At 73.6% G+C, this 57,671-nt stretch carries 44 protein-coding genes, 1 tRNA gene and 1 pseudogene (1 of these 46 running past the window's edge); 23 read left to right on the top strand and 23 right to left on the bottom strand.

The features are described from left to right. From JQN83_RS26125 to JQN83_RS26110, 4 genes are all read right to left on the bottom strand, one after another. A protein-coding gene (locus tag JQN83_RS26125; protein ID WP_208569796.1) for a hypothetical protein crosses the window boundary here: on the bottom strand, positions 1 to 107 show its 5' portion. It extends 3,784 nt beyond the left edge of the window; 107 of the gene's 3,891 nt are visible here — the first part of the coding sequence; the start codon lies at positions 105 to 107; its stop codon lies beyond the left edge, outside the window. A 137-nt stretch (positions 108 to 244) separates the two neighbouring features. Continuing rightward, positions 245 to 1,264 (bottom strand): tyrosine-type recombinase/integrase, encoded by a 1,020-nt coding sequence (locus JQN83_RS26120; protein ID WP_307799729.1) that lies wholly within the window; start codon positions 1,262 to 1,264, stop codon positions 245 to 247. Then, positions 1,261 to 1,737, bottom strand: coding sequence for a hypothetical protein (locus JQN83_RS33425; RefSeq protein ID WP_244253241.1), 477 nt, complete (start codon positions 1,735 to 1,737; stop codon positions 1,261 to 1,263). Before JQN83_RS33425 ends, JQN83_RS26120 begins: the two co-directional genes overlap by 4 nt. A 116-nt stretch (positions 1,738 to 1,853) precedes the next feature. Beyond that, positions 1,854 to 1,937, bottom strand: a tRNA-Leu gene (locus JQN83_RS26110). 209 nt (positions 1,938 to 2,146) lie between these two features. Here JQN83_RS26110 and JQN83_RS34460 point away from each other — a divergent pair. The 6 genes and pseudogenes from JQN83_RS34460 to JQN83_RS26080 all read left to right on the top strand — a co-directional run. Continuing rightward, positions 2,147 to 2,617 (top strand): annotated as a pseudogene (locus tag JQN83_RS34460) (tetratricopeptide repeat protein); the annotation flags it as partial. Positions 2,618 to 4,519: 1,902 nt separating this feature from the next. After that, complete coding sequence (locus JQN83_RS34240; RefSeq protein ID WP_208569847.1) at positions 4,520 to 5,164, top strand: fibronectin type III domain-containing protein; 645 nt, start codon at positions 4,520 to 4,522, stop codon at positions 5,162 to 5,164. Positions 5,165 to 5,348: 184 nt separating this feature from the next. Further along, positions 5,349 to 7,973: a fibronectin type III domain-containing protein gene (locus JQN83_RS26095; protein WP_208569795.1), complete on the top strand. Its 2,625-nt coding sequence runs from the start codon at positions 5,349 to 5,351 to the stop codon at positions 7,971 to 7,973. Between the two features lie 35 nt (positions 7,974 to 8,008). Continuing rightward, positions 8,009 to 9,007, top strand: coding sequence for an AAA family ATPase (locus tag JQN83_RS26090; RefSeq protein WP_208569794.1), 999 nt, complete (start codon positions 8,009 to 8,011; stop codon positions 9,005 to 9,007). Between the two features lie 10 nt (positions 9,008 to 9,017). Beyond that, a complete protein-coding gene (locus JQN83_RS26085) occupies positions 9,018 to 10,205 on the top strand; it encodes a DUF58 domain-containing protein (protein WP_208569793.1) in 1,188 nt (395 codons plus the stop codon). Positions 10,206 to 10,423: 218 nt separating this feature from the next. Then, positions 10,424 to 12,715 carry a transglutaminaseTgpA domain-containing protein gene (locus JQN83_RS26080; protein ID WP_372444139.1) on the top strand — a complete coding sequence of 764 codons (2,292 nt, stop codon included), beginning with the start codon at positions 10,424 to 10,426 and terminating at the stop codon, positions 12,713 to 12,715. A gap of 162 nt (positions 12,716 to 12,877) precedes the next feature. Here the strand turns inward: JQN83_RS26080 and JQN83_RS26075 are convergent, their stop codons facing one another. Together JQN83_RS26075 and JQN83_RS26070 are read right to left on the bottom strand one after the other, a co-directional pair. Continuing rightward, positions 12,878 to 13,687, bottom strand: a complete 810-nt coding sequence (locus JQN83_RS26075) for an SDR family oxidoreductase (protein ID WP_208569792.1) — start codon at positions 13,685 to 13,687, stop codon at positions 12,878 to 12,880. Position 13,688: 1 nt separating this feature from the next. Then, the gene (locus JQN83_RS26070) at positions 13,689 to 14,729 is read right to left on the bottom strand and encodes an LLM class F420-dependent oxidoreductase (RefSeq protein WP_208569791.1); all 1,041 of its coding nucleotides are present in this window, start codon (positions 14,727 to 14,729) and stop codon (positions 13,689 to 13,691) included. A gap of 125 nt (positions 14,730 to 14,854) precedes the next feature. On the opposite strand from JQN83_RS26070, the gene JQN83_RS33415 reads away from it, so the two are divergent. From JQN83_RS33415 to JQN83_RS33405, 3 genes are read left to right on the top strand one after another with little or no spacing between them, the layout of a single operon-like run. Further along, on the top strand, positions 14,855 to 15,139 hold the full coding sequence (locus tag JQN83_RS33415) for a low temperature requirement protein A (RefSeq protein ID WP_244253268.1): 285 nt from the start codon (positions 14,855 to 14,857) through the stop codon (positions 15,137 to 15,139). Beyond that, positions 15,046 to 15,330 carry a low temperature requirement protein A gene (locus tag JQN83_RS33410; protein WP_244253255.1) on the top strand — a complete coding sequence of 95 codons (285 nt, stop codon included), beginning with the start codon at positions 15,046 to 15,048 and terminating at the stop codon, positions 15,328 to 15,330. The genes JQN83_RS33415 and JQN83_RS33410 overlap by 94 nt, the downstream gene beginning before the upstream one ends. A 38-nt stretch (positions 15,331 to 15,368) precedes the next feature. Continuing rightward, positions 15,369 to 15,611, top strand: coding sequence for a hypothetical protein (locus JQN83_RS33405; protein ID WP_372444137.1), 243 nt, complete (start codon positions 15,369 to 15,371; stop codon positions 15,609 to 15,611). Between the two features lie 175 nt (positions 15,612 to 15,786). On the opposite strand, the gene JQN83_RS26060 is transcribed toward JQN83_RS33405, so the two are convergent. Continuing rightward, positions 15,787 to 16,485: a maleylpyruvate isomerase N-terminal domain-containing protein gene (locus tag JQN83_RS26060; RefSeq protein WP_244253253.1), complete on the bottom strand. Its 699-nt coding sequence runs from the start codon at positions 16,483 to 16,485 to the stop codon at positions 15,787 to 15,789. 20 nt (positions 16,486 to 16,505) lie between these two features. Next, positions 16,506 to 17,393 carry a phosphatase PAP2 family protein gene (locus JQN83_RS26055; protein ID WP_208569790.1) on the bottom strand — a complete coding sequence of 296 codons (888 nt, stop codon included), beginning with the start codon at positions 17,391 to 17,393 and terminating at the stop codon, positions 16,506 to 16,508. 371 nt (positions 17,394 to 17,764) lie between these two features. On the opposite strand from JQN83_RS26055, the gene JQN83_RS26050 reads away from it, so the two are divergent. After that, positions 17,765 to 18,388 carry a DUF3159 domain-containing protein gene (locus tag JQN83_RS26050; RefSeq protein ID WP_208569838.1) on the top strand — a complete coding sequence of 208 codons (624 nt, stop codon included), beginning with the start codon at positions 17,765 to 17,767 and terminating at the stop codon, positions 18,386 to 18,388. Between the two features lie 308 nt (positions 18,389 to 18,696). On the opposite strand, the gene JQN83_RS26045 is transcribed toward JQN83_RS26050, so the two are convergent. Next, a complete protein-coding gene (locus tag JQN83_RS26045; protein ID WP_208569837.1) occupies positions 18,697 to 21,594 on the bottom strand; it encodes a glycoside hydrolase family 48 protein in 2,898 nt (965 codons plus the stop codon). A 903-nt stretch (positions 21,595 to 22,497) separates the two neighbouring features. Between JQN83_RS26045 and JQN83_RS26040 the strand changes: the two genes are divergently transcribed. After that, a complete protein-coding gene (locus JQN83_RS26040) occupies positions 22,498 to 23,994 on the top strand; it encodes a GH1 family beta-glucosidase (RefSeq protein ID WP_244253240.1) in 1,497 nt (498 codons plus the stop codon). A gap of 87 nt (positions 23,995 to 24,081) precedes the next feature. Here JQN83_RS26040 and JQN83_RS26035 read toward each other — a convergent pair whose 3' ends face one another. From JQN83_RS26035 to JQN83_RS26025, 3 genes are all read right to left on the bottom strand, one after another. After that, the gene (locus tag JQN83_RS26035; RefSeq protein ID WP_244253239.1) at positions 24,082 to 24,501 is read right to left on the bottom strand and encodes a roadblock/LC7 domain-containing protein; all 420 of its coding nucleotides are present in this window, start codon (positions 24,499 to 24,501) and stop codon (positions 24,082 to 24,084) included. Beyond that, positions 24,501 to 27,059 (bottom strand): sensor histidine kinase, encoded by a 2,559-nt coding sequence (locus JQN83_RS26030; RefSeq protein WP_307799727.1) that lies wholly within the window; start codon positions 27,057 to 27,059, stop codon positions 24,501 to 24,503. Before JQN83_RS26030 ends, JQN83_RS26035 begins: the two co-directional genes overlap by 1 nt. 69 nt (positions 27,060 to 27,128) lie before the next feature. Further along, complete coding sequence (locus JQN83_RS26025; RefSeq protein WP_208569789.1) at positions 27,129 to 28,556, bottom strand: gluconokinase; 1,428 nt, start codon at positions 28,554 to 28,556, stop codon at positions 27,129 to 27,131. A gap of 230 nt (positions 28,557 to 28,786) precedes the next feature. On the opposite strand from JQN83_RS26025, the gene JQN83_RS26020 reads away from it, so the two are divergent. Continuing rightward, the gene (locus JQN83_RS26020; protein WP_208569788.1) at positions 28,787 to 30,706 is read left to right on the top strand and encodes an anthranilate synthase family protein; all 1,920 of its coding nucleotides are present in this window, start codon (positions 28,787 to 28,789) and stop codon (positions 30,704 to 30,706) included. A 107-nt stretch (positions 30,707 to 30,813) separates the two neighbouring features. Here the strand turns inward: JQN83_RS26020 and wrbA are convergent, their stop codons facing one another. Continuing rightward, complete coding sequence (wrbA, locus tag JQN83_RS26015) at positions 30,814 to 31,431, bottom strand: NAD(P)H:quinone oxidoreductase (RefSeq protein ID WP_208569787.1); 618 nt, start codon at positions 31,429 to 31,431, stop codon at positions 30,814 to 30,816. 85 nt (positions 31,432 to 31,516) lie between these two features. Here wrbA and JQN83_RS26010 point away from each other — a divergent pair, with 85 nt between their 5' ends. Both JQN83_RS26010 and JQN83_RS26005 read left to right on the top strand, forming a co-directional pair. After that, on the top strand, positions 31,517 to 32,008 hold the full coding sequence (locus tag JQN83_RS26010; RefSeq protein ID WP_208569786.1) for a GNAT family N-acetyltransferase: 492 nt from the start codon (positions 31,517 to 31,519) through the stop codon (positions 32,006 to 32,008). A 290-nt stretch (positions 32,009 to 32,298) separates the two neighbouring features. Next, positions 32,299 to 33,405, top strand: a complete 1,107-nt coding sequence (locus JQN83_RS26005) for a winged helix DNA-binding domain-containing protein (RefSeq protein WP_208569785.1) — start codon at positions 32,299 to 32,301, stop codon at positions 33,403 to 33,405. 672 nt (positions 33,406 to 34,077) lie between these two features. Here JQN83_RS26005 and JQN83_RS26000 read toward each other — a convergent pair. The 5 genes from JQN83_RS26000 to JQN83_RS25980 form a co-directional block, all read right to left on the bottom strand. Then, on the bottom strand, positions 34,078 to 35,283 hold the full coding sequence (locus JQN83_RS26000) for an ABC transporter ATP-binding protein (protein ID WP_208569784.1): 1,206 nt from the start codon (positions 35,281 to 35,283) through the stop codon (positions 34,078 to 34,080). An 8-nt stretch (positions 35,284 to 35,291) separates the two neighbouring features. Next, positions 35,292 to 36,125: a carbohydrate ABC transporter permease gene (locus JQN83_RS25995; protein WP_208569783.1), complete on the bottom strand. Its 834-nt coding sequence runs from the start codon at positions 36,123 to 36,125 to the stop codon at positions 35,292 to 35,294. Position 36,126: 1 nt separating this feature from the next. Continuing rightward, positions 36,127 to 37,026 carry a carbohydrate ABC transporter permease gene (locus JQN83_RS25990; protein ID WP_067308257.1) on the bottom strand — a complete coding sequence of 300 codons (900 nt, stop codon included), beginning with the start codon at positions 37,024 to 37,026 and terminating at the stop codon, positions 36,127 to 36,129. After that, positions 37,023 to 38,315, bottom strand: coding sequence for an ABC transporter substrate-binding protein (locus tag JQN83_RS25985; RefSeq protein WP_372444136.1), 1,293 nt, complete (start codon positions 38,313 to 38,315; stop codon positions 37,023 to 37,025). The genes JQN83_RS25990 and JQN83_RS25985 overlap by 4 nt, the downstream gene beginning before the upstream one ends. Positions 38,316 to 38,543: 228 nt before the next feature. Continuing rightward, positions 38,544 to 38,798, bottom strand: a complete 255-nt coding sequence (locus JQN83_RS25980) for a flavin reductase (protein ID WP_208569781.1) — start codon at positions 38,796 to 38,798, stop codon at positions 38,544 to 38,546. Positions 38,799 to 39,091: 293 nt separating this feature from the next. Here JQN83_RS25980 and JQN83_RS25975 point away from each other — a divergent pair, with 293 nt between their 5' ends. From JQN83_RS25975 to JQN83_RS25960, 4 genes are all read left to right on the top strand, one after another. Beyond that, entirely contained in the window at positions 39,092 to 39,889 is a 798-nt protein-coding gene (locus JQN83_RS25975) for a helix-turn-helix domain-containing protein (RefSeq protein WP_208569780.1), read from the top strand. Further along, a complete protein-coding gene (locus JQN83_RS25970) occupies positions 39,886 to 40,068 on the top strand; it encodes a DUF397 domain-containing protein (protein WP_208569833.1) in 183 nt (60 codons plus the stop codon). Before JQN83_RS25975 ends, JQN83_RS25970 begins: the two co-directional genes overlap by 4 nt. A 318-nt stretch (positions 40,069 to 40,386) precedes the next feature. Further along, entirely contained in the window at positions 40,387 to 40,818 is a 432-nt protein-coding gene (locus JQN83_RS25965) for a RusA family crossover junction endodeoxyribonuclease (protein WP_208569832.1), read from the top strand. A gap of 47 nt (positions 40,819 to 40,865) precedes the next feature. Beyond that, on the top strand, positions 40,866 to 41,141 hold the full coding sequence (locus tag JQN83_RS25960; RefSeq protein WP_208569779.1) for a hypothetical protein: 276 nt from the start codon (positions 40,866 to 40,868) through the stop codon (positions 41,139 to 41,141). Between the two features lie 178 nt (positions 41,142 to 41,319). Here the strand turns inward: JQN83_RS25960 and JQN83_RS25955 are convergent, their stop codons facing one another. From JQN83_RS25955 to JQN83_RS25945, 3 genes are all read right to left on the bottom strand, one after another. Further along, positions 41,320 to 42,009, bottom strand: a complete 690-nt coding sequence (locus JQN83_RS25955) for a L,D-transpeptidase family protein (protein ID WP_208569778.1) — start codon at positions 42,007 to 42,009, stop codon at positions 41,320 to 41,322. A 397-nt stretch (positions 42,010 to 42,406) separates the two neighbouring features. Next, a complete protein-coding gene (locus JQN83_RS25950) occupies positions 42,407 to 43,126 on the bottom strand; it encodes an HAD family hydrolase (RefSeq protein WP_208569777.1) in 720 nt (239 codons plus the stop codon). A 55-nt stretch (positions 43,127 to 43,181) separates the two neighbouring features. After that, positions 43,182 to 45,920 carry an MGH1-like glycoside hydrolase domain-containing protein gene (locus tag JQN83_RS25945; protein WP_208569776.1) on the bottom strand — a complete coding sequence of 913 codons (2,739 nt, stop codon included), beginning with the start codon at positions 45,918 to 45,920 and terminating at the stop codon, positions 43,182 to 43,184. Between the two features lie 45 nt (positions 45,921 to 45,965). On the opposite strand from JQN83_RS25945, the gene JQN83_RS25940 reads away from it, so the two are divergent. The 5 genes from JQN83_RS25940 to JQN83_RS25920 all read left to right on the top strand — a co-directional run bounded on the left by JQN83_RS25940 (position 45,966) and on the right by JQN83_RS25920 (position 54,533). Next, on the top strand, positions 45,966 to 47,906 hold the full coding sequence (locus JQN83_RS25940; RefSeq protein WP_208569775.1) for an amylo-alpha-1,6-glucosidase: 1,941 nt from the start codon (positions 45,966 to 45,968) through the stop codon (positions 47,904 to 47,906). A gap of 143 nt (positions 47,907 to 48,049) precedes the next feature. Further along, the gene (locus JQN83_RS25935) at positions 48,050 to 49,381 is read left to right on the top strand and encodes a glycosyltransferase family 4 protein (RefSeq protein WP_208569774.1); all 1,332 of its coding nucleotides are present in this window, start codon (positions 48,050 to 48,052) and stop codon (positions 49,379 to 49,381) included. 139 nt (positions 49,382 to 49,520) lie between these two features. Further along, entirely contained in the window at positions 49,521 to 51,548 is a 2,028-nt protein-coding gene (locus JQN83_RS25930; RefSeq protein ID WP_244253249.1) for a serine/threonine-protein kinase, read from the top strand. Between the two features lie 168 nt (positions 51,549 to 51,716). Continuing rightward, complete coding sequence (locus JQN83_RS33400) at positions 51,717 to 53,621, top strand: serine/threonine-protein kinase (protein ID WP_307799723.1); 1,905 nt, start codon at positions 51,717 to 51,719, stop codon at positions 53,619 to 53,621. Between the two features lie 102 nt (positions 53,622 to 53,723). Beyond that, positions 53,724 to 54,533 carry a metal-dependent hydrolase gene (locus JQN83_RS25920; protein WP_208569772.1) on the top strand — a complete coding sequence of 270 codons (810 nt, stop codon included), beginning with the start codon at positions 53,724 to 53,726 and terminating at the stop codon, positions 54,531 to 54,533. A 282-nt stretch (positions 54,534 to 54,815) separates the two neighbouring features. On the opposite strand, the gene JQN83_RS25915 is transcribed toward JQN83_RS25920, so the two are convergent. Continuing rightward, positions 54,816 to 55,409, bottom strand: a complete 594-nt coding sequence (locus JQN83_RS25915; RefSeq protein WP_208569831.1) for a nucleotidyltransferase family protein — start codon at positions 55,407 to 55,409, stop codon at positions 54,816 to 54,818. A 284-nt stretch (positions 55,410 to 55,693) separates the two neighbouring features. Continuing rightward, on the bottom strand, positions 55,694 to 57,373 hold the full coding sequence (locus tag JQN83_RS25910) for a bifunctional 3'-5' exonuclease/DNA polymerase (protein WP_307799722.1): 1,680 nt from the start codon (positions 57,371 to 57,373) through the stop codon (positions 55,694 to 55,696). Between the last annotated feature and the right edge of the window lie 298 nt (positions 57,374 to 57,671).

The following is a 57,671-nucleotide window of genomic DNA, read 5'->3' as shown; positions in this document are numbered from 1 at the left end:
AGCCATTTCGCCTGGTAGCGTTGGCCGCCGCCTTCTTCAAGGCGCCCGCGCGAGTGGTCCGGCAGCAGGCACGCCAGTTTCCCGGTTGCGGGCTGCTTCCCGCCCATGCGGGGTACGGGATCACCACGACGTCCGTGCCCTTCGGTGACCACCGCACCCCCGCTCGCCATCTCTGCCCGGCGATGTCCGCGCAACCGCGGCGTTCAGGACCGCAGAACAGGCCCCACACGCCCACTGCTGACACTCATGCCAGGGGATGGGACTCGTTCGTCAGGGCCGCCAACGCGGCGGCGACCTCCTGCAGACTCGCCCGGACATACGTGGTGGTCGTACCGGCATCACCGCCACTGTCGGCATGACCGGCGTAGGCACGGGCCACCGCGTAGCCGAAGTTCCGCTCCACCCACGTCAACGTCGTGTGCCGCAACCAGTGGGTGCTGATCTGCTGCACCCACACCCACGGCAGATGCTCACCGATCCGCACCCACAGATGGTCGTACCGCCGGTACGTGATCGGCTGCCCGTTGCGATACCGCAGCAACTGGCCCCGCGCCGGAGCATGACGCTCCTCCGCGTGCCGCTGCAGATGCCGCATCAGCGTCGGCGAGACCGGCTGCCACCGCACCGTGTCGCCCTTCTCCCGCAACAGGATCAGACACTGGTCCGGATCCAGATCCACCGGACGCAACGCCAACGCCCCACCCCGCCGGCACGCCGTCTCGGTGTGCAACCGCAACAACAGGCTGTCCAACACCGGATCATCACCCGTACCCGCCGCGACCGCGTTGATCTCCGCCAACCGGGCATCGGCCACCGCCCGCCTGGTGCTCGCCAACCGCCGCGGCTTGGCCACCTTCAGCGCCGGATTGTCCGCCGCCGCGATGAACCCGTCCGCCACCGCCCGCTTGTACAGACACCGCAACGCCGCGATCAGATGCTCCGCCGCACTCCGCCCACCCCGCGCATTGCGACGCGCCACCACATGCGTCTTGACGTACTCCGCCAGCCACTCGATCTCTGACGGGCACGGCTCATCCAACCGCCGCTGCCCCCAGTGCTCCACCACCCGCTTCCAGTACGACCCGTACGCCCGCCGCGTGCCCGCGGTCACCGCCGCCGACACCACCGGCACGTACTCCGCGAACGTCGGCGCCACCGGCCGCACCGCCGCCGCCTCCACCAGATCAGCCGGCGAGATCCCCATCCGCGCCAACAACAACCGGGCCGCGTCCAGCTCCGCCCGCCCCACCGCACCATCAGTCACGGCCGACCACCACCCAGGACAGCAGCGTGCACGGGGACGACCATCGCGTCCACGGCCGCCGGAGGGTGCACCACCAACAACTCATCCGCAGGACAGGCCGCCAGCAGCACCCGGTCGCCCGCCGTCAACCCGCACCACTGCCGCACCGCCGCCGGCAGCCGCAGATGACCCTGACCGGCCACCGTGAACACACCCTGCCGATCCGCACGGAACACCACCAGACCGGCACCCTCATGGATGTGCAGCCGGGTACCCGGCACCCAACCGAGCGCCCGAACGACCCCACTGTCGGCGATCCGACCACTGGCATCCAGCGCCGCGACCCCATAGACCAGAGTGCCGACACGAGGAGAAGGAAGATCCGCAAGCGGCAACGGCCGACGACGAAGACCCCCGTCAGACCGACCACCCGGTTTGCCCCGGCCCGCCAGCACAACCGGCGGGACGACAGGAGCGACCACAACGTCAGCCACGCCGACCACCCCCGCCCGAAGCGGGACCGGCCGACGTCGACACGGAGATCAGAATGGTGTGGTCAAGCGCGCTTGACCACCAGTACGTCGTAGACAGCAGGGATGCTGCAAAAGTGTGTCCGAGGGGGGACTTGAACCCCCACGCCCTATACGGGCACTAGCACCTCAAGCTAGCGCGTCTGCCATTCCGCCACCCGGACCTGCTCGTTCAGCCTACCGCGTCGGCCCCGGCGGCTTTCACCCCGGTCAGCCGCCCTGGCGGGCCGCACGGGGCATTACTGTACACGGCCCGTATGGATCATGCACATCGCCGCCCGACCCACCGGCGGGAGCCGGATCATCGCAGCTCAGAACGCGGCTGTGGCGGGTGGGTAGCGTCCGGACCCGCTCAGACGGCAGCATTGCTGGCGTGTCCGCACCCTCACCCCTCGCCGCAGTCCAGCGCCGGGCCCTCGCCCTGCGTTCCGCCGGTGACCTGTCGGAGGCCCGCCGGTTACTCACCGACGCGATCGCCTCGGCCCGTCCCGCGTACGGTGAGGACCACCCGGAGATCATGGGCACCGCGCACCTGCTCGCGAGGTTGCACCGGGAGGCCGACGAACCGGCCGCCGCCCGGCGGGTGTTGGAGGAGGCCTACGCGGCCGGCGAGCGGCGGTGGAGTCCAGCCGACCCGTTGATGCTCGCCCTGGCCTTCGATCTGGCCGGGGTCGCCGAGGAGTTGGGCAACCGGCACGAGGCCCGCCGCAACTACACCCGCGTCGCCACCGCCGGACCCGCCGCGCTCGGCGAGCAGCATCCCGCCGTACGCACCGCCCGTCAGTATCTCGGCATCCCCGGGGGTCAACCGCAGCCGCCCTCCCCCGCGCCACCGGCCGTCCCCCCGGCGGCTCCGCCATCGGCACCTCCCGGGTACGCCCCGGCGGCGGCCCCCCACCAGGGATACCGGCCCACCCCGACGCCCCGGCCCGAGTCTGCGCCACCGTCGCCCCATCCTGTCTCCGCGCCCCCCACCCCCGCCGCCCCGGGCCCACCGGCCCCGGCTGGACCAGCACCCTCCTCGGGCCAGCCCGCCCCTGCCGGCCAGCCGGTACGCCCGACGGCACCACGGCCGGGCCCCGCCCCGGACACCGAGCCCCGGGTCCCACTGCCCCGGCAGATGTACGGGGTCCAGCCCACCCACCGGCCCGGCGCACCCCGCCCCCACCCGGCCTCCCCCGCCCCCCGGCCGCACCCGGCCTCCCCTGCACCGCAGTCGGGGCCACCGGCGGCACCGCCGGGCCCGCCACCCGCCGCCCACCCGGGGCCGGACGCCATCGCGGCGGCGGCACCACCGCAACGGCACCCGTCGTCCCCCGATCCGGTCTCCGGTGGTGCACCGCCGACGTCGCCCTGGGCGCCCCCGCGCCTCCAGCGGCCGCCCCACCCGTCGTCACCGGTCCCGCCGGGAGAGCCCGCCCAACCGGCTGCTCCCCTGGCCGTACCGCACCCTGGGCCGCCGGCCACGATGCCACCCGGTCCACCGGCCCACCACGGGCAGCCGGTCCCCATCCCCGCCGGGCCGCCCACCGACCCCGGCCAGCCGACCGTGCCACCGGCCGGGGCACCCATCCGGCACGGCCAGCCGACCGCCATTGCACCCGTGACCACCATCGCCGGGTCGGTACGCCCCCTCCCCGCCGCCGAGCCGCCCACCCGGGCCGAGCCGCCCGGCGGGCCATCGGCCGGCACACCGGAACAGCCGACCGGGCCCGTCGACGTCTCCACGTCCCGCCGCCCCACGGAGCAGCGGCCCGGGCCAGCCCCGACCGGGGACCGCACCACGTCGGGCTCTGCACCCGCCCACGCACCGGTGGCGAACCCGGCCGCGGCACCCGGCTCCGCCGTGGCAGCCGACTCGGTGGCGGCAGCCGACTCGGTGGCGGCTCCGGCAGCTCCACCCGCACCGGGCGCCGCCGCGACCCCGTCCGCGCCGGGTTGGGACCGGCCGACGGTACGGGTCCAGCAGATCGGCCCTCTGCTGGCGGAACCACACAGCGACACCGGCCAGGCCCCGACGGTAACCGCAGCCGACGACACGGCACGCGGGTCTGCCTCCGCCGCCCCACCCGACCCGGCACCCACCCCAGCCGTCGACCACACGACAGGTCCGGCGTCCACGGCGGGGCCCGGCTTCGCAGCCCAGCCACCGCCGACAGCGACCGTGCCCTCCCCTGCGGATCTCCCGCCGGCGTCGGCGCACTCCTCACCACCGGTACCACCACGGACGGCACCAGGTCCCGCGTCGCCCCCACCCGCAGCCGCACCGCCGCCGGCCACGGTCACCCCGCCGGCCACGGTCACCCCGCCGGCAGCGGTACCGCCGTCGTCGCCACCGCAGGCCGGGCGGGATGCCGTCCCGGCCGATGCCCCCGATTCGCGGGGCTCCGCCGGGGGCACGCCCGTCCCGGCCTGGACCGCCGGGCACCCCGCAGGTCTCGGCGGACCAGACGAGGACGACGATGCCCCCGCCGACGGCCCGAACTGGGGCGACGTGGCATCGGGGCGGTCGCTCACCCTGCCGCTGGCTCCGATGACCGAGCAGGTTCCCCAGCCGCCATCGACGACGGCACGGACCGCCGTACGGCCACCCGACACGGGACCAACCCCCGGCGCACCGTCGGCACCGGCAACCGGGCGGGGCTTCGAACCGCCACCGCCACCGCCACCGGCATCACCGCCACCGCCACCAGCGGCACCGCCGTCACCGCCAGCGGCACCGGCATCCCCACCGGCGGCGGACAGTGTGCAGGAACTCGGGCCACCGACCGTCCCCGGGCCGACGCGGCAGGTGGTCCCGCAGTCCGGGCCGCAGGCACCGGCACAGGCGGGTGCACCGACCGGCCCCGGTTCGTCAGCCGGGTACGACGGTGGACGTGGCACCGACCGGGGCGTACCGCCGGAGGTGGAGGAGACGGGTTATCCGGAGCTGACGCCGTCGTACCCGGCACGGGACGGACGCCCGCGACGGCGGGGCCGGACGGTGGCCGTGGTGGTCGGGGTGGTGGTGCTGGCCGTCGGAGGCACGATCGGGGCGGTGACCCTGAGCCGGGACGCGGACGGGCCGCAGCGGTCGACCGGCGCCGCGCCCAGGGAGACGGCGGGGCCGCCCCCGGCCGACCTGAAGTTGCGCGACGACGCCGCCACCATCACGGTCACCTGGTCCGATCCGAGCAACGGGTCGGTGCCGTTCATGGTCGCGGGTGGACGCACCGGTCGGGCGCTCGGGGTGATGGCCACCGTCGACCCCGGACAGACCAGCTTCACGGTCAACGGGCTGAACGCCGAGGTGAACTACTGCTTCACGGTGCTGGCGGTCTACTCGACGGACGCGTTCGCCACCTCCGGTCAGGTCTGCACCGACCGGGTCCGACCGTCGCCGAGCGGCTGACCGGGCGACGGCGACCGGCACCGCGACGGCACGTCACCCCGGCATCCCGGCACGCTGGGTGTCCGAATCGGAACGGTACGGGTTTCGTCGTCCCGGAGTGGCCCCTATGATGGCCCACGGTTCAGGCGCGGGCGTCCGGCACCCGGCACGCCGCCCCGGGCCACCGGACGGAGGGCAGCCCGCTGTGGCCAGCATCGACGACGCCCCGAGCGCCGACGCCGGCACGTCCCGCCGACGTTCCCGGTTACGCGGTGGGCTGGTCACGGTCGGCACGGTGACCGCGTTGGTGGCGGCGTTGGGGCTCACCCTGCTCGGCCGGGGTGCCGCCGAGGACGCGTTGGCCAGCTTCGACGCCAGCAGTTGGTTGTGGAGCAGCACCCGCGGCGAGTTGGCCCGGGTCAACGGGATCACCGCCCGGGTGGACACCCGCAAGGAGGTCCCCGGGGCCCGGCAGCATCAGGTGCAGGTCACCCAGACCGACCGGTTGCTGATCCTGCGGGACCTGGAGACCGGTCAGGTCAGCGCGCTCGACCTGGCCACCCTCCAGATCACCGCGACCACCCCCACCACACCGGGTCTCGGCGTCAACGTGGTGCTGCACGACGACGCCGCGTTCGTGGTGGACGCGGTGCGGGGGGTGGTACGCCAACTCGACCCCCGTTCGCTGGTGCCGGTGGGTGAGCCGGTGCTCTTTCCGCCGGGCATCACGGCCGGCGCGTTCGACGGTCGGGGCCGGCTGTGGATCGCGGTACCGACGGAGGGCACCGTCGCAGCGGTCACCCCCGCCGCGCTGCCGTCCGGCCCGGTGTCGGGGGCGGCCGACGGTCGGGGTCCGCAACGGGTGGAGACCCGTCCGGTGGCCGAACCGAACCACGAGTTGGCCCTGTCCACGCTGGACGACGGGGTGGCGGTGCTGGATCGGACCACCGGCACGTTGGTGACGGTCCGGGCCGGGCAGACCCGGCGTACCGTGCTCGGGGACGCCGCGGGTGGCGCGGTGCCGGCGCGGACCAGCGGCCCGGTGGTGCCGGTGACGATCGGCGGTGACCGGCGGGTGCTCGCGGTCGGTGACGGCCGGGTGGTCACCCGGTTCGTCGTGCCGGGCAGCGGCGACCGGGTCGGGCCGGCCGTCGCCTGGGCCGGCCGGTTCTACTGCGCCGACGGGGTCACCGGCGCGGTCTACGCCTTCGACGGCGACGGGCGGCTGGTGGAGACCATCCGCCCCGGCCGGGCCGCCGGCCCGTGGGAGCTGGAGGTGCGGGAGAACCACCTGTTCATCAACGCCCCCGGTGCGGCCACCGCCCGGGTGGTCGACGACGCGCACCGGGTGCGCACCGTCGACAAGTACGCCAACGACGTGCTGGGCGGGGACCCGCCGCCGGACCCGCCCCCGCCGCCTCCGCCGCCGAAACCACGGGTGGGCAAGCCCGGTGCGCCCCGGCAGGTCACCGCCACCGCCGGTGACGCGCGGGCCCGGGTCGCCTGGCGACCGGCCGCCGCGAACGGTGCGGCCGTCCTGCGGTACGTGGTGGAGGGCGCCGGCCAACGTCACGAGGTGGGGGCGAACCAGCGGGCCGTGGAGATCACCGAACTGACCAACGGCGCGACGTACACGTTCTCGGTGCACGCGGTGAACGCGAAGGGCGACGGCCCCGCCCGGCGCAGCAACCCGGTGACCCCGACGTCGGCGGTGCCCGACCCGCCGACCGAGGTCACCGCGCAGGCCCGCGCCGACGGGACCGTGCTGGTGCGGTGGCCGGCCGCCGACGGGCAGGGCAACCGCATCGCCCGGTACGTGGTCACCGCGACCTCGGCCGGCGCGAACGCCCCGGTCGGCGAGTCGCGCCGTACGGAGCTGGTGGTGCCGGCCGGCGAGTTGACGTACGGCACGCAGTACGCGTTCACGGTGACCTCGGTCAACGACCGGGGTGCCGCCTCGGCGGCCTCCCCGATCAGTGCCACTGTGGTGCCGTTCGCCGCTCCGGGGCAGCCGGTGGACCTGCGGGCGGCCACGGTGGCCGACCGGCCGGGCACGATCGCGGTGCGGTGGTCCCCGGCGGCGGCGAACGGCCGGCCGGTGAGCCGCTACCAGGTCGACGTGGGCGGGCGGACCAGCGAGGTGACCGACACCGCCACGACGGTCAGCGGGCTGGACGACGGGCAGAACGTGATGGTCCGGGTGAAGGCGGTCAACGAGGCCGGACCGGGGCCGGAGGTCACCGCGACCGCGCGGACGGTGGCGGTGCCCCGGGTGACGGTGACCGGTTCCTCGGCGGAGGCGACGTCGGTGACGGTGACGTTCACCGTGGACGCCGGTGGCGGGGAGCCGACCTGCACCGCCGCCACCGGGGGGAAGAGCGCCACGGGCAGCTGCGCCAGCCTGCGGGTGACCGGCCTGACCCCGGGTACGGCGTACACGGTGACGGTCACGGCCAGCAACGCCGCCGGCCGGGGCACGGCCACCCGGGCGCAGGGCACCGACCCGCTCTACGGGGTGGCGACCTGCGTCAACGGGCCGGACGGCGACCAACGCACCTACTGCGACCGCGAGGTGGACGGTCGCAACGGCAACGAGGTCTTCTCGGTGCCCCGGCAGGACAACGACAAACAGGTCGGTTGGGCGAAGCCGGGCACCCGGCTGCGGGCGTACTGTCGGCGGCAGGGCGAGAACGTCGACTCCTGGATCTACAACGACCAGAAGCAGTCCACCTGGTGGGTCCGGGTCGACTACCAGGGCCGCAACTACATTCCCTGGGCCTGGCTCAACCTGGCCGGCGGTGACGACATCGCCGTGCTGCCCACCTGTTGACCAGCGTCGCCGCAGCCGAGGAGCATCCCGCCGTCGTGAACGACACTCCCGCACCGTTGAGCCAGCCGGAGGTCCAGGGTTTCGCCGCCCTGGCCGCCCGGCTGGCGGAGAACGTCAACGCGGTCGTGCTGGGCAAGCCGGAGGTGGTGCGGTTGGCGTTGACCGCACTGTTCGCCCAGGGGCACGTGCTGCTGGAGGACGTGCCGGGGGTGGGCAAGACCACCCTGGCGCGGGCGGTGGCGGCGACGGTGCAGGGCCAGTGGCGGCGTATCCAGTTCACCCCGGACCTGCTGCCCTCGGACGTCTCCGGGGTGACGATCTTCAACCAGGCCACCCGGGGTTTCGAGTTCCACCCGGGGCCGGTGTTCGCCAACATCGTCATCGCCGACGAGATCAACCGGGCCTCCCCCAAGACCCAGTCGGCGCTGCTGGAGGTGATGGAGGAGCGGACGGTCACGGTGGACGGGGTCCGGCACCCGGTGCCGCAGCCGTTCCTGGTGGTCGCCACCCAGAACCCGGTGGAGATGGACGGCACGTACCGGCTGCCCGAGGCCCAGCTGGACCGGTTCCTGGTGAAGCTGTCGGTGGGGTACCCCGACGAAGCGGTGGAGGTGGAGGTGCTACGCGGGGCGACGGTCCGCTCCCCCGACTCGCTGCAACCGGTCACCGACACGGCGACCGTCGGGGAGATGGTCCGGATGGCCCGCCGGGTGCACATCGCCGAACCCCTCTACGGGTACGCCGTCCGGCTGGCCACGGCGACCCGCCAGCACCCGCAGGTCCGGGTGGGGGTCAGCCCCCGGGGGGTGATCGCGTTGACCCGGGCGGCGTGCGCGTACGCGCTGATCGACGGCCGGGGGTGGATCATGCCGGAGGACCTGAAGGCGCTCGTCGAGCCGGTCTTCGCCCACCGGCTGCTGCTCACCGCCGACGCGCAGGTGCGCGGGGTGACCGCCGCCGAGGTGCTGCGTCAGGCGGTGGCGTCGGTGCCGGTGCCGCTGCCGTCGGGCCAGTCGAACCCGACGCACGGCTGACCGGACCGGGATGGGACTCACCACCCGGGGCACCGGGCTGCTCGTCGCCGCAGCCGCGCTGCTCGGCACGGGGTGGCGGTTCGGTTATCCGGAGCTGACCGTGTTGGGGGCCGCGGGCGCGGTGGCGGTCGGGCAGGCGGTGCTGGGCGCGGCCCGCAGCCCCCGGCTGACGGTGCACCGGGTGGCCGATCCGGACCGGGTGGCCGTGGGCGAGCCGGCCCGGATGACGCTGGCGGTGCGCAACACCGGACGGTTGCGGGTGACCAGCCTGCTGGCCGAGGACCGCTGCGCGGGCCGCCCGGTGCCGGTGCCGTTGCTGCGCCTGCGCCCCGGTCGGGACACCACCTGCGGGTACGACGTGCCGACCCGTCGACGCGGGGTGCTGCCGGTGGGCCCGTTGCGGGTGACCCGCCGCGACCCGCTGGGCCTGTGCGCGGCGACCCGGGCGTACGGGCCGGCGGCGGTGGTCCGGGTGCATCCCCGGGTGCACCCGTTGGTGGCGGTGCCGACCGGGGCGGGGCGCAGCCTGGACGGCCGGGTGGACGGGGTGCCGCACGGGTCGATCACCTTCGACTCGTTGCGCGAGTACGTGGTGGGCGACGAGTTGCGCCGGGTGCACTGGCGGACCAGCGCCCGGGTGGGTGAGTTGATGGTGCGGGAGAACGTGGACACGTCGCTGCCCCGGATCGTGGTGCTGTTGGACAACCGGTCGGCCGCCCACCCGGACCGGGTCGGCGGGGCGGCCGGGTCGTTCGAGGCGGCCTGCGAGGCGGCGGCGTCGCTGGTGGTGGCCGCGTTCCGCCAGGACCTGCCGGTGGTGCTGCTGCTGGTGGACCCGGCCGACGACCGGACGGCTGACCCGCCGCTGGACCGGCTGGCCGCGGTGACCCTGACCGACCCCTCGGGCCGGGGGCCCGACGGCCCCACGGTGGGCGGTGACCGCGACGGCGGGGTGCTGGGTTCGACGCTGACCGGGCTGCGCGGGGACCGCCCCGGCGACACCCTGGTCTTCCTCACCGGCCCCGGTGGCCGCGACGACGTGGGGCGGGTGGGCGCGCTGCGGGGGGCGTACCCGTCGGTGCTGGTGGGGGTGCTGGGGGCGGCCGGGCCGACGCCGAGCGCGGCCGGGCCGGTGGTGCTCGACGCGGTCGACGGCGTGGCGTTCGCCGCCGCGTGGGACGCGGTGCGCCGGTGGTGACGGTGACCGGACCGCACGACGGGCCCACCCGCCGACCCCGCCCGGACCGTCCGGAGGCACACAGCGGCGGCCCGGCCGCCGACGGGGCGGACCGCCCGGTGGCCGACGGCGACGGCCCGGCCGCCGACGGAACGGTCGGCAGCGGCCCGGTCGGCGACGGCCCGGCCGCCGACGGAACGGTAGGCGACGGAACGGTAGGCGACGGAACGGGCCGCGTGGTGGGCGACGGCGGGCCGGCCGGCGACGGGCGGGGCGGGGCGACGGGACGGGTCACCGGGCGGGTGCTCCGGGCCGCCGTGGTGCCGACGACGCTGGTCGCCGCCATCGGCCTGGCCGCGGTGGTGCTCAACCGGGTGTACGACGGTGACCTGCTGATCCGGCTGGTGTGCGGCGCGGCCCTGGGCGCGGTGCTGGTCAGCGTGGCCGCCCGCCGGTTGCCGTCCTGGCTGGTGGCGCCGCTGTCGGTGGCCGTCATGTTCGGCGCGACGGCCTGGTCGGTGCGGCTCGCCGCCGACCGGGCCGACCTGCCGGGCGGTTTCCTCGACGTGGCCGCCGACGCCGCCGGTAACGCGGTGCCCCGGTTGCTCACCGCGATGATCCCGGTCGAGCCGACACCGGACACGGTGCTGGTGCCGGTGGTCGCCGCCTGGTTGGCCGGGCTGGCCGGCGCCGAGGTGGCGCTGCGGGCCGGCCGGGTGCTGCTCGGCTTCCTACCGGCCACGTCGCTCTATGTCGGGGCCGTCTGCGTGGTCGGCCCCAACGCGGGGCCGGCGATCTGGCCGACGGTGGCCTTCGCCGGGCTGGTCGCGGTCGCCCTGGCCGGCGCACGCGCCCCCGGGCCGGACCCGACCGTCGGGCTGCCACCGGCGGTGCGGGTCACGGTACGGGTCAGGGCGACTGCGGTCTCCGCCGCCGGGGTGGCGGTGGTGGTCGGGCTGGCCGCCCTGCTCGGTCCGGTCCTGGCCGGGTGGGTCGACCACCGGCCGGTGGATCCGCGTCGCTTCGTGCCACCGCCCCGGGTGGAGTCGCTCGACGAGAACCCGCTGATCCGGATCTCCGGGTGGGCGTTGGACCCGCAGCGCAAACTGCTCGACGTGTCGACCCTGGCCCCGGACGGTGGGCCCACCACGATCCGGTTGGCGGTGCTCAGCGACTACGACGGGGTCACCTGGCGGGTCGGCGCGACCTACCGCACCGCCGGGCGGGTCCTGCCCGAGGGCAGCCCCGGGCCGGGGGTGGTGGACACCGTCCGGCAGGAGATCACCGTGGCCGGGTTGACCGGCCGGCTGCTGCCTGCGGTCGCCACCCCCAGGTCGGTCGACGGCGCGCGGGTGGCGTACGACCCGGAGAGCGGGACGCTGATCCGACCGGAGGGGCTGGTGCCGGGGTTGACGTACACGGTCACCTCGGCCCGGGAGCGGCCGGAGGCGAACCTGCTCGGCACCGCCGACGTACCGGCCGGTGCGGAGGTGGCCCGGGTGCTGCGGGTCGCCGACGGGGCACCGGAGCCGTTGCGCCGGCTCGCCGCCCAACTGGCCGAGGAGAACGGCGCACCGTACGCGCGGGCGGCAGCCGTGGAGCAGTTCCTCGCCGAGCACTACCGGCTGGTGGCGGACGCGCCGAGCGGGCACGCGTACCCGAATCTGGAGTTCTTCCTGTTCGGGCCGCGCGGTGGCGGCGGCCAGCGGGGCACCTCCGAGCAGTTCGCCGCCGCCTTCGCGGTGCTGGGCCGGTTGACCGGGCTGCCCACCCGGGTGGTGGTGGGGTTCACCGCCCGGGGGGACGGGCCGGTCCGGGCCGCCGACGCGTACGCCTGGCCGGAGGTGCTCTTCGCCGGGGTGGGTTGGGTGCCGTTCGACCCCCGGCCCCGCCCCGACAGCACGCCCCGCCCGATCGAGGAGGACTTCCGACCGGCCCCGCAGAGCCCGCCGCCGTCGGAGGTGCCCGAACCGACCCCGACCCCGCCGACCACCGCAGCGGCGGTGGCCGAACCGGGCCGCAGCACCGAGCAGCCCGGCGGGCGGACGCCGTTGCTGCTGGCTGCCGGTACCGGCGGGTTGCTGCTACCCGGGGCGGCCCTCGGGGTGCTGGCCTGGCGTCGTCGGGCGCTGACCCGCGCCCGGTTGAGCCGGGGTGACCCGGGGACGCGGGTCGGTGGCGCGTGGCGGCACACCACCGACGCGCTGCGGCTGTCAGGACGGCCGGTCGGCGGGGAGCTGTCCGCCACCGAGGTCGCCGACCGGGCCGGGCACGCCCTCGCCGAGGACACCGCCCGCGCCGGGGGTTCCCCTCCCGGCCCGGACACCGCCCGCGCCGAGCACCCGGGGCTGACCGAGTTGGCCGGGCTGCTCAACCAGGCGGCCTTCGCCCCGGGCACGCTGACCGACGCCCAGGCCGACCGGGCCGGGGACATCGCCGTGGCCTACGCGACGGCGCTGCGGGCGGCCCGCCCCGGCTGGCGGCGGTTGCTCTGGTCGGTACACCCCGGCCCGCTGCGGTGGACCCGCTGACGGCCCGACACGGCACCCCGCCCACGCGGTCGACCGGCCGCCACGCTCGCCGGGAGCGCCCCACCTCGGCACCCGGCAGCTGGTCGCCCGGACCCTCGCCCGCAGGCAGGTCCGGTGCCGGCCGGGTCCCCTGCGGCGGGAGCAGCGGCGGCCCCGGTGCGGCTACGCCGGGGGCGGGCCGGCGGCCCGCAGCCGGCGGACCAGTTTGCGCAGGCCCGCCTGCCAACCGTCCGGGTCCTCGGCGCGGCGCAGCGCGTACCCGGCGACCTCCGGGTGGGGCAGGATGAGGAAACGCTCCTCGGCCAACCCGGCGACCGCCGCGTCGGCGACCTGGTCGGGGGTGAGCACCGGGCCGGAGGCGGCGATCACCCGGGCGGCCAGGTGGCCGGTGGCCAGCCCGTCGGCGAGCATCGGGGTGTCCACCCCCTGCGGGCACAGGGCGCTGACCCGGATGCCCTGGTCCCGGTAGGTGATCGCCAACCACTCGGCCAGCCCGACCGCCGCGTGTTTGGTGGCCGTGTACGGGGCGTCGCCGACCGCCGTGAGCACCCCGGCCGCCGAGCAGGTGTGCAGCAGGTGGCCACCACCACGGGCCAGCATGCCGGGCAGCACGGCGCGGGCGGCGTACACGTGGGCCAGCACGTTGACCCGCCAGGCCCGCTCCCAGTCGGCGTCGGGGGCCTCGATGCCGACGCCGGTGGCCACGCCCGCGTTGGCGCAGAACAGGTCGATCCGGCCGTACCGTCGCTCGGTGTCGGCCACCAGGTCGCGGACCTGGCCCTCGTCGGCGGCGTCGACGGCGACCGCCCGGGCGACCGGGCCGACGGTCTCGGCCACCGCTGCCGTCGCCCGGGCGTCGAGGTCGGCCAGGACGACGGCGGCGGCCCCCTCGGCGGCGAAGCGGCGGGCCAGCGCGGCACCGATGCCACCCGCACCCCCGGTGATCACCACCACCCGGTCGGTCAGGTTCATCTCAGTCCCGTCCCGCCGGCTGCCCGCTGCCACGCTCGTCCGGCCCGCCCGCCGGGACCGGCGGCGGTCCCAGCCGGGCGATCAGGTCGCCCAGGGCGGCGGCCCCACCGGCGGCCAGTTCCGGGGTGGGCAGCAGGGCGAGCACCGGCACGTCCACCCCGGCGTCGGCGTAGCGGCGCACCTGCTCCGCGCAGTGTTCGGGCGAGCCGTGCAGGATCAGCGCGTCGACCAGCTCGTCCGGGACGGCTGCGGCGGCGGCCCGCCGTTCACCGGCGGCCCAGGCCGCCCAGACCGGCCCGAGCACCGGCTCCCGGCCGAGCCAACGGTGGAACTCCGCGTACGCGGGGACGGTGAGGTAGCTGGTGATCAGCCGCCGGCCGAGGGCGCGGGCGTGGCCGGCGTCCTCGGTGGGGCAGACGAAGATCCGGGCGACCACGTCGAAGCCCGGGCCACGACCGGTCAGCTCCGCGAGGACCCGGGGGACGTCGTCGGCGGCCAGCCAGTTGAGGATCACCCCGTCGGCCTCGGCGGCGGCGAGCCGCAGCATCCCCGGCCGCAGCGCGGCGAGCAGCACCGGGGGTGGGCTGGCCGGCGGGCGTTCCAGGGTGAACCGGCGCACCCGGAAGGTGTCGAACGCCCCGTCGACCGTCTCGCCCCGCAGGGCCGGCTTGAGGAACCGCAACAGGTCACGGGTACGCCGGAACGGCTCGGTGTACGGCACGCCGTTCCAGTCCCCCACCACCACCGGGGAGGACGCGCCGATGCCGAGGGCGAACCGGCCCGGGGCGGCCTCGGCCAGCGCCGCCGCGCTCATCGCCAGCAGGCCCGGCCCCCGGGTGAACGCCGGGGTGATCGCGGTGCCCAGCCGCAGGCCGGGTTGCCAGGCGGCGGCCAGCGCCAGCGGGGTGAACGCGTCGGTGCCGTTGACCTCGGACGACCACAGGTCGGTGAAACCGGCCCGTTCGACCGCCGCATAGCAGGCGGCGTGCTCGGCGAGCGGGACACCGGTCAGCGGCACCGTGAGGCCCCATCGGTTCGTCATCCGGTCGATGGTGCCCGCTCACCCCCGACGGAACAAGGGTGGATTGCCGCGTTGACCGTCCCCGGGACCGGCCAGGTTGCCTACCAACCCCTGGTGGGTTGGGCCGACGGCAGCTGCCGACGATCATGACGGGCGGCGAACAGGCCGCTCCGCTGCGGCGTACCGGGTCGGCGCAGGGCGCGACCTTCCTGGAGCTCTTCTTCGACCTGGTGTACGTCTTCGCGCTCACCCGCATCTCGTTCCGCGCCTTCGAGGATCTGGCCCTGGAGCCCGGCGGCACCACCGGCTGGTCCCCGGTGACCGGGGCGTCAAGACCCTGCTGCTGCTCGCGATCTGGACGATCTGGCAGGGCGTCGCCTGGACGACCAGCCGGTACGACCCGCACCACGGCTGGCTCCAGCTCGTGGTGATCGTCGCCCTGACCGGCAGCATGGTGATGGGGGTGGCGATCCCCCGCGCGTTCACCTCCGCCGGGCTGACGTTCGCGGTGGCGTACGTGGTGACGCAGGTGTTCCGCCCGGGGCTGCTGCTGGTGGCCCTCGGCAACCACGAGTACCGGCGGCTCAAGCTGCGCATGCTGCTGCGATCGGGTATGAGCTGACCATCGAGCATCCGCTCGCCGCCTCGGAGGCGGCCTGGGTGGTGCTGGTGGTGGGCTGCCCGGTGCTCTTCCTGCTCGGCCGGACCCGGTTCGAGTACGAGGTCTTCGGCCGGGTCTCGCCGTCCCGCTGGATCGCGGCCGCAGCCCTGGTGCTGCTCTTCCCCCTGCTGCTGCACGTGGCATCCCTGCTCTCCGCCACGGCGGTGATGGTGGTGCTCGGCGCGGTCGCGGCAGCCGACCCCCGCCGGGCCACCGACCCCTCTAACCCCGCACCCCTCTAACCCCACCCCCGCTTGAGTCCGGTGATCAAGAGGTTTGCGTCAAGTCTGATCATCAAGCTGACGCAAACCTCTTGATCACCGCGCGCAAACCTCTTGATCACCGGGCCGGGGACGGGGGCCGGGGGCGGGGGCGGGTTGTTCGGGGGGAGAGCGTGGGTTCTGTGGTGGTGGGGGGTCAGGTCTGGGTGGTGAGGGACAGGTGGGGGAAGGGGTGCGCGGTGATGATCCGCTGCTCGGCGGGAGTGAGCGGGGCGCGGCCGGTGGTCTTCCGGACCAGGGTGAGGCGGTCCCAGCCGAGCCCGGCCGGGACCGGCCGTCCCCCGGTGAACAGGTCGGCGATGACCCGCGCGGCGGCGGGGGTGAGCCACGGCTCGCGGTGCAGCGCCATCGCCAGGTCGAGCCCGTGCACGCCGACCTCCACCACGCGGGTCACCAGGAACTCGTACACCGTCATCGGGTCACCGTGGCGGGTACGGACGACCCGGTCAGCCGGCTGCGTCCGTACCGCCGCGTCGGTCGCCCGCCAGGCGGCGGTGAAGGCCGCCGCGGTCGCCACCGCTTCCGTGGACCCGCTCGGGGTGGCGGGACCGCGGGCCGCCCGCCGGGCGTCGGCGATCCGGTCGGCGTCGACCTGCGGGGTGAACTTCGCCGGGCCGAAGTAGCCGGCGGCGTCCACCTCGGCGCGCGGCGGCGCGGGCGCCGCGAGCATGTCGACCAGGCGTCCGGCACCCGTGCGGACGTGGGCGACGAGGTCCCGGACCGCCCAGGGCGGGCACGGGGTGGGCCGGTCCAGGTCCGCGTCGGTCAGCGTGGCCAGGACCACGGCCAGCCGGACGCACTCGGCACGGAACGCCGTACCGGCCAGGGGCACCAGGTGCCGGCCCCGGCCTCCGGTCAGCCCTTCCAGCGGGGCACCAGGCGGTGTACGGAGAGCAGCACCAGTGCGGCCACCACCCCGATGGTGCCGGCGATCCCGGCGGCGCTGCCGGCGTACCCGATGAACAGGGTGCGGCGGGTCAGCTCGTCCACCGGCACCTGCTGCTGGTCGAGCAGGCCGGACAGGGCCAGTCCGCAGCCGAGGACGGCGAGCAGGCCGCCGATGCCGAGCACGCTGGCGGCAACCCTGTGCGCGTCGTCCGGGGCGACCTGCGCCTGCTCGTGCTGGAACACCAGCAGGAGCAGGCCGGCCAGCGCCGCCCAGACGCCGACGACCAGGAACGCGGCGACCGCGTCGCTGGGCCGGTGCCAGCCGGCGGAGAGGGTGGCCACCCCGGCGACGGCCGCGTACGCGGTGCCGAGGAACGCCCCGAGGACACGCACCTTGGCCGGCAGCACCAGGATCAGCGCCAGCGCCACCGAGGCGGCGATGGTGGTGTGTCCACTGGGCAGGCTGTTGCCGACCGCGTCGCGTTGCGGGTCGATGCCGAGCGCGGGTCGGTCGATGACGTACTTGAGCACCTGGGTGGTGACGTTCGCCCCGGCGATCAGCAGGGTGGCCGAGATGGCGAGCGCCTTGCGGCCCCGGATCAGGGCGATGAAGAAGATCACCACCATGGCCGCCAGCAGGGAGACCACCGACATGGCGTTGAGGATCCGGTTGACCAGCCCGTCGATGCGGTCCTGGCCGATCCGGTTGCCGGTCAACGCGACCGTGTCGAGCCACTGCCCGGTCCCGGTGTGCACGGCGAACCGCCACACCAGCAGAAAGGCCGCCGTCTGGGCCAACGCCAGTACGACCAACCAGACCGCGGTCCAACCCCTTGCCGTCGCACGCACCCGCACACCGTAGCGGCATGCCCGGCACGTCGCTCGTGGGCCCACCGGGGCGACCCGGATACCTTGACACGGGACCACGGGAGGTGACGGTGACCGGCACACCGCAGCACGGACGATCGACCCGGCAGCCGCCGTCCGGGGACCCGCCGGCACCGCCGCCGCACGGGCCGTCCCAGCAGCCACGGGCCGGGGACCCGCCGGCACCGCCGCCGCACGGGCCGTCCCAGCAGCCACCGGCCGGGAACCCGGCGGCCGGGCGGTCCGCCGCCGCGCCCACGGCGACCGGACAGCGGACCACCGCACCACCGCCGGCCGGGGACCCGGCGGCACCCCACGAGCCGGCACCCCACGGACCGGCACCGCAGCCGCCGGAGCAGGTGGAGTCGTTGGCCGGTCTGCTCGGTGGGCGCGGGGGCGCGGTCGACGCGACCCTGCCGCCGGTGGCGTTCACCATCGGTTGGCTGGCCACCGGACGGTCGGTCGTCGGCGGGGTCGCCGTGGCCGTGCTGGCCGGTACGGCGGTGGCGCTGTGGCGGTGGCGGCGCGGGGACCGCCCCCGGGCGGTGCTGATCGGGTTGCTGGCGGTCTGCCTGGCCGCGGTAGTGGCGCTGCGCACCGGTCGGGCCGCCGACTTCTTCGCGGTGCAGGTCTTCTCCAACCTCGCCAGCGCGCTGGTCTGGATGGTGAGCATCGTGGTACGCCGGCCGCTGCTCGGGGTGGTCGTCGGGGCGGCGTTGCGCCAGCGCGGGCGGTGGCGGCGCGACCCGGCGCTGCTGCGGGCGTACGCGAGGGGCAGTTGGGTGTGGGCGGCCACCTACGTCGTGCGGGTGGCGGTGTTCCTGCCGCTGTGGCTGGGTGGGCAGGTGCTCGCGTTGACCGTGGCGCGGGTCGCGTTGACCTGGCCGCTGGTGGCGGCGGCGCTGACGGTGAGCTGGGTGGTGATCCGCCGGTCGCTGCCGGCCGGCCATCCGGGGCTGCGGCACCCGGCGGAACCCCGCTGAGGTGCTGCCGGGAGCGGATACGTTAATGGAGAGGCCGCCACGGGGGGAGCGGCCTCTCCGATCAACACGGTACTCCGTCAGGTGGCGTCGCGTTATCCCGCGCGCCCTCTTTTTTCACGGCCCTTTCCCGCCGGAGCGGGAAAGGGGATGGTGGGGTGGGCCGGCCGTTCCGCTGCGTCGGCCGGACGGTCGACCCACCCCCGGCCTGACCGTGGGAATCAGGCCGCCCGCCGACCGGGCGTCCGCTCCCCCGGGCCCGGTCGGCCTCCGGGTGGGCGGCGCCGCGCCACCCACCCGGCAGGGTCAACTCAGCCGTTCGGGAAGAGCATCCCGTAGTCCGCGTACGCCATGGCGATGTCGGACTGGGCCCAGAACCGGTGGTAGTTGAACGTCGGCTCGGGGCCGCCCTTGAGGTACGCGTCGACCTTCGGCCAGTCCGGGTCGTTCTTGTAGAACGACCGGATGTCCAGGAAGCTCTTGCCGGCGGCGATGGTGTCACCGTTGGGCATCTTCCCGGTCCAGCCCGGCGGCACGTAGAGGCCCTGGCCGTCAGCGGCGTTGTAGACGTCGTCGAAGCGCTTGTAGTCGCCGCGCGTCTCCGTCGTCGAGACACCCTTGCTGTCGCTGGCCGCCGAGAGCGCGTCCAGCAGGCCCTTGCCGGTGGCCTTCGCCTGCGTGTTGCCCGACTTGGCCGCGTACGCGATCAGGGTCCGGGCGAGGGAGCCGGTGACGCCGACGTCCTGGCCCGTGGAGCTGACCTCGACGTGCAGGCCGGTGTTGGACGCCGGGCTGCTCGGGTTCCAGTTGGCGGGCTGGCCCGTCCACTTCAGCTCGGACGGAACCGCCCAGTTGGTGCCCAGCTTGGTGTTGGCGATCGCCCACGGCACCCACTTGTCGAGCAGCGCCTTGGCCTTGGTGTTGCCGGTCTCCAGGTACAGCTCGGCGATGCGCTGCATCGACCAGACCTGCATGCCGAACCACTGGTTCGACGGCGGGTCGTTGTAGACCGGGTCGACGTCGTAGTACATGCCGTAGAAGGTGGCGGTGCCCGACGGCGGCTGGGCGTAGCTACCGTCCCAGCTGTTGGTGGCGCCACCGGCGATGCCGCCCTCGGCGGACTGGAGCCAGGTGTAGAACTCCAGCTGCCGGTCGAGGCTCTTCTGCCAGTCGCCGACCGCGGTCGGGGACTTCGGCTTGAGCTCGTTCACGTTGGTCATCGCCCAGGCCGCGAACGGGTTCTGGTAACCGAAGTGGCTGTGGCTGGAACCGATCCGCCAGGACCAGCCCGCGCTGGCGTCGTACGCGCCACCCCAGGCGTAGTACCAGGACAGCAGGTAGTGCGCCGAGTCCTTGCCGGTGCCGGCGGGGCAGGTGCTGGCCCCGACGCAGTTGCCGATCTTCTTGAAGTACTTGTCGTACATCGCGTACCGCAGGTAGTCGCCCATCTTGGCGGCCTTGGCCACGGTGGCCGCGACGTCGGCCTGCTTGCCCTGCGCCTTGGCCCAGGTCAGCGCCCAGTACGCGGCCTGCACGGCGCGGGCGTCGGCGTCCGGGGCGTTGGTGTACTTCCACTGCTTGGCCGGGGCACCCGAGTCCTTGACGAACAGGTCGAGGTAGCCGTACTGGCCGCCGTGCTTGAAGGTGTCGCAGGACGGCTGCGGGATGGTCTCCCACACCGACTCCTGGGTGCCCCGCTGGAAGGTGTTGATGTACGCCGGCTTGGTGGTGCCGTCACCGCAGCGGCCGAAGCCGTAGGTGTTGTCGACGTCCATCAGCCAGTGCATGCCGTAGATGTCGCCGGTGCCGTAGGTGGACTGCAGCTCCGAGCGCAGCGGGTCCTGGCCGACCGGGACGCTGGCGTTCAGCGCCGACGGGTACTGGCTGGGCAGGTTGTACTCGGCGGCGTACTGCGGGGTGCCGGCGACGCCCGCGGTGGGCTGGTCGGCGTGCGACGGGATGATGTACTTCTCCATCACCGTCCAGGCGTTGTTGAACGGGGCCCAGTTCTGGGTGACCCGGCCGTAGTAGGCCTCCAGCCACAGCCAGTAGCTGAACGCCTCGGAGGTGGTCTCGTGGCCGTGGTCGGGGGCCTCGACGATCAGCGTCTCGATCGAGTGGTACGGCACGCCCTCGGGGCTGAAGTAGCCCGAGTTCTTGATCTTGCCGTACTGGTCGAGGAACTTCGCGACGTAGGCGTTGTCGCCACCGGGGGTGTCGTTGTCGATCTCGGTGGCGGTGACCACCACCGAGGAGACCCCGGTGCCGGCCGCGGTGATGGTGGCGGTGCCACCGGCGGTGTCGGCGTCCTCCGCCGCGGCGACCGTGACGGTGGCCCCGGTGCTCCAGTTGCTCGGGGTCAGCGTGACGCTGGCCGGCGAGACCGTGATGTCGGTGTCACCGGCACGGGTGATGGCGACCGGCACGTTGCCCGAGGGCGCGGCGCTGAGCTTGAGGTTGAAGGTGCTGCTGCCACCCTCGTTGACGCTCACCGCGGAGGGCGTGGCGACCAGCGCCGGGCCGGTGGCGGGGCTGACGGTGAACGATTTCTCCGACACGCCGATGCCGTTGGCGTTGTCGTACGCCTTGGCCTGGACCGTGTAGTTGCCGGACGGCAGCGAGGTCAGCGTGTACGCGTACGGCGCGGAGGTGTCGGTGTTGACCAGCATGCCGTTGCGGTAGAACTCGACCTTGCTGATCGTCCCGTCCGGGTCGCTGGCGGTGGCGGTCAGCGGCACGTCGGCCGGCGCGGTGAACGGGCCGGCGGGCACACCGAGGGAGACCGTCGGCGGCTGGTTGGCCGGGGTGCCGTTGCACGGGGTGCCGTTGAGGGTGAACGACGTCGGCTTCGGGTTGCTGCCCGAGTAGGAGCCGTTGAACCCGATGGTGGTGGAGCCCCCGGTCCCGATGTTGCCGTTGTAGGACTCGTTGGTGGCGGTGACCTCGCTGCCGCTCTGGCTCCACTTCGCTGACCAGCCCTGGGTGACCCGCTGGCTGCTGTTCGGGAAGGTCCACTTGAGCGACCAGCTGCTGAGCGCGTCACCCAGGTTCTTGATGGTGACGTTCGCGGTGAAGCCGCTGCCCCAGTCGTTGGTGGCGTAGACCACGTCGCAGGCCGGGGCGGCCTGGGCCGCGCTGGCCGGCAGGCCCACCCCGCCGATGGCGAGTGCGGTGGCGGCGAGCATCGCCGTGCGGCGACGTCTTGCCATGAGTCTCATGTGCGCGGTGTCTCCTCGGACCGGGCCGGGGCTGCGGGCCCCGGCGGAGGCACCTCCACGCGCGGATACAGGGGTGCGCGGGGGGACGGAGGCGCCGGAATGGTGGTCGGTCCGGCCGGTGGGCCGGGGCAGGGACGGGGTACGGCCGAGCAGGCCGGCCGTGCCGTTCCTTCGGGTGCCGTCCGGGAGACCCGGATGCCCTCGGCGACCCATCACTCGCGCGTGTTTGGCTCCGCTGCGTTGATTCGACAGTGTGCCATGGAAGCGCTCCCACGACAACTACCAGTATCGAAACGCAGGTCGATGTTTCGATCTCGTTTAGGGGCTTTCACAAAGCCGTGACGGGCGTTACAGTCGCAGCATCGCCGATGGGAGCGCTTCCATCGACGGAGATGCAACAAGTGAAGGTCAGAACCGTGGTCGCCCGACCACGGGGTTCAGCCCGAAAGGCTGACGACGGGCCAGCCCGGACACCGTCGCCAGCCATCATCCCACCATCACGGAGGGAGGTGGAACCAGAGCCACTCGCGTGGCCCGGCTCCCGCGCGACACGCACGGCCGGACGCCAATTCGAGCGTGCGTGTGTGCAACACAGGTGGGGACGGGGGTTGCCCTCCCCCGTCCCCACACTAAACCCCCGTACTCGACGGGAAAAGAGGCCGACGGGTCAGGCGTGCGCGCCGCCCGGCCGGCCTCGATCGCTATCTGCCCCTCGGCAGTTGGGCCGACCGTCCCCACGACGGCGCCCGTCACACTCCCGATTCCCCATCCCGGCCGCCCACGCGCGGCCCTCTAGGCTGGCGGCCCGCCCCCCGAGGCGGCCGGGCCGTCGCACGCCCGCGCTGGGAGCGCTCCCGGCCGTCGGGGTGGCCCGCACCCTGAGGAGAAACATCCATGTCGATACTCACCCGGCGACGCCTGCTGCGCCGCGCCGCGCTCTCCGCCACCGCCACCGCCGGCGCCGGGCTCACCGCCGCCACCGGTGCCGGTGGCCTGGTCGCGGCCACCGGCACCCTGGCCGCCGGCTGCGACACGCCGAAGGGTGGCGATCCGGCGCCCGACCCCGCCACGGAGCGGCTGCGGTTCCCCCACGACTTCGGCTGGGGTGCCGCCACCTCGGCCTACCAGATCGAGGGCGCCGCCAAGGAGGACGGCCGGGGCGAGTCGGTCTGGGACACCTTCAGTCACACCCCCGGACGCACCCACAACGGCGACACCGGTGACGTGGCCGCCGACCACTACCACCGCTGGGCCGACGACCTGGACCTGATGCGCGACCTCGGGCTGCGCAGCTACCGGTTCTCCGTCTCCTGGCCCCGGATCCAGGCCGACGGCACCGGCAAGCCCAACCAGCGCGGGCTCGACTTCTACAAGCGGCTCGTCGACGGGCTGCACGAACGCGGCATCGCCCCGATGGTCACCCTCTTCCACTGGGACCTGCCGCAGGCGTTGCAGGACGAGGGCGGCTGGGAGAACCGGGACACCGCCCACCGGTTCGCCGACTACGCCGACGCGGTCTTCCGGGGCATCGGCGACCAGGTGCCGGTCTGGTTGACCATCAACGAGCCCAAGACCGTGGTGCAGAACGGCTACCTCTGGGGCCACCACGCCCCCGGCCGACAGGACGCCGACGCCGCCTACCTGGTCGCCCACCACCTCCAGCTCGCCCACGGCCTCGCCGTCCGCGCGCTGCGTGCCACCGGCTACGACACCCGCATCGGCCCGGCGCTCAACCTGCACCCGTGCTACCCCGCAGACGACAGCCCCGCCGCGGCCTCCGCCGCCACGCTGCACGACGGGTACGAGAACCGCCTCTACCTGGACTCCATCCTCACCGGGGCCTACCCGGCCGACGTGCTGGCCGACCTCGGCCCGGACAGCCGGATGGTCCGGGGCATCCACGACGGCGACCTGGGAATCATCTCCAGCCCGGTGGACCTGCTCGCGGTGCAGTACTACACCCCGCTCTACCTGACCGGCAACGGCAACACCGTCACCCGCTGGCCCACCAGCGAGGCGGACTGGCAGCAGATCTACCCGCAGGGCATGTACGACACCCTGACCCGGGTCACCCGCGACTACGGCCCGATCCCGATCACCGTCACCGAGAACGGCCTGCCCTGCCCCGACACCCTCGGCCCGGACGGCACCGTCGACGACGCCGGCCGGATCGCCTTCCTGCGCGACCACTTCACCGCCGCCCACCGGGCCATCGCCGACGGCGTACCGCTGGAGAGCTACCACGTCTGGTCGCTGCTGGACAACTTCGAATGGGCCGAGGGGTACGACCAGCGCTGGGGGCTGGTCTATGTGGACTACCCGACCCAGCGGCGCGTCCTGAAGCGCAGCGCCCACTGGTACCGCCAGGTCATCCGGGACAACGGCCTGTAGAGACGTCGACCGGTAACCCGGCGACGGGGGCACCACCGGCACGGCCGGACCGCGTGGGGGCGGTCCGGCCCGGCACCCGACCGACCGTCAGCGGGGCAGTGCCTGCTGGAGTTCCGCGCGCAGCGCCGGGGTCAGCATCTCGCCGGCCTGCTTGGCCAGCCGGGCCATCTCGTAGCCCACCACGCCGATGTCCGCGTCCGCGCCGGCCAGGGTGGCCAGGATCGAGCCGTCACGGATCTGCATGACCAGGAAGTAGCCCCGCCCCATCTCGACCACCGTCTGCTTGACGATGTCGCCGTCGAACATCTGGGCCGCCCCCGCGGTGATGCTCATCAACCCCGAGGTGACCGCGGCCAACTTGTCCGCGTGGTCCCGGGGCAACTGCGCCGAGATCGCGACCAGCAGACCGTCCGAGGAGACCACCACCGCGTGCGCCACGCCCGGCACCCGCTCCGCGAACGCGTTGACCAACCAGTTCAGGTCACGCGCCTCCTGACTCAGCGTCATCACCGTCGTCCTCCTTCGCTGCGCACACCCGGCGGCAAGATTAACTCGGTGGTCTCCTCGGCCTCGGCACGGCGCACGCCGCTGTAGAGCCGGGACAGCATCCCGCCCACCGCCTCCGGGTCCAGGTCCTCGCGTACCCGGGCCGCCGGCCGGGCCGGCTCCGTCACCGAGGTCAGCTGGGCCATCGGCACCCGCACCGGTAGCCCCCGGTCGTTGGTGCCGCCGGTGACCGGGACGAGCGGCGGCGCCGGCGTACTCTCCCCCAGCGACACCGGCGACGACGGGGCCGGCCCCTGCCGGGACCACCAGCCGCCACCGGTGTCGGCCGGGGGCGCAGCGACCGGCGCCAGCACGTCCGCGGCGCGGACCGGCAACGGGGCCGGCGCGTCGGGCCGCTGCTGCGGCACCCCCGGCCACTGCTGCGGGGGGCGGCCGGCCACCGGCAGGTCGACCGGGTGGACCGCACCGGGCTGGCGCGACGCCCCGACGGGACGGGGCGCGGCGGAGACCGCGGTGGTGAGGGCCCGCTGCCCGACCGGCATGTCCAGCTCCACGGCGGGCGCCGGCGCGAGCAGGCTCGCCGGCAACGCGATCCGCGCCACCAGGCCCTGCCCCGGGGCGGCCAGCTGCACCCCGACGCCGTGCCGTGCGGCCAGGTGGCTGACCACGAAGTGACCCATCCGCTCGATGGCCGCCACGTCCGCCGCCGGTGGTGCCGCCAGCACCGCGTTGGCCTGCGCCAACGCCGTCGGGCTCATGCCGAGACCGGCGTCGGCGACCTCCACCACCGCACCGCCGCCCTCGGCCCACGCGCTCACCCGGACCGCGGTGTCCGGCCGGGAGAAGGCAGTCGCGTTCTCCAGCAGCTCCGCCATCAGGTGGACCAGCTCACCGACGGCGTGCCCGACCACGTAGAGGTCGGCCACCGACTCGTGGCGGACCCGCTGGTACTGCTCGATCTCGGCGCTCGCCGCGAGCAGCACCGCACCCAACCGCACCGGCCGGTTCCACCGGCGGGTGGACTCGGTGCCGGCGAGCACCAGCAGACTCTCGTCGTTACGGCGCATCCGGGCGGCCAGATGGTCCAGTTTGAACAGGTTCTCCAGCTGGTCCGGGTCGGCTTCCTCCCGTTCCAGGTCGTCGAGCAGCTCCAGTTGCCGCTCCACCAGCACCTGGCTGCGCCGGGCCAGGTTCACGAACATCGCATTGACGGTACGGCGGGTCTCCGCCTGCTCCACGGCGACGCTGACCGCACTGCGGTGCACCGCCACGAACGCCTCGGCCAGCTCGCCGATCTCGTCCAGGGACCGCACCACGGCGGGCGGCACGTCGATCCTCGGCACCCCGCCGTCGACGGCCCGCAGCCGGTCCAGGGCGTGCGGGAGTTCGACCTGGGCGATCCGCAGTGCCTGGTCACGCAGCCGCTGCATCGAGTTCGCGATCGACCGACCGATCAGCACGGCCAGCAGCACCGCCAGGGCGAGCACCACCACGATGCCACCGAGCACCAGCAGGGTGGTGCGCAACTGGGCGCCGCTGACCTCGTCGGCCCGGACCACCGCGTCGTCGAGGACCCGGGTCTCCAGCTGCCGCAGCAGCGCCTGCCGCTGCTCGCTGACCGTCCACCACTGGTTCGCGGGCAACACCGCGGGCAGGGCGGTGCCGCCGGTGGTGATGCTCTTCTCCTCCAACTTGGTGGCGTCGACGAACGCCCCCTGCCGGGAGATCCGGTCGTACGCCTGGATCTGGCCGGTGGTCGCGGCGACCCGGAACGCGCCCAACGCGGCCAACTGCTGGGCCCGCAGGTCGGTCAGGTTCACCTGGTCCTCCAGGCCGTACCGGCCGGCCCGGCCGGCGGCGTACAGCTGGGCCCGGATCCGCGACGACAGCTCCTTGACCCGGGCCAGCTGCACGTAACGCAGCACCGCGTCGGTCAACTCCGGACGATCCGGCCCGGGGTTGGGCTCGGCGAGCAGGCCGAGCAGCGCCTCCACCGCCCGGTGGTAGTTGCCCAGGATGGTGTCGCTGCTCAGCACCGCCGGTGGCACCGCCGCCCGGATGTAGACCACCTGGTCGTACGCCTCCAACGCCTCGGCGTAGGCGACCTGCCAGGCGGCGTCGGAGTCGGCCAGCGGGCCGGCCGCCTCGCGCAACGCACCGATGGCCGTGTCGGTGGCGGAGTGCAACGGCCGCAGGGCGAGCTGCGCGGCGTCCCGGTCGGCGGCGTTGCCCGCGCGGCGCAGGGCCGCCAGTTCACCGGCGGTGCGGTCCCGTTCCTGCTGGAGCCGGTCCACCACGGTGGTGATCTGCTGGCCGATGCCGACCTGCCGGGCGAAGTCGTTCAGCGCGGTGGTCCGCCCGACCAGCCCCGCCGTCTGCACCCCGGCCAGCACCAGGAAGGCCACCGACGGGATGACCAGGACGGTGGCGAGCTTGGTCCGCATTCGCCAGTCCCGCAGCCGCAGCGGCGAACGCCGCCGGTGCGGCACGACCCGCTCGTCGAACCGGTTCCGACCCGGCGACTCCGCGCTCGGTGTCGGGTCGGGACCTGCGTCCACGTCTCGCCTCCTCGGTCCCCGTCCCCACGACGGGTGGCCCGGTCCATCCAACCAGGCCAGACACCGGTGTCAACGGGTCGACGGGGCATCCGACCGGGCGGACGTGCCGGACCGGACGGTCGGGGTCGGCGAGGGGTCCTCCTCCGTACGGCCGGTGCCGGCGAGCCGGTCCGCGTCGGGCACCCGACCCAGCGCGACCAGCGCGGCCCCGGTTGCCCCGATCTCCCGCTCGGCGCGGTGCCGGACCGGTCGCGGGGCGAGCGCGGCGGCGAACGCCGTACGCCACCACGCGGAGGCGGTCACCGCTCCCCCGCCGAGCACCACCTCGACGGGTGCGTCGACACCGGACTCCAGCACGGCGAGGTCGTCGGCGACCATCCGGCACAGCCCGGTCATCAGCCCGGCGAGGATGTCCACCCCGGTGCTGGAGAAGCTGAGTCCGTGCAGCTCACCGGAGCCGGCCGGGGCCAGACCGGGCGGCCGGTCCCCACCCAGCCGAGGGTTCGCGGCGAGCACGCCGTCCGGCGCCACCCGGGCCAGCGCCGCGTCGAGTTCGGCCCCCTCGGGCAGCCGCAGTTCCCGGTTCGCCCAGGCGAACAGGTTCCCGCCGGACGAGTAGGCCGCACCGGTCACCACGTGCTCGTGGTCCACCCGGTAGCGCCACAGCGACGCGGGCAGGGGCGGCAGCGGCGTCCCGGCCGGGACCCGCTGGACCAGCCGTACCGCGGCGGAGGTGCCGACGGTGACCGCCGCCCGGCGGGGGTCCACGCAGCCTGAGCCGACGTTGGAGGCGGCCCCGTCACCGACCGGCGCGGCCCAGTCCGCCGCGGCGAGTTGCGGCCACCGCCGGGCGTGCCCGGCCCGCAGCCGACCGTACCAGCCCATCGGGGCCAGCTCGGGAAGCTCACCCGGGCGGACCCCGGCCAACGCGACGGCCTCGTCGTCCCAGTCGAGGCGGCGCAGGTCGAGCAGGCCGGTGCCGGACGCCATCGACACCGACATCGGCGCGTCGTCGAGCAACTGGCCGAGGACGTACTCGACCAGGCCGGCGAACCGGGTCACGCCGGTCGTGCGTTCCCGCAGCCAGGGCAGCCGCACCGACCAGTAACAGCGGTGCCACCACGCCCCGGTACGACGGTGGAAGTCCTGCGGATCGGTCGGGCCGCTCGCGCCGGGGGCGGCTGCGGGCCGGGTGTCCAGCCAGGTCAGGACCGGGCCGAGCGGGTCACCGGCCCGGTCCAGGGGCAGCACCGAGTGCCACTGCGCGCAGACCGCGACCAGGCCCACGTCGCGCAGGTGGCCGGCGGCGGCCAACTCGTCCAGACACTCGGTCAGGCCGGCCAGGTAGGCGGCGGCGTCCAGGGTGCCGGCGCCGTCCCCGGTGACCGACAGGTGCACCTTGCGGCGGGCCAACGCTCCCGGCAGCGGGTCGGCGTCGGCGTCGAGCACCAGTCCCCGTACCGAGGAGGTGCCCAGGTCGAGGGCGAGAATGTTCATCGCGGATCACGCTACCCGCAGCTGCGGATGGGAACGCCCTTCCCCGTCGTCCCCGCACCGCCTAGGGTGGGGGCATGCTCGCGCACCTGACCTGCTGGTGGCCCGCCGACCCGGCGGCCATCCCCCGCGCGTAGCTCTCACGCGGCCGCCCCGACGAGGCGGCCGACGGTTATCTCCCCGGCACCGGGGCCGCCCGACGACGAGGCGGCCCGGCCGACGAGGAGAACCCGATGAACCACCCGTACGACCTGCTCGCCGCCCTCGCCGACGGCGGGGACCCCGGCCCGTTCGCGCTGGTCCGCCGCGACGGCGTCGACCACGTCGACCTGTTCACCGGCCCGGTGGGCGTCGCCGACCACCTCGCCGACCTGCCGCTGCCCGAGGGCGGTCCGGGCCCCCGGACGCTGGCGCTGGTGCCCTACCGGCAGATCGCCGAACGGGGCTTCGCGTGTGTGGACGACGGCGTCCCGCTGGAGTACCTGACCGTCGAGTCGCACGTCGCGTTGCCACTGGCCGACCTGCTCGCCGCCCTGCCGACCGGGCCGGTGGTCACCCGCGACGCCGCCTTCGACGTCGACGACGACGAGTACGCCCGGATCGTCGACCGGGTGCTGGCCGAGGAGATCGGCCGGGGCGAGGGGGCGAACTTCGTCATCCACCGCACCCTGCACGCCACCGTACGGGGCACCCCGTTGGGTGCCGCGCTGGCGGCGCTGGGCCGGCTGCTACGCGACGAGCGGGGCGCGTACTGGACGTTCCTGGTGCACACCGGCACCCGGACCCTGGTCGGCGCGAGCCCGGAACGGCACGTCAGCGTCGACGACGGCCTGGTCATGATGAACCCGATCAGCGGCACCTTCCGGCACACCGGGACGGCCGCCGACCGGGACGCGCTGCTGCGGTTCCTGCACGACCCGAAGGAGGTCGAGGAGCTGTACATGGTCCTCGACGAGGAACTGAAGATGATGGCCGGGGTGGCCGAGCACGGCGGGCAGGTGGTCGGGCCGTACCTCAAGGAGATGTCGCACCTGGCGCACACCGAGTACCTGCTGGCCGGTCGGGGCACCCGCGACGTCCGGGAGGTGCTGCGCGAGACGATGTTCGCCCCGACGGTGACCGGCAGCCCGATGCAGAACGCCTGCCGGGTGATCGCCCGGCACGAACCGACCGGCCGGCGGTACTACTCCGGGGTGCTGGCGCTGCTGGGCCGCGACGCCGAGGGCCGGCAGACGTTGGACGCGCCGATCCTGATCCGGACCGCCGAGATCTCCCCCGCCGGGCGGCTGCGGGTGCCGGTCGGGGCGACCCTGGTGCGGCACTCCACCGCCGCCGGTGAGGTCGCCGAGACGCACGCCAAGGCCGCCGGGGTGCTCGCCGCGTTGGGGCTGGGCCCGCAGGCGGCGGCGGTCGGTGCGTACCCGCCGGTGCGGTGGGCCGACGATCCGCAGGTACGGGCGGTGCTCGCCGCCCGCAACGACCCGCTGGCCCGGTTCTGGCTCGACCAGCGGGCCCCCGGGGCGGCGGTGCTGCCCGGGGCGGCGGGCCGGCGGGCGCTGGTGGTCGACGGGGAGGACACCTTCACGGGGATGCTCGCCCACCAGTTGCGGGCGCTGGGCCTGACGGTGGACGTGCGGCCCTGGCACACCCCCGGCCGCACCGACGGGTACGACCTGGTGGTGGTCGGCCCCGGACCGGGTGACCCGGGCGCGGTCGACGACCCGAAGATGGCGGCCCTGCGCGGGCTGCTGACCCGGCGGTTGGACGCGGACCTGCCCACCCTGGCGGTGTGCCTGGGTCACCAACTGCTCAGCGGGCTGCTCGGATTGACGCTGCACCGCCGGGCCGCGCCCTACCAGGGCCTGCAACGGCAGGTGTCGCTGTTCGGGGTGCCACGTCGGGTGGGTTTCTACTCGACGTTCACCGCCCGGGCGGCCACCGACCGGATCGGCTCGCCGTACGGCCCGGTGGAGCTGGCCCGGGATCCGGCCGACGGGTCGGTGCACGCGCTGCGTGGGGCGACCTTCGCCGGGGTGCAGTTCCATCCGGAGTCGGTGCTCAGCCGGGACGGCCTGGCGGTCCTGGCCGAGCTGCTGGGTCAACTCCTGGCCCGGCCGGCGCTGGCGGCGCACGGCGACCCGGTGGGCGGGTAGTGCGGCGGTGGATCGGACGGTGCTGGCGACCCGTCCGATCCACCGCCCACCCGCCGGTCCGGTCCGGCGGGGCGACCTGGTCCGCCGGCTCGGTCTGGTCCGCCGGCTCAGCCGGCCAGGCCGCGCTTGACGGCGGCGCCGATGCGGACCGCCCGCTTGGCGGTCAGCGCGGTGGCCGCGAGCGCCACGTGGTCCGGGGCGATCTCCCCGTTGTTGCTGGTGTGCGACGCGCCGTACGGGTTGCCGGCGACGAACTGACTCGGGTCGGTGTAGCCGGGGGTGACCACCACACCACCCCAGTGGTAGAAGATCGTGAACAGCGACAGCAGGGTCGACTCCTGCCCGCCGTGCGAGGTGGCGGTGGAGGTGAAGCCGCTGTAGACCTTGTCGGCCAGCGCACCGTTGGCCCAGAGCGGGCCGGTGGTGTCGATGAACTGCTTGAGCTGGGCGGCGATCATGCCGTACCGGGTGGGGCTACCGAAGATCACCACGTCGGCCCAGGCCAGATCGTCGATCTCGGCCTCCATCACGTCCTGGGTCTCCAGCCGGTGCGCCTGCCAGCCCGCGTTCGAGCGGATCGCCTCGTCGGGCGCCAACTCCCGCACCTTGCGCAGGCGCACCTCGGCTCCCGCCTCACCGGCGGCCTCACAGGCCGCCTGCGCCATCTGGTAGGTGATGCCGGTCGCGCTGTAGTAGATGACCGCTACCTTGACCTGGCCGTCCATTCCTGTGTCCTCCTCGGTTCGGGTCAGCTCCCGCGACTACCCGGTGGTTGCCGGGTCAAACGTTCCCGCGTGGCATGATCCGGACATGCAGCTGCGCGCCGCCACCGCCGGGGACTGGCCCGCGATCTGGTCCTTCCTGCGCGAGATCGTCGCCGCCGGGCAGACGTACACCTGGCCGCGTGACGTCAGTGCGGACGACGCCCGCCGACGGTGGCTGGTCGCCCCACCCGGTCGGACGGTGGTCGCGGTGGACGACGACGGGACGGTCCTGGGGACGGCGAAGCTGATCGCCAACCAGGAGGGGCCGGGCGACCACGTGGCCAACGCCAGCTTCATGGTCGCGCCGACGGCGGCGGGTCGCGGCGTCGGCCGGGCCCTCGGGGTGTACGTGCTGGAGCTGGCCCGGGACGACGGCTACCGGGCGATGCAGTTCAACGCGGTCGTGGCCAGCAACACCCGGGCGGTGGCGCTGTGGGAGTCGCTGGGATTCGCCGTGGTCGGCCGGATCCCGGAGGGTTTCCGCCATCCCGACCTCGGCCTGGTCGACCTGCTGGTGATGCACCGCCGGCTCGACTAGACCGCCGGCGACACCGAGAGTTTCGGCCGCAGCTCAAGATTTCCGCAAGTTCCGCCCGGGAACGCTCCCACGCACGGACGGGAACGCGATCCTGGGGGCACGGACGCCGGGGTGGGGGCCACCCTCGGGGTTCGGGGGGACCTGCACGGGGGATCGCGCTCCGCCGGTTCGGCAACCGGCGTAGCGCGATCAGGGGTCCCCACCACATGACCACCGCGCTGCGCGCCCGGCGGTGACGGTCCGGTCCGGGTGTGCCGGCCGACGTCGGGGGTGCTCCCTATGCTGGCCGCATGGTGGAGCTGACCGGCGGCGAGGCGCTGACGTTGCGGATGACCGCGCTGGGCCTGCGGGAGCACCCGGGTGGCCGGCCGGTGGACGTCGCCGGGGTGGTGGAGTGGTTCGGGGCCATGCAGGCCCAGGACGCGGCGAGCGGCCTGTGGTCGCTGGGCCTGCGGCTGCCCGGTCACACCGAGGCCGACGTTCGCGCCGCCCTGGAACGACGCGAGGCGCTGCGCACCTGGCCGATGCGGGGCACCGTACACCTGGTCCCCTGCCGCGACGCCCGCTGGATGCTGGAGCTGACCGGGGTACGCGCCCTGGCCGGGGCACCGGCCCGCCGGGCCACGATCGGGCTGACCGAGGCAGACGCCGACCGGGCCGCCGACGTGCTCGGCGCGGCGCTGGCCGGCGGCGGCCGGTTGACCCGCGCCCAGTGCCTGGCCACCCTCGCCGCCGCCGGCATCGACACCACCGGCCAGCGCGCCTACCACCTACTCTGGTACGCCAGCCAACGGGGTGTCACCTGCATCGCCCCGCACGTGGGCACCGAGCAGACCTTCGCGCTGCTCGACGAGTGGGCCCCCGACCCGCACCGGCCCGAGCGCGACGAGGCGCTGGGCATCCTGGCCCGGCGCTACTTCCGCAGTCACGGGCCGACGACCCGGCGGGACTTCACCGGCTGGACGGGGCTGACCGCCGCCGACGCGAAGCGCGCCATCGCGGTCGCCACCGACGCCGGGCAGTTGGCCGTGGTGCACGTCGACGGCGTGGAGTCGCACCTCGACCCGGCATTGCTCGACGCGCCCCGCCTGCCGGTGGACGACGTCCACGTGCTCCCCGGCTTCGACGAGTACCTGCTGGGCTTCAAGGACCGCACCCTCATGGTGGACCCGGCGCACGTGCCGGCGGTGATCCCCGGCGGCAACGGCGTCTTCCAGTCCACCGTGGTGCGCGGCGGCCGGGTGGTCGGCACCTGGAAGCGCCGCCTCGCCCGGACCAGGGTCACCGTGACGGTGCAGCCGCTGGTCCCGCTGGACACGGAGATCAGACAGCGGGTCGGGGCGGCGTTGGAAGGCTACGCCCGCTTCCTCGACCTGCCGTTGCACCTCTCCTGGTAGCCCGCCGCATCCCACAGCCCCTCGTGCCGGACCTCCCGGCCGCCGCCCGCGCCGCACAGCCCCCACAGGCAGCACAGCCCGCCTGGGCCGGGCAGCCCTCCAGGACGGCGCAGCCCTCTTGGGCCGGGCAGTCACCACGGGCCGGGCAGCCGCCACGAGCCCGGTAGCCGCCACGGACTGGGTAGTTCCTGCGCGCCGCAGTGATGCGCACACATCCCGAACACCTTGCCCCGGTGGCAACTCAGCGCAACTCTCGGCAGTGTTACTGCCAGTAATCGGCTGCCTCGGCCACCGAGAAGCCCGGAACCCCACCACCATGTGCTCTGAACTGGGAATTCACCGAAATGCCTCGCCGACCGCCACTACACCCACCCGACCCCTTTGCTCTGCTGCCATCTACGCGACAGTTGCGGAACGTGAGCGTCGCATGGGTGGCAGCAGAGCAAAGGGGCCGAAGGCGGTAGGGCGAGGCGGACGCTTAGGTTACTGTCCGTGCTGGCGGGTGGCGGCGAGCCCCGAGGTCGGCTCGGACGGCGCAGGCCATCACCGGCCTCGTGGGCAGCCGCACCGGGCCGCTGCGTCTGCGGCCCCAGCGGGGCTGCGGCCCCAGCGGGGTGGGCCGCCGCTGGGTGGGCCGCCGCCGCTGGGGCCGGACGTCCGGGCCGGGAGGGATCAGTCGCCGAGCGTGCCGGCCGACCGACCCTCGTGCAGGGTGAGATTCCGCCCGTTCGACGGGTCGAACAGGTGGATCTTCTCCAGGTTGAACCAGACCCGCCGGTCCTCGCCCTCCTGCACCGGCGACTCGGCCGACAGCCGGGTCACCAGGTTGCCCCCGCCGCCACTGAAGTCGGCACCGGCGTCGGCGGCCAACTCCTCCAGCTCGGCGGCGCTGGCCCGCTGCCCCTCGACGGTGAAGTAGACGTACTTGTCGGAGCCCATCGACTCGACGATGTCGGCGGGGGCGGTGAACTCCATGCCCCGGGCCCGCGCCTCGTCGTCGATCAGTTCGGCGTCCTCGAAGTGCTCGGGGCGGATGCCGAGGATCAGCTCCCGGGGCGCGTCGGCCCCCTCCAGCTCGCGGCGGATCCGGTCGCCGATCGGCACGTCGCCCAGGGCGGTCCGCAGCTTCCCGTCCTCCACGGCGGCGTGCAGGAAGTTCATCGACGGGGAGCCGATGAAACCGGCGACGAAGAGGTTGCGGGGGTGGTCGTACAGCTCCTGGGGCGGACCGACCTGCTGGATCGCGCCACCCCGCATGATGACCACGCGGTCGCCGAGGGTCATCGCCTCGGTCTGGTCGTGGGTCACGTAGACGGTGGTGGTGCCGAGCTTCTTCTGCAACCGGGACACCACGGTACGCATCTGCACGCGCAGCTTGGCATCCAGGTTGGACAGTGGCTCGTCCATCAGGAACGCCTTGGGCTGCCGGACGATCGCCCGGCCCATCGCCACCCGCTGGCGCTGCCCACCGGAGAGGTTCGCCGGCTTGCGGTCCAGCAGCGAGGTCAGCTCCAGCACCTTCGCCGCCTCGTCCACCTTCTGGTCGATGGTCGCCTTGTCCAGCTTGGCCAGCCGCAGCGGGAACGCCATGTTCTCCCGGACGGTCATGTTCGGGTAGAGCGCGTACGACTGGAACACCATCGCGATGTCCCGGTCCCGTGGCGCCTTGTCGTTGACCCGTTGTCCGCCGATGCGCAGCTCACCGGAGCTGATGTCCTCCAGCCCGGCGATCATGTTGAGGGTGGTGGACTTCCCGCAGCCGGACGGACCGACCAGGATGACGAACTCGCCGTCGGCGATCTCCAGGTCGACGTCCTGCACCGCGACGGTGCCGTCGGGGAAGCTCTTGCTCACCTTGTCCAGCACGATGTCAGCCATTTTGTCACCTATCCCTTGACTGCGCCGGAGGTCAGACCGGAGACGATGCGGCGCTGGAAGAAGAGCACGAACAGGATGATCGGAATGGTGATCACCACGGCGGCGGCGCAGATCGCCCCGGTGGGGTCCTCGAACTGCGACTCGCCGGTGAAGAACGACAGCGCCACCGGCACCGTACGGGCCCGCTCGGTCGAGGTGAGCGTGATGGCGAACAGGAAGTCGTTCCAGCAGAAGATGAAGACCAGGATCGCCGTGGTGAACAGGCCCGGGGCGGCCAGCGGGGCGATGACCCGCCGGAACGCCTGCGCCTGGGTCGCGCCGTCCATCTTCGCCGCCTTCTCCAGGTCCCACGGGATCTGCTTGAAGAACGCCGACAGCGTGTAGATCGCCAGCGGCAACGCGAAGGTGATGTACGGCAGGATCAGCCCCGGCCAGGTGTCGAAGAGGCCGAGCTGCCGTTCGATCTCGAACAGCGGCGACACCAGCGACACCTGCGGGAACATCGCGATCAGCAGGGACACCCCGACCAGCAGGCGCTTGCCGGGGAAGTCCAGCCGGCTGATCGCGTACGCGGCCATCGCGCCGAGGACCACCGCGATGAGCGTGGCGATCAGGGCGATGCCGATCGAGTTGACCAGGGCGCGGACGAACTGGTCGGTGTCGAAGATGCTCCGGTAGTTGTCCAGCGTCCACTCCCGGGGCCAGAACTTGCCGTCGGTGAGGGTGGCCGGGGTCTTGAACGACAGGGAGGCGATCCAGAGCACCGGGACCAGGGCGAACACGACGACGATGACGTCGATCAGGCCCCAGCGCAGCTTCGCCCGGGTGGTGGTGTCGGCCATGTCAGCGCCTCTCCCCGTCGTCGCTGCCCGGGGCAGCGGTGCCGAACAGCTTCACGAAGACGAACGCGATGATCGCCACCGTGATGAAGATCAGCACGGACATCGTGGAGCCGATGCCGAGGTTGAGCCCCCGGATCAGGTTGTTGTAGGCGAGCATCGACACCGACGAGGTCTCGTTGCCGCCGTTGGTGAGCACGAAGATGTTGTCGAAGACCCGGAACGCGTCCAGGGTGCGGAACAGCAGCGCGACGAGGATCGCCGGCTTCATCACCGGCAGCATCACCTTGGTGAACCGCTGCCACGCCGTCGCCCCGTCGGTGGAGGCCGCCTTGAGCAGGTCCTCCGGCACCAGCGCCAGCCCGGCCATCAGCAGCAGGGCCATGAACGGGGTGGTCTTCCAGATCTCGGCCAGCATGATGATCGCCAGCGAGCTGGCCCGCTCGGTCAGCGGGGCGCTGCCGTCGAACAGGTTGGCCAGGTAGCCGGTGCCGGGCGTCCAGGCGTACCGCCAGGAGAACGCGGCGACGACCGTGACGATGCCGTAGGGGATGAGCGCGGCGGTCCGCACGATGCCCCGGCCGACCAGGGTGCGGTGCATGACCAGGGCCAGCCCCATGCCGAGCACCAGTTCCACCGCCACGGTGACCACCGTGATCAGCATGGTCACCCCGAACGCGGTCCACCAGAACTCGTTGCTCAGCACGGTGACGTAGTTCTCCAGCCCGATGAACTCGCGCTGGTCGGGGAAGCGCAGGTCGAAGCGCTGCAACGACAGCCAGACCGAATAGATGATCGGGTACGCGGTGACCAGCACCATGACCAGCGCGGCCGGGGCGCAGAGCAGCCAACCCAGTTTCCGTTCGGCCTTCTTGTTCTCGCTCAGCGGGGCTCGCCGGCTCACGGCAGGACCCCCTTGGACTGGAGCGCGTCGGAGATGGCCTTACGCAGCTCCTTGGCGGTCTGCTCCGGCCTGATCGCCGACGGCGGCGACAGGATCGCCGACATCACCGTGGAGATGCTCTGGTACGCGGGGGTCAGCGGACGGACCGCCGGCTCCTTCAACTCCTCCAGGATGGTCTCCTTCATCGGGTACGCCTCGTCCATCTCCGGATCGTCGTAGACCGCCTCGATGGTCGGGGGCACCCCGTCGTTGATCGCGGAGAACTTCTGGTTCTTGGCGTCCCGGAGGCACTTCGCCACCTCGAAGGACTCCGTCGGGTGCTTGGAGTAGGCGCTGACCGCCATGTTGACCCCGCCGATGGTGACCTTGCTGGGGGTGTTCGCGTCGATGCCGGGCACCCGGGCCCACTTGACCTTCTTGGCCAGCTCCGGGTCGGCCTCCTGCAACGCCGGGTAGACGAACGGCCAGTTGACCTGGAAGGCGCCCTTGCCGGACTGGAAGTCCAGCCGGACCGGATCCTCGGTGGAGTTGCTGAACGACGGTGACGTCACGCCCGACGTGGCGAAGCGCTGGAGCTGGTCGAGGGCCTTGACGGTGCCGTCGTCCATCACGGCCTGCTTGCCGTCGTCGCTGAGGATCTTGCCCCCGGCACTCTCGGCGAGCGTGTTGTAGAGCACCACCAGGCCCTCGTACTGCGCGCCCATGGTGAGCACCTGGTACGGCTTGCCCTGCCCCTTGAGGTCCTTGGCGACGGTGATCATGTCGTCCCAGGTCTTGGGTGCCTGCGGGACGAGGTCGCTGCGGTACCAGAGCAGTTGCACGTTGGTGTTCTTGGGCGCCCCGTAGAGCTTGCCCTCGTAGCGGGCGGTGTCCAGCGGGCCCGCCAGGGTGCCCTGCTCAACCTCGCTCTTGTCCTGACCGGTCCACTCCCGGATCCACTTCGCGCTGGCGAACTCCTGGGTCCAGGTGACGTCGAGGCCGAGCACGTCCATCCCGCTGTCCTCGGCGGCCAACCGGCGGACCAACTGCACCCGCTGGTCGTCGGCCTGCCGGGGCAGCACCCGGTAGGCGATCTTGTAGCGCCCCTCGGCCCGGGTGTTGCAGTCGTCGACCACCTTCTGCAGGTTCTGCTCGGGCGGGTAGTACAGGTTGATCGTGGGCGTACCACCGCCACCGTCGTCGGTGCCGCACGCGGCCAGCGGCGCGACCAGCGCCAGCGCGGCGGCGGCCGCCCCGGCCCGGAGCGCCGGCCGACGCCGGTGTCGGGCCGTTCCGGGGTCCGTCATCACCCTCCCCCTCTCTTCGACGAAAACCGGGGGGTCACCCGTGCCCCGGTGCACGGCTAGCCGGTACCGCGCCGCTGAAGTGCGGAAACACGCCGCTCCGACCGATGCCTGCGCCTAGACTGCCCGACCTGCGAAGCCGTGAAACCTGCCGGTAACCGGAGTCGGGACGGGTGGGACCGGGCCCACCGCGCAGGCGTCACCGGCGTCCGGGTCGTGCCCGTGCGGGCGGTTTCAGCGCCGGGCCCTGGCCCAGGACAGGAAACGTTCGGTCATCCGAGCCGGCGGGTGTTCCGGGTGCAGTTGGGTGAGCTGGTTGGTCGCCTCGTGCATCAGGGTGCCGAGGTAGACCAGCAGCCCGGTGCGGTCCCTGCGGTACTCGGTGAGCAGGGCGAGCTTGGCCGGTTGGCAGGGCCACTCCCGGCCACAGTTGCGGCACCGCCACAGCGGGCGCATCGCGACGTGCGGGACCGGCGGTCGGACCACCATCACCGCCACCTCCTCGAATCGTGGGCGCGGTCGGCACCGGCCGTCGCGGCCCGGGGCCGACCGCATCGGCATGGGACTGGAAGGGGCCGCTCCCGCACGGGGGGGGTCGGGAGCGGCCCCGGGCAGGGCCCGCTCCCGCCCTCACCGGCTGCCAGCGGGCCCGCCACGGGTGACAGTCTGCTGATCGGACCACTACTGTCGATACACGCTCACGTCATCTGCGCAGCTCAGCGGGGTGGGTGAGCGACCACGAGCGACCCGCCGGTCCGCGGTGGGCAGGAACCGGGGGTGTGATGGGGACGGCTACCGACTACGTGTTGGAGGAGTTACGCCTATTCCGGGCGTCACTCGCACTCAGCCAGGAGGATTTCGGTAAGGGCATCGGCTACTCGGGGTCGCACGTCAGCTCGGTGGAGACCGGCGGCCGGGCACCCACGAAGGAGTTCATGAAGGCCGTCGACGGCCACCACGACACCGGCGGGCGCTTCCTGCGGATGCTGGACCGGTTGGGCCGGCTCGACGCCGAGCCCGCCTGGCTGCGGGAGTGGATCGAGTTCGAACGGGGGGCGACCACGCTGCGCTGGTTCGAACTGGCGTATGTGCCGGGCCTGTTGCAGACCGAGCGGTACGCCCGCGCGACGCTGGCCGGCGGCCGGTTCGCCCCGGAGGACGTCGACCGGATCGTGGCGTCCCGGCTCGAACGGCAGGCGATCCTGCGGCGGGAACGCCCACCGCAGCTCATCTGCGTCATCGACGAGGCGGTGCTGCGCCGACCGGTGCTCGACCAGCCGGGGCTGATGATCGAGCAGTGCGAGCACCTGGCCCGGTTGACCGCCGAGGAGCACATCCAGGTGCACATCGTGCCGACCGACGCCGGCATGTACCTGGGGTTGGCCGGGCAGTTCATCATCGCCGAGATGCCCGACGGGGAGCGGGTCGCCCACGCGGACAACCAGCTCACCGCGCAGATCGTCGATACGCCGACCGATGTCGCTACGCTGGCCAGAACGTGGGAGATCGTGCGGAACGAGGCGCTCCCCCGCCGGCAGTCAGTCGAGCTGATCGAGGAAGTGGCGAAGTCATGGACATGATGACCCCGCAGTGGCGGAAGTCGACCAGGTCCGGCGGCAACGGCGGATCGTGCGTCGAGGTCGCCGACAACCTGCCCGGCCGGGTGCTGGTGCGCGACACCAAGGACCGCGAGGGCGGCACCCTTCACTTCGACCGTACGGCCTGGACGGCGTTCGTCGGCTACGCCAAGCGGCACTGACCCGGCCGGCCGACCGGGCTCCCCCGCACCACCGGGAGCCTGGTCGGCCCCGGCTCGCCCCGCTCCTGGTCGCCCGCCCCGACCGGCATCGCGCGTCGGCTTGTCGACGACTGTCCGGATGGCGGGCGCGGTGGGCTGTCCCGGGCGTGCCGGGTGCACTAGCGTTGATGCACTCACTCCACCAAGCCAGCGCGTCGCCGTCGTAGTCGATACGCCTCCGGCCGACATCAGCCTGCCCGTTCGGTGGGTTCTCCCGCGAACTCCCACTGCGCGCCCCCGGCCCGGGCAGGATCGTCCTCAACGAGGAGGTGCCCCGTGGTGCAGGACACCCGCGCTCTCGCCCTGACGTTCGAGGTGAGCGGCCTGCCACCGGTGAAAACCGAGGCGCTGTCCATCTTCGCTGCCGGCCATCGGCAGGCGACGAGGGTCCGCGCCCTGCTCGAGGCGGCCTGCGCCGCGGCCCAGCAGACCGGCTGGACGCCGTTGGCCGGGCCGATCGAGGTCGACCTGATCCTGCGGTGCCCACCCGGGCACCGCACCTCCGACGCCAGCACCCTGCTGGGCGGGGTGTGCGCGGTGCTCCAGGACAAGAAGCGGGTGGCCAACATCGGGCTGGCCCATCTCGGGGTCCTGGTCGACGTCGCCCTCTACGTCGACGACCGGCAGATCCGCCGGCTGTCGTACCGGGAGGAACCGGCGGAGGACTTCTCGTACCAGGTCCGGGTGGCCGACGCGTCAGCCGTGGTTTGACCGACGTCCGCGGTGGGGTACCGCGGACGCCGACGAAGGGAGCGCCGATGTCGGAGCCACATGTCACCCTCGACCCGAGAGGGCTCGATCCGGTGCAGCAGAAGCTGCGCGGCCCACTGGAGGATCAGCTGACCTCGGCCCTCCAGGCGGCCACCGACCGGGTCCGGGCCGGCTACGCGGGCGAGCCGGTCGAGCAGGTCTGCCAGCAGCTGCTCGACGAGACCCGGTCCGGGCTGCACCCGGACATCGCCGCCGGTTTCCGGCCCGACATGGACGAGTTCTGCCGGGTGGCGGTGGCGATCGTCCGGGACGAGATCGCCTGACCCCGGCGCACCGCGTGCCAGCTCAACCCCGACCAAGGCCCTGCACCGGCCAGGGCGCACCCCGACCATGCCCTCCAACGGCCAGGACCCGACACCGGCCGAGCCCACCAGCCAGGACCGACACCGGCCGAGCCCACCAGCCAGGGCCCGACACCGGCCGAGCCTCACCGGACGGGGATCAGTAGCGGCCGAGGTTCTGGGCCGGGCAGATCACGATGCGCGGGGCGTGCTTCGGGTCCAGCCAGCGCAGCACGGTCACCAGGTCGGCGTGCGACATGCTGACGCACCCGGCGGTCGGGCCGCCGCCGGCCTTGCTGAACTCGTGCAGAAAAATGCCGCTGCCGGCGTCGGGCACGGGCTTGGGCACGGTCGGCGGCATGTTGTAGGTGATCACCGCGAAGTGGGTGTACGCCGGCACCTCCCGCCACAACGCCTCGCTGTATCCGCCGGGGTTCGTGCTGCTGTGCTGGAACGTGTTGTAGGCCGCCGAGTTCGGGTTCTCGTTCCACCAGTCGTCGGTGACCACCCGGTGGTAGGGGAAGCGCACGCCCGGGTTGGCGGCGATGCCGTACATGGTGGGGCCGAAGGAGTAGACCCCGGTCGGGGTGGTCGCCACCCCCTCGGTGTGGTTGTCGCTGAACCCCTTCGCGCCCAGCCGGGCGGCCAACGGGGCCGAGACCGCCACCCAGCGCCCGCCCGCCTGGTGGAACGTCTCCACCGTGGCGTACGTGGTGGAGTAGCTGCTGCCGGTGACGATGACGACCTGGCGGGTCCCGGCGGGCAGGGTGGTCAGCCGGGAGGCCCGGTTCGGTGGCGGGAGCGGCCGCCCGCGACCCGTCGCCGGTGCCGAGCCGGGTGTGGTTTCCATCCCGAGATGATCGCACCACGAACGACACCCGGTGTCCCGAGGATCGCCGGGCGCTGGTCCGGTTGGGTCAGGGCCGGGTCCGCAACTCCCCGGCCCTGACCGCCAGCCGTCCGGCCCGGCAGCGGTGGTCGCCGGTGCGAGCACGACGGGCGGGGCAGGCCGCCCACGTCGGGCCCGACACTCGGGCCAGGCCGCCTGCACTCAGCTCCACGGTGCCCCGGGCGTCGGACTTCGGCGCGTCCCGGCCACCCCGAATGGCGCCGGACGCGGGCCCAGGTTAGGCACCCGTCGCCGGGCCGGGCAAGCAGGTAGGTGGGGGCTGCGGGGGTGATTCCCGCCGGGACGGAATTGCGGCATCCCGGCGTGACACGGTCGGCCGGGTCGACGCTGTTGGCGCTCAGAAGTGGGCGAGCAGATCCGGGAAGGCGGCCAGCCGGATCACCCCGGTGTCGGCCGGGTCGAGGTCGTCGTTCTCCAGCACCCAGGTGTTCTCGTTGGGGATGAACACCGCCCGCATCCCGGCCGCCCGCGCCGGCAGGATGTCCGACTTCGGGGAGTTGCCGATCATCCACGCGTCGGCCGGCGCGAAGCCGTGTTCCCGGGCCAGCCACCGGTAGGTGCCGGCGTCCTTCTCGGCCACGACGTGCGCTGCGGTGAAGTGGTGCAGCAGGCCGCACGCGTCCAGCTTGCGTTGCTGCTCCTCCCGGTCCCCCTTGGTCAGCAGCAGCAGGTCGTAGCGGGTGGCCAGGGCGTCGAGGGTGTCGGCTACCCCGGGCATCAACTCGACCTGGTGGTTGACCAGCGCGGTGGCCAACCCGTCGATGTCCGCACGTTCCCGGTCGGTGGCCGGCCGTTCCCGCAGCCGCTCCAGGCACTCGCCGAGGCTGCGCAGGAAGACCTTGCTGCCGTAGCCGTGGGCCACCGCGTTGGCCCGCTCGATGTCGTCGAGCACGGTACGGATCTGGGCCCGGTCGAGGCTCGGATGGTCGAGCCAGTCCAGGAAGTCGTCGATCACCCGCTCGAACAGGACGTTGTTCTCCCACAGCGTGTCGTCGGCGTCGAAGATCAGCGTCGTCGCGCCCGCACCCGGGGCCGCTCCGGTCCCACCCGCACTCATCCGGTCCCCTCCCGAAAGGATCGCCCCGCCCGGACGGCGACGGCCGACGGACACGCTAGCGGCCCGGCCCGCCCGGCACATCCGGGTTGTCCCGGCGCAGGGTCAGGATCAGGTCGGCCACCAGCGCCGTCCACCCGGTCTGGTGCCAGGCCCCGAGCCCCGCGCCGTTGTCGCCGTGGAAATACTCGGGGAAGGCGATCAGGTCCCGCCAGTCGGGATGGGTCTGGAACAACTGACACGCCCCGTAGATCGGCCGGCGGCCCCAGTCGTCCCGGGTGAACAGTGAGATCAACCGGACGGACAGGTCGTCGGCGATCTCGTCCAGGGTGCACTTGCGCCCCGACCGGGTCGGGTACTCCACCTGCAGGTCGTCGCCGAAGAACGCCGCGTAGTCACGCAACGCGCTGATCAGCAGGAAGTTCGTCGGCATCCAGATCGGGCCGCGCCAGTTGGAGTTGCCGCCGAACAACCCGCTCGTCGACTCGGCCGGCTCGTAGCCGACGCAGAACTCCTGCCCGCCCAGGTCGACCGCGAACGGCTTGTCCAGGTGGGCCCGGCTCAGCGTACGCAGACCGTAGTCGGAGAGGAACTCGTCGGGGTCGAGCATCCGGGCCAGCAGCCGGACCACCTGCTCCGGACCGACCATGGACAGCAGCCGCTGCTGACGCCCGTCCGGGCCGAGCCGACGGGCCCCGATCACGTCGGCGTACTCGGGCCGTTGGGTGAGGAACCAGCGCAGCCGGGCCCCCAGCTCGGGCAGGCGTTGCAGGGTACGGGCGCTGAGCCGGGTGGTGGCCGCCAACGGCAGCAACCCCACCACCGAGCGGACCTTCAGCGGCACCTGACTGCCGTCGGCGAGGCGCAGCACGTCGTAGAAGAACGCGTCCTCGGCGTCCCACAGCCCCTGCGAGTAACCGGCGGCGGCGATGTACGCGAAGTGTTCGAAGAACTTCGTCGCGGTGTCCACGTACGCCCGGTCGTGCTCGGCCAGCACGATCGCCATGTCCAGCAGGTTGAGGGCGTACATCGCCATCCAGCCGGTGCCGTCGGACTGTTCGAGGACCCCGGCGACCGGCAGCGCCGCCGAGCGGTCGAACGGGCCGACGTTGTCCAACCCGAGGAAACCGCCCTCGAACAGGTTGTTGCCGCCGGTGTCCTTGCGGTTGACCCACCAGGTGAAGTTGAGCAGCAGCTTGTGCATCACCCGGGCGAGGAACTCGTGGTCGCGCCCGCCGTCGATCTCGAACACCTTCAGCGCCGCCCAGGCGTGCACCGGCGGGTTCACGTCGCCGAACGCCCACTCGTACGCCGGGATCTGGCCGTTGGGGTGCAGGTACCACTCGCGGAGCAGGAGCAGCACCTGCGCCTTGGCGAAGCCCGGGTCGACCCGGGCGATGGTGACGCAGTGGAAGGCCAGGTCCCAGGCGGCGTACCAGGGATATTCCCACGGGTCCGGCATGGAGATCACGTCGAAGCTGGTCATGTGCCACCAGGCGCTGTTGCGCCCGTGCCGGCGGCCGGCCGGCGGCGTCGAGCCCGGGTCGCCCTCCAGCCACCGTTTGACGTCGAAGTGGTAGAACTGCTTGCCCCACATCAGCCCGGCGATGGCCTGCCGGGCGACGAGGGCCTCGTCGGCGCTGGCCGCCGCCGGGATCACCCCGGCGAAGAAGCGGTTCGCCTCGGCCCGCCGGGCCCACACCACCGCGTCGAAGCCCGCGCCCAGCTCCGCCGGGGCCGGTGCGACGGCCCCGGGCGGCGGGGCGGTCCGGGTCAGCCGCAACCGGATCTGCCGCTGCCCGCCGGCCGGCACCTCCAGCACGTAGTGCAGGGCACCCTTGGTGCCCTCCCGGTCCGGGTTGACGGTGGCCGCGCCGGCCACCACGTGGTCGTTGATCCCGTCCTTCGGGTACGGCGAGCGACCGGCCAGCCCCCACAGCCGCTCGGCGTTGGTGTCGTTGTCGCAGAGCAGCGGAACCGGCTCGCCGTCGCCCTCCAGCAGGATCTGCCCCAGCACCCAGTGCTCGCCGACCAGCCGGCCACCCTCGCCGGTCAGCCGGGGCACCCGGTCCGCGCCGGGCGGACCCCAGGCCCAGGTGTTGCGGAACCACAGCGTGGGCAGCACGTGCAGGGTGGCCGCCTCGTCGGCCCGGTTGGCGACGGTGACCAGGATGCACATGTCCGTCGGGGACGCCTTGGCGTAGTCGACGGTGACCGCCCAGTACCTGTCGTCGTCGAAGATGCCGGTGTCGACCAGCTCGTACTCGTTCTCGTCCCGGCCGCGCAGGGCGTTCACGGCGACCAGCTCGTCGTACGGGAAGGCGGCCTGCGGGTAGTGATAGCGCCAGCGCATCCACGAGTGGGTGGGGGTGCTGTCGAGGTACCACCAGTATTCCTTGGCGTCCTCGCCGTGGTTGCCGCCGTCGCCGCCGAGGCCGAACATCCGCTCCTTGAGGATCGGGTCGACGCCGTTCCACAGCGCCAGCGCGAAGCAGAACGTCTGCCGGTCGTCGCAGACGCCCGCCATGCCGTCCTCGTTCCACCGGTAGGCTCTGGACCGCGCGTGGTCGTGGGGGAAGTAGTCCCACGCCGTGCCGTGTTCGCTGTAGTCCTCCCGTACCGTCCCCCACGCCCGCTCGGACAGATAGGGACCCCATGCTCGCCAGTCCTGCTCCCCGGCGTCAGCCTGGGCGAGCCGGAGCCGCTCGGCGTCGGGGGACGGGGCGTCGGAGGGCGATCTGTCGGTGAGCACCTGCACATTTTCGACGCCGCCGGGGTACTTGACCACAGCGGCCATTGTCGTCGTGGCGTGTTACACCTCGCCGCCACAGGAGGAAAGAAGTTGATCGAGTTCGGTTTCGGGCCGGGGGTCTGCGGTGAACTGGCCGCCGGGGCGACCCGGGAATGGCTGGTCACCGACGGTCTCGGCGGGTACGCCATGGGCACGGTGAGCGGGTTGCGGACCCGCCGCTACCACGGTCTGCTGGTGGTCGCCGGGGAGACTCCGGCCGCCCGCCGGGTGGGACTGGTCAGCCTGGACCCGGCGGTGGTCCTGCCGTCCGGGGCCCGGGTGCGGCTCGGCGCGCACGAGTGGAACTCCGGCGTGGTCGACCCGCGCGGCTACGAGTTCCTGGAACGGTTCGACCTCGTCGACGGGCTGCCGCGCTGGCGGTGGCGGATCGGCGACGTGGTGATCGAGCGGGAACTGGCCATGACCCACGGCCGGCCCGCCGTGGCGGTGGTGCACCGGCTGGTGGCCGGCGGCCCGGTCCGGCTGGACCTGTCGGCCGCCTGCACCTGGCGCGACGCGCACGGCGAGCGGCGGGCCGACGGTCCGACGCCCCGGGTGGAGCCGGCCGACGGCGGCGCGGTGGTCGAGGGCGCATACCGGCTGACCGGCCCGGACTGGACGCCCGAGGGGCAGTGGTGGTTGGGCGTGCACCACCGCGAGGAGGCCGCCCGGGGGCTGCACCCCGACGAGGACCTGTGGTGCGCGGGGCGGTTCTCCGGAGCGCTGGACCGCCCCGGGGACACCGTGTCGGTGCTGGCCTGGGCCGGTGACCTGGCCGAGGAGCCACCGCCGGCGACGCAGGTGGTAGCGGCGGCCCGGCAACGGCACCGGGCGGTGGTGACGGCGGCGAAGCCGGCCGACGCGGTGGACGCCACCCTGGCGCTGGCCGCCGACGCGTTCGTGGTGCGCACCGCCACCGGCCCGGACGTGGTCGCCGGCTACCCGTGGTTCGGGGCCTGGTCGCGGGACACCATGACCTCCTACGAGGGGTTGTTCCTGTGCACCGGGCGGGCCGACGAGGGGCGGGAGCTGCTGCGGGGGTACGCGGCGACGCTGTCGGAGGGGATGCTGGCGAACACCGCCGACACGGGTCGGGTGGAGTACAACACGGTCGACGCGACGCTGTGGTTCCTGCACGCGGTGAGCCGGCACGTCACCGTCACCGGCGACACCGACCTGGGTGACGAGCTGCTGCCGGCGCTGCACGGGGTGGTGCAGGCGCACCTGGCCGGCACCCGGTACGGCATCGCGGTCGACCCGGCCGACGGGCTGATCACCCAGGGCGGCACCCCGGGCACCGCGCTGACCTGGATGGACGCCCGGGTGTACGGGGTGCCGGTGACCCCGCGTACCGGCAAGCCGGTCGAGGTCAACGCGTTGTGGATCAACGGGCTGGCCGGGTTGGCGGAGCTGACCGAGCTGGCCGGGCAGGACCCGGCCGAGCTGTGGCGGCTGCACCACCGGGCCCGGGACGCGTTCGGCAAGCGGTTCCCCACCCCGGCGGGCTGGCTGCACGACGTGGTGGACGCGCCCGCCCCGGCGTACCCGCTGGGTGGGGCGGCGCACCACGACGACGACCTGCTGCGCCCCAACCAGCTGCTCGCCTGGTCGCTGCCGTACGCCCCGCTGGAGCCGGACCCGGTGGCGCTGCGTCGGGTGGCCGCCGGGCTGTTCACCCCGCTGGGCCCGCGCAGCCTGGCCGCCGACGCGCCGGAGTTCGCGCTCCGGCACCGGGGCGGGCCGGCGGAGCGGGACGGCGCCTACCACCAGGGGACGGTCTGGCCGTGGCTGGTCGGGCCGTTCGTCGAGGCGTACCGCAAGGCCGGGCTGCCCACCGACGACCTGCTGGTCGGGCTGGTCGGACACCTGGGGGAATCCGGCCTGGGCTCGGTCAGCGAGACGGCGGACGCCACCGCCCCGCACGCCGCCACCGGCTGCCCGTTCCAGGCGTGGTCGGTGGCCGAGCTGCTGCGGGTCAGGCGGGTTCGATAGGCAGGCGTTACACACCGGCAACGGCGGCGTCTCCGCTGGTTATCCACCCGTGGGCAGGATGGGCCCCAACCCCGGGCCGCAGCGAGGACACCCTTCTGGTGTCCCACCGGCGTGCGCCCAGGACACCACCCGAAGGGGGCCGCATGTCACCTGACGCCGACGTGATCGACATCCACCCCGCCCGGCACCAGCGGGTGCTGATGCTGTCCTGGGAGTACCCGCCGGTGCTGGTCGGCGGCCTCGGCCGGCACGTACACGCGCTGGCCACCGCCCTGGCCGCCGCCGGGCACGAGGTCACCGTGGTCACCCGGCACGCCGAGGGGGCGCCGCTGGAGGAGTACGCCGACGGCGTACGCGTCCTGCGCGCCCCCGAGGACCCGGTGACCTTCCCGCTGGCCACCGGGTCCCTGCTGGCCTGGACGATGGCGTTCAACCACACCCTGACCCGGACCGCCCTGCGGGCCACCGACTCCGCCGACTACGACGTGATCCACGCCCACGACTGGCTGGTCGGGCACACCGCCGTCACCCTGGCCGAGCACCTCGACCTGCCGCTGGTCACCACCATCCACGCCACCGAGGCCGGCCGGCACCAGGGCTGGCTGCCCGGGGAACTCAACCGCACCATCCACGGCGTCGAACACTGGATCAGCAACGCCTCGACCCGGGTGATCGCCTGCTCCGGTTACATGCGCGCCCAGGTGAGCCGGCTGTTCGACGTCCCGGCGGGGCGGGTCGACGTGGTGCCCAACGGGGTCGACGACCGGGCCTGGCGGGCCCGGCCCCGGGCGGTCGCCTCGGCCCGCGCCCGGTTCGCCGGGGACGGCCCGCTGGTCGGCTACGCCGGTCGGCTGGTCTACGAGAAGGGCGTGCAGCACCTGGTGGACGCCGTGCCGCACCTGCGGGACCGGCACCCGGGGCTGCGGGTGGTGATCGCCGGGGACGGCCCGTACAAGGACGAGCTGGTCGAGCAGGTACGCCGGCTGCACGTCGGCGACAGCGTCCGGTTCGCCGGGTTCCTCGACGCCGGACAGCTCCCGGCGGTGCTCGCCGCCACCGACGCGACGGTCGTGCCGAGCCTCTACGAGCCGTTCGGCATGATCGCCCTGGAGGCGGCGGCGGCCGGCGCCCCGCTGGCCGTGGCGAGCACCGGCGGGCTGGCCGAGATCGTCGAGCCGGGCGTCACCGGGGTGACCTTCCCGCACAGTGACCCGGGCGCGCTCGCCGGTGCGGTCGACCGGCTCGTCGGCGACGAGGTCTTCGCCCGCCGGGTGGCCCGCCGGGCCCGCACCATGGTCGGTGAGCGGTACGGCTGGGCGGCCATCGCCGCACGCACCGTGAGCAGCTACTCCACCGCCCGTCGCGAACACGGCGGCTTCCAGGCCCGACGCGCCGCGACCCTGCTGACCGGCGGTCGCCAGCGGATCGCCATCCCCGAGGGCAACCTGCTGGCGTTCGACGGTGCCGCCTGCTGAGGAAACCGGGACCCGACGACCGATAGGTCCGCCCCGATCCATTGGCTACGGTGTACCTCGGCCGATGGTGAGGAGAACGGTGCAGCAGGTAGTGATCGCCGGCCGGTACCGCCTGTTGAACTTGGTGGGCCGGGGTGGCATGGGCCGGGTCTGGCTGGCCCGCGACGAGGTGTTGCATCGCGAGGTGGCGGTCAAGGAGGTGGTGCCCCCCGCCTGGTTGGCTGACGACGAACGCGACGAGGTGCGGCTGCGGACCCTGCGCGAGGCGCGCACCGCCGCCCGGCTCAACCATCCCAACGTGGTCCGGGTCTACGACGTGGTGCAGATCGAGGAACGCCCGTGGATCGTGATGGAGTACGTCCTGTCGCGGTCGTTGCAGGCGGTGCTGGACACCACCGGCCCGGTCGACCCGGTACGCGCCGCCGAGATCGGGCTGGCGCTGCTGGCCGCGCTGCGGGCCGCGCACTCCGCCGGGGTGCTGCACCGTGACGTGAAGCCGCAGAACGTCCTGGTCGCCGACGACGGACGGGTGATGCTCACCGACTTCGGGCTGGCCACCTTCGACGGTGGGGACGGGCTGATGACCCGCCCCGGGATGGTGCTCGGCTCGCCGCAGTTCGTCGCCCCGGAACGCGCCGCCGACGGCGTGTCCAGCGTGGAGGCGGACATGTGGTCGCTCGGGGCCACCCTGCACGCCGCGGTGGAGGGCCGCTCCCCGTACGCCCGGAGCACCGCGATGGCCACCCTGGCCGCCCTGGCGAGTTCCCCGCCGGACCCGGCGCCGCACGCCGGACCGCTGCGCCCGGTCCTCGACGGGTTGCTGCTGCGCGACCCCCGGCAGCGGATCGGCCACGACGAGACGAACCGCCGCCTGGAGGCGGTGACCCGGCCGACGCCCGCCGCCGAGCCGCCGACGGTGATACTGCCGGTCGCCCGTCCGGTGGGCGTGGCCCGGCCGCCCCGGCCGGGCGGGGACGGCGAGCCGACGCAGCAGCCGACGGACCGCGCGGGGAGGAGCCGCGCGGAACTCGACGCCGAACGGGAGTGGGGGCCACCAGGTCGCCGGGTCGCCGGTGACTCGGGGGAACGCCCCACCACGTCCTCCTCCCCGATGTCGGCCGGCACCACCGGCTCGACGTCGTCGGGCCCGGAGTCCGACCGTCCCGGGCCGGGTGTCGGGGCACCGGACGGCAGCGTGCCGACGTCCGGCCCGGCCACCGCCGCGCCGGGGTCGGGCGGACCTGCCCCCGCCGGTGCCGGGGCGGAACCCGGCGTCCCGGGGGGACACGGTCCCGGGGCGGACCCGGGACGCGGTGGCGCGGGTGGACGGGGCCCGGGGCGGTCCGGCGCGGGGGCGGGATCACGGCGGGCGACCGGGACGGGTGGGGTGGTCGGGATGTTCACCCGGCTGCCCGGCGGCACCCGGGGCTGGCTACTGGCCGGGGCGACCCTGGCGGTGGGGGCCACGGTGGGCATCGGCACCACGTTCGCGATCGACAACGACGAGCAGCGGGCCGCGCCGCGCAGCACCGACGTGCCCGTCACCGGCGTGCCCTCCACCCGCCCGTACGGCCCGCCGGGTGCCGAACAGGGCCGGCCGAACCCACCCCCCGGCGCACCGGGCCTCGCCCCGCCGCCCCTGCCCTGCCTGCGGCCCGATCCGGTCGGCACGAAGGTCACCGGCCGACCGGCGACCGTGGACGGCGGGTTCCGTCCCCCGGCCGGCTGGACCTGGTACGACGGTGCCGGCTTCCGGATCGCCGTCCCGGTCGGCTGGCTGCGTACCCAGGAGGGGCAGGTGGCCTGCTTCCGCGACCCGGGCAGCCGCCGGACGCTCAGCGTGGAACCGCTGGCCGGTGGTGGCGGCGGCGCGCTGGACCGGTTGCGGGCCGAGGAACGCACGCAGCTCGACTTCAACGCCCTGCCCGGGTACGACAAGATCAGGCTGGACACTCTCGACGACGACGGCGCCCAGTGGGAGTGCCGTTGGGACACCCCGTTCGGCGGACGGGAGCACGCGGTCCGGATGATCCCGGGTCGGAACCTGTCCGGGTTCATCCTCAGCTGGTCCGCCGCCGACGAGGACTGGAGCAACTCGACCAGCCAGCTGCGGGTGGTGCGGGAGAGCTTCCAGGGTCGGTCGACCGAGGTGACCTCACCCACCTGACCGGCCCCGCCGCTGCGCCCGCCCCCATCGTCACGGTCACCGTCACCGCGGTCACCGTCACCGCGGTCGCCATCGCTGCGGTCGCCATCGCTGCGGTCGCCATCGCTGCGGTCGAGAAACCGCAGCTCGGTGGCTACCCTGGTGAGGGGGCAGTCGAGGGGGAAAGTCGTGCAGCAGCAGCTGGTCGCGGGGCGCTACCGCCTGCTCGAACTGGCCGGCACCGGCGGGATGGGCCGGGTCTGGTTGGCCCGCGACGAGATGCTGCACCGGGATGTCGCCGTCAAGGAGGTCGTCCCGCCCCACTGGCTCGCCGAGTCCGAACGCTCGGAACTACGGCTACGGACGCTGCGCGAGGCGCGTACCGCGGCCCGGCTCAACCACCCGAACGTGGTCCGGATCTATGACGTGGTGCACGACGGGGACAACCCCTGGATCGTGATGGAGTACGTCCCGTCCCGGTCGGTGCAGCAACTGCTCGGCATCGAAGGACCGCTGGACCCGCACCGGGTGGCGGGGATCGGGCTGGCGGTGCTGGCCGCGCTGCGGGCCGCACACACCGCCGGGGTGCTGCACCGCGACGTCAAACCGCACAACGTGCTGGTCGCCGACGACGGGCGGGTGGTGCTCACCGACTTCGGGCTGGCCACCTTCGACGGTGGGGACGGGCTGATGACCGGCCCGGGGTTGGTGCTCGGGTCGCCGCAGTTCGTCGCTCCCGAGCGGGCCCGCGACGGCGTCTCCGACCCGCGTACCGACCTGTGGTCGTTGGGCGCCACGCTCTACGCGGCGGTGGAGGGGCGGTCCCCGTACGCCCGCGCCAGTGCGATGGCGACGTTGAGCGCCCTGGCCACCGAGCCGCCCGACCCGGTGCGTCGGGCCGGGCCGCTGCGTCCGGTGCTGGAAGGTCTGCTGCGCCGGGAGCCGGGCGAACGGCCCACCGCCGCCGAGACGGAGTCGTTGCTGCTCGCCGCGATCGCCGCACCGCCGACCGGCAGCCCCTCCCCCGCCGGGCCACCTCCGCCCGGCGCGGCTGTCCACCGGCCGGAGATCCCGACCGACCCGGCAACCGTCGACGCGCCCCCGCCCCCCGGGTCGGCCGGATCCGGTCCCGGGATCGGTCCACCGGGACCGGATCGACTCGGACCGGATCGACCCGGACCGGATCCAGCCGGGCCGGGTCTGGCCGGACCGGATCGACCCGGGCCGGGTCTGGCTGGGCCGGGTCTGGCTGGGCCGGGTCTGGCTGGGCCGGATCCAGCCGGGATCGGTCCACTGGGGCCGGGCCCGGCAGCGCCGGATCCCGCCGGGATCGGTCCGGCCGGGATCGGTCCCGCCGGGCCGGGTCGAGTCGACGGGCCGGGTCGAGTCGACGGGCGTACCCCGGCAGTGCCGGTGGCGGACGCACGCCGCCGCCGACGGATCGCCCTGGTCGCGGTGGCCGTCGCGGGCGCCCTGCTGGCCGGGGTCGGGACGACGCTCGCCCTGCACGACGGCGGCACCACCCCGTCCTCACCGGGCGGCGGCGCCGGCAACCCGGTGGCCCGGCCGGCGGCCTTCCCGTGCACCGCGCCCGCGCCGACGGACGCCACCCCGGTCCGGTCCGCGCCACCGCCGGCGGGTGAGCGGTTCGGCCTTATCCCGGGCTGGACCTGGTACGAGGACCCGACCGGATTCCGGATCGCCGCGCCGGCCGGGTGGCTGCACTACACCGAGGGCACGGTGACCTGCCTGCGGGAGCCGGGCGGCCCCCGGGTGCTCAGCGTGGCCCCCGGCGACGCCCCGGCCGACCCGGTCGCCCACTGGCAGGCCGAGGAACGCCGGCTCACCGATGACGGCCGGCTCACCGGTTACCGTCGGGTGGAGATCGCCCCGTTGGACATGTTCCGGGGTGGCGCACTGTGGGAGTGCGAGTGGACCGGTGCCACCGGTGGCCGGCTGCACACCGCCCGGCTGCTGGTACGGGTCACCCGGGACCGGGCGTACACCGTCTCATGGCTGACAGACCAGTTCGACTGGCAGGTCAACGCGACATACTTCCTGATGATCAGGCAGAGTTTCCGCCCCGCCGACTGACACCGTCCCCTGTGGATCGTCCGGGTGATTGCCCCGTCGGTGACGGCTCTGGCACAGTGGCGTAGCGTTGTCGATCAAGAACCCGGGGAGGGGCGAGGCGAGATGATGGGACCGTCCCACGCACTGTCGGGCGCGGCGGTGTGGCTGACCGGGTCGTGGGCGCTGGACTACTTCGCCGACTACCACCAGTCCCCGCTGGCGTTGGCCGTCGGCACGGCGGTCTGTGCCGGTGGCGCGCTCTTTCCCGACCTCGACCTCTCCGGCAAGGTCACCCGTAACCAGGGTGGCGCGACGGTGGCCCGCACCTTCGGCGTCTTCTCGCTCTTCGTCGCCGAGGTGATGGAGAAGATCTCCCTCGGCGTCTACTACGCCACCAAGCTCAGCCGCGACCCGCGCCGCAACAACGGCCACCGTACGCTGACCCACACCATCCCGTTCACCGTGCTGGTCGGCTGGGGCACCACCGCGCTCTGCGCCGCGTACGGCAAGTGGGCGGTGGTGAGCATCCTGTTCTTCATGATCGGGTTGGCGCTGCGCGGGCTCTTCGACGAGTGGGCCGAACGGGCCGGCTGGGTGATCGTCACGCTCCTCTCGGCCGCCGCCGCCTGGTTCACCTTCGCCAACCTGCCCGGCGACCGTGGTTACCCGATGATCGGACTGGCGGTCGGGGTGGGCTGTTTCGTGCACATCCTCGGCGACATGATCACCAAGGCCGGGGTGCCGATCCTCTGGCCGATCCCGATCAAGCGCCGCATGTGGACGATGATCGGGCTGCCGAACAGCATCGCCCTGCGTACCGGCAGCAAAGCCGAGGTGGTCGTGTTGCGCACCGCGCTGACGGTGCTCTCCGTACTCGCGGCGGTCGGCCTGGTAGCCCCCTCGGTCCTGCAACGATTCAACATAGAGGTCTAACCCCGCTCACCCACCCTCCACCCCGCCTCCGCCGCCTCCTCATCGCCCCGGCCCGCCCCGGGTGATCAAGAGGTTTGCGTCAACATGGAGATCATTCTTGACGCAAACCTCTTGATCACCCGGGGGAAATGCGGGCGGGGAGGGGCGGAGTCGGCCTGGTTGGCCGTGGGTGGGGGCCGGGTTCGTGGGTGCGGGGACGGCCTGGGGAGCTGGCCGAGCGGTCGGCGGTCACCTGTCGCGTTCCGCAGGCGGCAGTATCCCCGCCGCCTGCCTGAGCGCTGGTCAGACGCCGACCCGCTGCGGTGGCACGGTGAGGCCGTAGAGCGCCATCAGCTCCGGGGTGTCGACCCGGTTGCCGTCGGCGACCGAGTCGCAGGCGATGTCGACGATCTGGTCCTTGTGCGCCAGCAGATACGGTCGGGCTCCGACATCGGCGCTGGCCAGGGTGGCGATACCGGCCCAGTGCCGACGGCCGAACAGCATCGGGTAACCGCGCAACCCGTCGTAGGTGGCGCAGGCGAGCACGTCCGGATAGGGCAGCGCGGCCACCCGGCGGACCGCCTCCGGGGTGAGGCCGGGCATGTCGACCGGGACCACCACCACCGCCTCGACCCGCCTGTCGGCCAGCGCGGCCAGGCCAGCCCGGATCGACGAGCCGACACCGGTGCCCCAGGCCCGGTTGACCACCACGGTGGCAGGGCTCAGGTCAGCCGCCCCCCGTACCTCGTCGGCCGCCGCGCCCAACACGACCACCAACTGGCCGCACCCGGCCTCGGTCATCGTGTCGATCATGCAGCTGACCAGCGGCCGGCCTCCCTGGAGCAGTAATGCCTCGGGGCCGCCGAGCCGGCGTCCCCCGCCCGCCGCGATGATCATTCCTGCGATACGCACACCGGGTGCAACGAGCCCTCACCCGATCCGTGTCGGCACGAAACGGATATTTCACGCGTAATACCCACCCAACCCTGCCCCACCCCTGCCCCCACCCCCTCCCGTCCCCCACCTGCCCTCGGTGATCAAGAGGTTTGCGTCAGGAAACTCGATCCTGCTGACGCAAACCTCTTGATCACCGGGAAAAGGAGGGGGCGGGGGCACGGGGACGGGAGGGGACCCGGGGATGGGCGGGGTGGGGACGGGAGGAGGAGCGGGGGTGGGGTGGGTTAGGCGTGGGCGTAGCAGTCGACGGTGGAGAGGTCGAGGGGGAAGCGGACGGGGGTGTCGCCGAAGAGCAGGGTCGAGGCGCGTGCTCCGGCCCGGCGGATCGCCTCGGTCACCGGATCGGCCAGCTCGGCCGGGCAGTGCACGATCACCTCGTCGTGCTGAAAGAAGACCAGCTCGCCACCGATGCCGGCCAGCTCGCCCCGGAGCGTGGCGAGCATCGTCGAGGCCCACTCGGCGGCGGTGGCCTGGATGACGAAATTCCGGGTGAACCGGCCCCGGGACCGGGCGGCCCGCGCCCGGGGTGAACGGGGGTCCGGCCCGGCGTCCGGGTCCACCGGGGCATCGTCACCGGTGTCGAAGCCGGCTGTCCCCGGTGGGCAGGTCCGCCCCAGCCAGGACCGGACCAGACCGCCCGCCTCGCCGGTGCGGGCTGCCGCCTCCAGATAACCGAAGGCCGTCGGGTAGCTGCGCTTGAGCACCGCCAGGGCGGGCAGCGCCGCACCACCGGTCTGCCCGTACATCGCGCCGAGCAGGGCCAGCTTGGCACGGGCCCGGTCACCACCGAAGGAGTCCTGCGCCAACGCCGCATAGAGGTCACCGGCCGCACCGGCGGTGGCCAGCCGGGCGTCGCCGGAGACCGCGGCGAGCACCCGGGGCTCCAACTGGCCGGCGTCGGCCACCACCAACTGCCACCCCGGATCGGCCACCACCGCCTGCCGGATCACCTTGGGGATCTGCAACGCGCCGCCGCCCCGGGTCGCCCACCGGCCGGAGACCACCCCGGCGGGGACGTACTCCGGGCGGAACCGGCCGTCGCGGACCCAGGCGTCCCGCCAGGCCCAGCCGTGCGCCGTCCAGATCCGGAACAGCTCCTTGTATTCGAGCACCAACGGTACGGCCGGATGGTCGACGCCGCGCAGCACCCAGGCCCGGGTGTTGGGCAGCTCCACGCCGACCCGGGCGAAGGCGCGCATCAGCTCCGCCGGGGAGTCGATGTGCAGCTGCCGCACCCCGAGCGCCTCGGCGATCCGGGCGGCCAGCTCGGCCAGCCGCCGGGGCGGCCCGCCCATCGGGGACGCCTCGCCCAGCAGCTCGGCGAGGATCTCACCGTGTACGTCGACCCGCCACGGCAGCCCCGCCGCGGCCATCTCGACCGCGACGAGCGCACCGGCCGACTCGGCGGCCACCAGCAGCCGGAACCGGCCGGGATGCGCGGTGGCGGCGATCCGGGTGAGCTGGTCGGCGTACACCCGGGTCAGGCTGTCGATGCCGGGGCCCGGCGGCCCGGGGACGGCCTCGAAGAGCGCAGCCTGGCCGTGACCTGGCGGCGCGGGCGGCCGGGCCGGCGGGTCGGGTGGGACCACGGCCCCGATGAGCCGGGCGTACGCGGCGGCCGGCGAGCGCGGCTCGCCCCACCGCCCGGCGTGCCCCAGCAGCAGCGCCTCGGTCAGCTCGACGTCGTGGCACCGCTCGACCCGCACCCCGGCACCCAGCAGGATGGGGTAGACCGCCGTGCCGGAGCCCCACACCCAGCGGGGACGCTCGGCGGCCTCCCGGGCGGCGACCGCGCGGGGCAGGTCGTCGACCAGCTCGACCGCGCCGCACGGCCGACCGGCGGCGTCCAGCGGCCGGAGCACGCCACCGCCCCGCTCGCCCGCCACCACCGCCACCACCGCCACGGCCCGATTCTGCCCCGCCCCTGTGACACCCCGCCGCTTCCGCCGGTCGCCGGGTCCGTCCACCTGTCGGGCCGTCACCTACCGACGCCCGCGGATCGCCCACTGCGGTACTGAGGGGCAGGGGGCGATCCGGCACCCGGACAGCTGCCGCAGCGCAGCGGCGGGGCCCGGTGCCGCCCAGCGGCCCAGCGGCCCAGCGGCCCAGCGGCCCAGCGGCCCAGCGGCCCAGCGGCCCAGCGGCCCAGCGGCCCAGCGGCCCAGCGGCCCAGCGGCCCAGCGGCCCAGCGGCCCAGCGGCC

The organism is Micromonospora antibiotica (assembly GCF_017599305.1).
Classification (GTDB): Bacteria; Actinomycetota; Actinomycetes; order Mycobacteriales; family Micromonosporaceae; genus Micromonospora; species Micromonospora antibiotica.
Note: the sequence above shows the minus strand (reverse complement) of the source record. Positions and strands in the feature narration are given on the sequence as shown.

Bases quoted from the DNA above. Each gene is read 5' to 3' on its own strand.
- JQN83_RS26085 (WP_208569793.1), top strand. From the start codon at position 9,018: ATGGGACTCACCACCCGGGGCACCGGGCTGCTCGTCGCCGCAGCCGCG.
- JQN83_RS26075 (WP_208569792.1), bottom strand. From the start codon at position 13,687: ATGAACCTGACCGACCGGGTGGTGGTGATCACCGGGGGTGCGGGTGGC.
- JQN83_RS26070 (WP_208569791.1), bottom strand. From the start codon at position 14,729: ATGACGAACCGATGGGGCCTCACGGTGCCGCTGACCGGTGTCCCGCTC.
- JQN83_RS33415 (WP_244253268.1), top strand. From the start codon at position 14,855: ATGACGGGCGGCGAACAGGCCGCTCCGCTGCGGCGTACCGGGTCGGCG.
- JQN83_RS26045 (WP_208569837.1), bottom strand. From the start codon at position 21,594: ATGGCAAGACGTCGCCGCACGGCGATGCTCGCCGCCACCGCACTCGCC.
- JQN83_RS26040 (WP_244253240.1), top strand. From the start codon at position 22,498: ATGTCGATACTCACCCGGCGACGCCTGCTGCGCCGCGCCGCGCTCTCC.
- JQN83_RS26035 (WP_244253239.1), bottom strand. From the start codon at position 24,501: ATGACGCTGAGTCAGGAGGCGCGTGACCTGAACTGGTTGGTCAACGCG.
- JQN83_RS26025 (WP_208569789.1), bottom strand. From the start codon at position 28,556: ATGAACATTCTCGCCCTCGACCTGGGCACCTCCTCGGTACGGGGACTG.
- JQN83_RS26020 (WP_208569788.1), top strand. From the start codon at position 28,787: ATGAACCACCCGTACGACCTGCTCGCCGCCCTCGCCGACGGCGGGGAC.
- wrbA (WP_208569787.1), bottom strand. From the start codon at position 31,431: ATGGACGGCCAGGTCAAGGTAGCGGTCATCTACTACAGCGCGACCGGC.
- JQN83_RS26010 (WP_208569786.1), top strand. From the start codon at position 31,517: ATGCAGCTGCGCGCCGCCACCGCCGGGGACTGGCCCGCGATCTGGTCC.
- JQN83_RS26005 (WP_208569785.1), top strand. From the start codon at position 32,299: ATGGTGGAGCTGACCGGCGGCGAGGCGCTGACGTTGCGGATGACCGCG.
- JQN83_RS26000 (WP_208569784.1), bottom strand. From the start codon at position 35,283: ATGGCTGACATCGTGCTGGACAAGGTGAGCAAGAGCTTCCCCGACGGC.
- JQN83_RS25995 (WP_208569783.1), bottom strand. From the start codon at position 36,125: ATGGCCGACACCACCACCCGGGCGAAGCTGCGCTGGGGCCTGATCGAC.
- JQN83_RS25980 (WP_208569781.1), bottom strand. From the start codon at position 38,798: ATGGTGGTCCGACCGCCGGTCCCGCACGTCGCGATGCGCCCGCTGTGG.
- JQN83_RS25975 (WP_208569780.1), top strand. From the start codon at position 39,092: ATGGGGACGGCTACCGACTACGTGTTGGAGGAGTTACGCCTATTCCGG.
- JQN83_RS25970 (WP_208569833.1), top strand. From the start codon at position 39,886: ATGATGACCCCGCAGTGGCGGAAGTCGACCAGGTCCGGCGGCAACGGC.
- JQN83_RS25960 (WP_208569779.1), top strand. From the start codon at position 40,866: ATGTCGGAGCCACATGTCACCCTCGACCCGAGAGGGCTCGATCCGGTG.
- JQN83_RS25955 (WP_208569778.1), bottom strand. From the start codon at position 42,009: ATGGAAACCACACCCGGCTCGGCACCGGCGACGGGTCGCGGGCGGCCG.
- JQN83_RS25950 (WP_208569777.1), bottom strand. From the start codon at position 43,126: ATGAGTGCGGGTGGGACCGGAGCGGCCCCGGGTGCGGGCGCGACGACG.
- JQN83_RS25945 (WP_208569776.1), bottom strand. From the start codon at position 45,920: ATGGCCGCTGTGGTCAAGTACCCCGGCGGCGTCGAAAATGTGCAGGTG.
- JQN83_RS25935 (WP_208569774.1), top strand. From the start codon at position 48,050: ATGTCACCTGACGCCGACGTGATCGACATCCACCCCGCCCGGCACCAG.
- JQN83_RS25930 (WP_244253249.1), top strand. From the start codon at position 49,521: ATGGGCCGGGTCTGGCTGGCCCGCGACGAGGTGTTGCATCGCGAGGTG.
- JQN83_RS25920 (WP_208569772.1), top strand. From the start codon at position 53,724: ATGATGGGACCGTCCCACGCACTGTCGGGCGCGGCGGTGTGGCTGACC.
- JQN83_RS25915 (WP_208569831.1), bottom strand. From the start codon at position 55,409: ATGATCATCGCGGCGGGCGGGGGACGCCGGCTCGGCGGCCCCGAGGCA.